Here is a 51,952-nt window from a genome sequence, read left to right as displayed (position 1 = left end):
CACGCCCTGGCTGTAGCGGGCCACGAACCAGGAATTGAACAGGTAGATCAGGCCCAGCGCCACGCCCACGTACAGGCGGCGGCCTTCAATGGCGTGGCCGGCGCGGCGGGTGGCGATCAGCAGCACGCCGATCATGCCGATCACCGCCGTGGCCTGCAGCAGGTACAGCGGCAGGCTGGGCAGGGCGCTGTCCAGGACCTGGGCCGAGACCCGTGAAAGCGCATCCATAGCAGGTTCCCGCCTGTGACCGACGGCCGGTGACGAGCAGCGTAGTCGCAGCAGCGCGCAGGTTCAATTGCGCTGGCTGCGTTCGGGCAGGAGGTGTTCGGCCATGAAATCCACGAACGCGCGTACACGCGGCTGCTGATGGCGATGGCTTGGCCAGAGGGCCCAGAAGGTGCTTCGCTCAGTGCTCCATGGGTCCAGAACGCTGACGAGCGAACCGCGGTCCAGCGCATCACGCGTGGCGAAGTCGGGCAGGCACGCAATGCCATGGCCATCGATGGCCATGTGCAGGATCGTCTCAAGATGATTGGCGGTCATTGCGGCAGTCAGCCGGGTTTCAGCGCCTCCCTCACGTGCGGGCAGTGGCCAGCGTTCGATCAGGCCGGTGCCGGGAAAGCGATGGAGAAGGCATGCGTGGCCGCTCAGCTCGTCCGGGTGCTGCGGCGTGCCACGCTGGGCGAAGTACGCAGGGGCGCCCACGCACAGCAGGCGGGTACTGCCGAGGTTGCGGCCGTGCAGCCGGGAGTCGGCGGGGCTGCCTGTGCGGACGACGGCATCGAAGCCTTCCTCGATGACATCGACCAGGCGGTCGCTGAAGTGCAGGTCGAGTTCGATGGCGGGGAAGCGCTGCGCAAACGCCGAAAGCACCGGCAGCATCAGACCGCTGGCGAGTGGAAGACTGACCTTCAGGCGACCGCTGGGCGCGGCCTGGGCATCGGTCAGTTCGCGTTCTGCCGCAGCGACCTCGATCATGATGCGGCGGCAGCGTTCAAGGAACTGCTCGCCTTCGGCAGTCAGGCTGACGCTGCGGGTATTGCGATTCAGCAGGCGGGCGCCCAGGCGCTCTTCCAGCCGGGCGATGGTCTTGCTTGCGGCCGAAGGGGTGATGCCACGCTGTCGTGCTGCGGCCGCGAAGCTGCGTGCCTCGGCGACCAGAACGAAGAGGCTGAGACCGGCAAAGCTGTCCATGACGTGGCCATTGATGACGTTTGTGTCATTAAAGCATGGAATGAATGACGGATTCTTACGCAATAGCGTCGTCGATAGCATCAATTCGGTGGCGCTTGGCCACGCCCGAGTTTCATCGACATGTCTGTTGCCTCTGCTGAGACGGCCGGATCATCACGCTTTGGCGTGGTGCTGGCAGGCTGTCTGACGGCGCTCACCATTCCCTTGAGCATTGCCAGCCCTGCCGTGGGCATTCCTGCCATCCGGGACGCGCTGGGCGGTTCCCCTGCGGCGTTGTCCTGGATCATCAACGCCTATCTGTTGACCTACGGCTGCACCACGCTGGTGGCCGGTGGACTGGCCGATCTGCATGGCAGGCGCCGGATCTGGATTCTGGGCGGCGCGTTGTTTGCACTCGTCACCGGCCTGGTTCCCTTGATGCCCGATGTGGCGTGGATCAATGTCCTGAGACTGCTTCAGGGGATGGCGGCGTCGGCAGCGTTTGCCGGCGCGATGGCGTCGCTGGCGCAGGTGTTCGACGGCCAGGCGCGGGCAAGGGTGTTCAGCCTGATCGGCACCACTTTTGGTGCAGGGGCCGCAGGCGGTCCGCTGCTGGCGGGCGGGTTGATCGATGCGCTGGGCTGGGAATGGGTGTTCTTCCTGCCTGCGTTGCTGGCGGCCCTGACCGTACCGCTGGTCGCCCTGTCATCCGCCGAATCGAGAAACGCCGGTTCGCCACGCCTGGATTGGCTGGGGGCCATCACCTTCATGCTGGCGCTGGGCTCACTCACCTACGCCATGATCGTGCTGCCGGAACGTGGCCTGCTGCATCCGCAGACGCTGGTACTGCTGGCGCTCTCGGTGGTGCTGCTGGGCGTGTTCATTGCCGTTGAGCGCTCCCATCGAACACCGCTGCTGGATCTCGGGCTGTTCCGCAACCGGCGTTTTGTTGGTGTGCAGATTCTGGCCGCCTCCCCTGCGTTCTCCTACGTCGTCCTTCTGGTCGTGCTGCCGGCTGGCTTCATTGGTGTTGAAGGACTGCGACCCACCGAGGCTGGACTGGCGATGGCAGCGCTGTCTGCACCCTTGCTGGTTGTTCCCCTGGTTGCCGGCTACCTGCTGCGCTGGATTCCGGCGCGGACGCTGTGCTGTGCGGGCCTGCTGATCGGTGCGCTTGGGCTGGCATGGCTGGCGCAGGTGTTCCAGTTCCCGTCGGTGCGCTGGATGCCGATGCTGGTCATCGGAATCGGCATCGGCCTTCCCTGGGGGATCATGGATGGCCTGGCGGTCAGCGTGGTCGGCAAGGAGCAGGCCGGCATGGCCGCTGGCATCTTCAATGCGATGCGACTGGCAGGCGATTCCATTGCCCTCGCGCTTGTCGGCATCATGCTCTCGGCCCGGATTGGCGGGGACATGATGCTGGAGGCCGGCGTCGTGGCCCGTGCCGCCGTGCACAGGCTGTCCATGGGCGACCTTGGCGGAGCGGTGGAGGCATTGCCCGGCGTTTCGAGAACGGCGCTTGCCCAGGCATACGTGGAGGCCGTCCGTGGCCAGCTGTTTGCCCTGGCGATGGCGACCGTGCTGGCCGCCATCGTGCTTGGGTACCTGTTGCGCGAAGAGGTCGAGCCTGGCCTGAGCAGGGGTAGTCAGTAGCGCGGGTCGGCGATGGCCGGCAGCACCAGTTCGCGCACGAAGCCGGACGGTGACAACTGCAGCAGCGCGCGCACCATCGCAACGACGTCGTGCACCGGCACCAGTTCACCGTCGCCGCGCCCTGCGGCCTCTGCCACCGGCACTGACAGTGCATCGTCGGTGTTGAGGTAGCCCAGCTGCAGGCTGGTCACCGCCAGGCGCCGATCGCGGAAACCCTCGCGCAGTGCATCGGCGATGCCGTTGAGTGCGAACTTGGATGCACCGAACGCCACTTCCGGGCGGCCGCTGCGCGGCAGTGCCGAGGTCGAGCCGGTCAGCACCAGCTGTGGGCGTGGCGCGCCCAGCACCCGCGGCAGCAGGCGCTGCAGCAGCACCAGGGTCGCGGTGATGTTGACGTCGACCAGCTGGGTGAGCGCGGCATCGCTCTCGTCGAGGAAGGCGTACTCGTCGCTGAAGGCGGTCTCTTCCCAGATGCCCAGGTTGTGGATCAGCACATCCAGATCGGCCGGTGCCTGCGCTGCGATGTGATTGGCAGCCAGGGTGGGTTGGGACAGATCGGCCTCGATCCACTGCAGGATGACACCCTCGGGGCATTCAAGGTCGCGCGGACGGCTGCGCGAAACGCCGATGACGGTGTCGCCCGCACTGCACAGGCCTTCCACGAACGCCCGACCCAGGCCCCTGCTGGCGCCGATGACCATCAATTTCATGTTGCTTCCTTGTTGTACTGCGGCGGCCTCAGTCGGCAGCCAGAACGGTGTCCCAGTCGGCGAACGCGCGCAGGCCGCTGCGCTCGGCGGTAATGATCGAGGCGGTGTTGTCGAGCTGGCAACGGTACTGAGGCTGCAGCCCGGCCGCCTGCGCGGACATGGCCATGGCGTGTGCCAGCTGGCGCGCGTGCCCGCGACCGCGGGCCTCGGGCAGGGTCAGCACGCCCATGTCGGCCAGGGCTGGATCCAGGCTCCACGGGTACATGCTTCCCGCGGCAACCAGCCGCTCGCCATCGAAGGCGCCGAACACCTGCCAGTGGTCCAGCTCGACCCAGGCGGCATCGAGATCCTCTTCGCTGGCGTTGGCCTGGAACACCTCGAACGCGGCTGCGTCGGCCGGGTCGAGACGGCGGATATGTGGTGGTGCAGGGCGCGCGGCCAGGGCCGCAAGTTCTGCGGCAGGGAAGTAGAAGACACGATCCGCACCATGCGTGCGCTGGCCGAGCTGCTGCAGGCGCTGTTGCAGCTGTGCCAGCGTCCAGTGCGGTTGCGCATGCAGGTGCAGGCGAGCCGCCAGGGCAGGGCGCAACAGTGCGCGAGCGGGGCCGACGAGTGGATGCAGCAGCATGCCGTCCTCGCCCTCGTCGAAATCATCGCTGCACGCCAACTGCAGCAGTGGATCATCCTGCAGCGTGCGCTGCCCGCAGAACACGCCGCGCCAGGTCGCATCGATCAACGGGGCAAACACATCATCCATGACCGGTGTCTCGCTCAGTGCCGGGGCAGGTCCACCTGCAGGCCGGCGGCCTTCCATTCGGGGTAACCGGCGGCGAGCCGCTGCGCGGTCAGTCCGGCCTCGCGCAGCATCGCCACCGCATCGTTGGACAGCACGCAGTAGGGACCGCGGCAGTACGCGACAATGTGGACGGCACGCGGCAGTTCGTCCATCCGTGCACGCAGTTCCGTAACGGGAATGTTCAGCGCGCCGGGCAGGTGGCCCAGATCGAATTCCTCGCGCGGCCGCACATCCAGCAGCACCACGCTGCTGCGTTGTTCCAGCAGCTGCTCCACGGTCAGTCCTTCCAGCGCATCGCGGCGCTGCAGGCTGTCGTGGATCACGCCGTGCATTTCGCTGCGCTGGTGGTCGGCATAGTCGCGCAGTGCGGCCAGCAGGTTGCCCAGCGGGCCATCACCGCTGCGGTAGAGGATGCGCTTGCCGTCACGGCGGGTCTGTACCAGGCCGGCACGGCGCAGCTGCTGCAGGTGCTGGGAGGTATTGGCCACCGACAGGCCGGTCAGTTCAGCCAGGCGTTCCACGGCGCGCTCGCCCTGGGCGATGTGCTCCAGCAGGGCCAGGCGATGGGCATGGCCGAGCGTGCGGGCGATCTCGGCCAAGGCCTCAAGCGGTGAGGGTGGTGGCTCTGTTGCAGCGTTCATGCGGGGCACGCTAGCATCGCTCTATCATTCAAGCAAATAATTGAAGGTGTGCGATATGCCTGGCCAGGCGACATTTGTGATGGATACGGTGGTAGTCGGCGTGGGAGCGACCGCAGTAATGGACCTCTGGGCGGTGGTGCAGCGGCGGCTGTTCGGCATTCCCTCGTTGGATTTTGCGATGGTGGGCCGTTGGCTGGGGCACCTGCCGCGCGGGCGCTTCCGCCACGACGGCATCGGCCGCGCGGCAGCGGTCAGTGGCGAGCGCGCGCTGGGCTGGACCGCGCATTACGTGATCGGGGTGGTTTTCGCGGCGTTGTTGCTGGCCGTGGCAGGGAGCGATTGGGTGCAGGCACCCACCCTGTGGCCGGCGCTGGCCTTCGGCATTCTCAGTGTTGCCGCGCCGTTCTTCATCCTGCAGCCGGGCATGGGTGCCGGCATTGCCGCTTCGAAGACCCCGGCGCCGGGCAAGGCACGCCTGCGCAGCCTGGTGGCGCACAGCGTGTTCGGCGTGGGCATGTACCTTTCCGCGCTGCTGTTGGCCGCGGTTCGTGCAGGGTGAGCGAAAATCGGTGGGGTCACCGGCAACAGGAACACCCCGGCATGGAAGCACCTGATCCCTTCGCTGATGGCATGCCGCTACCGTGGGCATGGCAGGAAACGTTGGCCGATGCGCGCATCGAGCGGCAGTCGATCGGCGTGTCGCGCGCGGATGTAGCCCGTGTGCAACGGCCGGGGCAGGCCGATGCCTTCGTGAAGTCGGAAGTGATCGACGCCTTCAGTGAGCTCGGTGATGAGATCGCGCGCCTGCGCTGGCTGCAGGAACAGGGACAACCGGTACCAACGGTAATTGCCACCGCCGAAGAAGCGGGCCGGCGCTGGTTGCTGATGAGCGCGCTGCCCGGCCGCGACCTGGCTTCGTCGCCGGAACTCGCGCCGCAGCAGCTGGTGGAAATGCTGGCCGACGCGCTGCGCGGGCTGCATGCGTTGCCGCTGGCAGCCTGCCCGTTCGACCAGCGACTGGCCTCGCGCCTGCAGGCCGCGCAGGCCCGCGTCGAAGCGGGCTTGGTGGATGCCGATGATTTCGATGACGAACGCTTGGGCCAGAGTCCGCAGCAGGTCTTCGCTGAACTGTGCAGCACCCGGCCCGATCATGAAGACCTGGTGGTCAGCCATGGCGATGCCTGCCTGCCGAACCTGATGGTGGTCGAGGGGCGTTTCAGCGGTTTCATCGACTGTGGGCGACTGGTTGTTGCCGACCGCTACCAGGACCTGGCGCTGGCCGCGCGCAGCCTGGTCCACAACTTCGGCGACACGCGTTGGGTGGCGCCGTTGTTCCAGCGCTACGGCATGGTTGCCGACGAACGACGGCTGGCGTTCTACCGGTTGCTTGACGAATTCTTCTGAGCCCGCGCCTGGCTGGCGATGGCCGCGCAGATCAGGCCACCCACCACGCTCAGATGTTCCAGCGCGAAGAACAGGGCCAGCTGCTGTTCCGCGCCGTGCTTGGTCCAGAAGGTATGCACGACGACGATGGTCAGCAGCATGAACACTGCCAGCGCGCCGCTGCCCAGCCAGAGCAGGCGATCAAGCAGCAGGCACAGTGCGCCGCCCAGCAGCACCACGGCGCTGGCGAGGTTGAACAGCACAGGCGGTTGCAGCCCGGCGGCCTGCATTTCGGCCACGCTGTTGTCCCACGCCAGCAGCTTGGCCAGGCCCGAGGACAGGAACACCACGGCCAGCAGCAGCCGGGCGAGGAACCACAGCACGCGGCTGTCGAGCAGGGTGGCGATCATCCGTGGCATGCAGGAACTCCGGGTTGAGCGTTGGGCGGGCCGGGCAGCATCGGGCCTCAACAGCGGTTGAGGTCAAGGCTGGCTGAACGAAGCCCGATGGTGGTCGGGTTGTTGCCTTTTAATTGGACGAACGTTCGTTCACTATTCGCGCCATGAGCCGAGCCGACCGCAACGAGCAACGCATCGCGCAGATCCTGCAGGCCGCCCTGCAGTGCTTCCTCGCGAAGGGATTCCACCAGACCAGCATGCGTGACATCGCGCAGGCGGCCGGTGTCAGCCTGGGCAATCTCTACAACCACTTCCCGGGCAAGGAAGCGATCATCCTTGCCGTGGCGGTGGCTGAGAGCGAAGAGCTGGCACCGTTGCTGCAGCGACTGGCCGCGTCCGAAGGCGAGCGCGCACAGGTGCTGGCTTTCCTTCGGGACTTCCACGCACTGTGCCGGCAGCCGGAATGGGCGACGCTCGCCGTCGAAGTGCTGGCCGAGAGCGCACGCAATCCGGCCGTAGCCGAGGCATTTGCGGCCAATCGCAGGCAGTTGCAGGCGGCCCTGGCCGAAGCGCTGCAGCAGGTGGCACAGCGCGAACGCCGGCGTCCCGTGTTGGCCCCCGCATTGCAGGCGCAGGTGCTGCTGGATGCCATTGAAAGCGATGCACTGCGTCGGGGGCTGGGCGAAGCCGGTGAAGGCGATGAGGCATCGCTGGATCTTGGCCTGCTCGCGCTGCTGCTCGGGGCGCGCGCATGAGTGCCGTTGACCGGCGATTGCACGGCCTTGATCTGGCGCGCTACCTGGCCTTGGCCGGCATGGTGCTGGTCAACTTCCGCCTGGCGATGGCCGTGCCGGCAGAGGGCGCCGGATGGTTGGCAGGCTTCTTCCACTTTCTGGAAGGCAAGGCTTCGGCGACGTTCGTTACGCTGGCTGGCTTGGGCCTGGTGTTGGCCACGCAGCGGCAAGGGTGGTGGCCGGCCAGCGTGCAGACCTGGAGGCGCGCGCTGTTCCTGATGGTGCTGGGCCTGCTCAACCTGACCCTGTTCCCGGCCGACATCCTGCACTACTACGCGGTGTATTTTGCGCTGGCCGTGGTGTGGCTGCGTGCCTCGCCGCGCGTGCTGCTGGCCAGCATCGTGGGCCTGGCGGCCTGTTCGTTCTGGGCGCTGCTGCACTGGAACTACAGCGAAGGCTGGAACTGGCAGACGCTGGAATATGCCGGCCTGTGGCAGTGGCCGGGCGCGGCCCGCAACCTGCTGTTCAATGGCTTCCACCCGTTGATGCCGTGGCTGTGCTTCTTCCTGCTGGGGATGCTGCTGGCACGGCTTCAGTTGTCGCAGCCGCGGGTGCAGCATGCATTGCTGGTGCTGGGGCTGCTGCTGATCGGGGCTGGACATGGCGTGCAGCAGCTTGCGCAGGGAACGCCCTGGCAGGTGTGGCTGGGAACGCAGCCGATGCCGCCGGGACCGGCTTATGTGCTTACGGGCGCGGGTGCGGCCTGCAGTGTCATCGCCGCCTGCCTGTGGCTGGCGCGTGTGCGACCGGGTGACTGGTTGGAGCCGTTCACCGCGGCCGGACGCATGACCCTGACCCTGTATGTGGGCCACATCCTGCTGGGCATGGGCACGCTGGAAAGCCTGGGCCTGCTCGATGGCAGCGCATCGCTTGCATCGGTGCTGCTGTGGGCGCTGCTGTTCCTGATGCTGGCGACGGGCGCGGCCTGGCCATGGTCGTGGCAGTTCGCACGCGGCCCGCTGGAGACGGTGATGCGGCGCATCGCAGGCTAGTTCCCTGGTCGTGCTCAAGTGATGTTGTGACGGACATGTCTGTGCCGCGGCGAACGCATCTGCGATAGTGGTGGCAGGTAACACTTTCCGCTTGCATCCATGTCATTCGCTTCGGCGCAGCATCTCGGCGAAGTCCTGCAACAATCCTATGGCATCACCCCCACCGCCGTGGTGCCACGCCCGGTGGGCGCCGACGCCAATGCCAGCGTGTATCGCGTCGATGCGCGGCACGGGCAGTGGTGGTTGAAATGCCGTACCTACCAGGTCGCCCCAGCGGTGTGGGACAGCCTGCATTGGATGCGCGGCACGCTGGGTATCGATGAGATCGTCGCGCCGTGGCCGGCGTTGACCGGTGGTGCGTCTGTGCAGCGCTGGGGATTGCAGTTCACCCTGTTCCCGTATGTGGAAGGCCAGTCCGGATTCGAGGCGGCGTTGAGCCGCACGCAGTGGAAACGGCTGGGGGAGGTGCTGCGGCGCCTGCATGGCGCGCAGTTGCCAGCGGAACTGCAGCAGGCACTGCCGATCGTACGGCTGGAAACCGCGGCGCTGGAGACCGTCGGGCAATGGTTGGCCGGCGAGGGCCTGGCGGCTGCGAAGGACGGGCTGGGCCGCGCATTCGTTTCGGTATGGGACCAGCAGCATGCGCGCATCGCGGCGCTGCATGCGCAGGCACGGGAGCTGCTCGCGGCGTTGCAGGACGCGCCGGTAGACCTGCATCTGTGCCACACCGATCTGCATGCCGGCAACCTGCTGATGGGCAATGAGGGGGGCCTGCACCTGATCGATTGGGATGGTCTGTCGCTGGCCCCGCGCGAGCGTGACCTGATGTTCATCGGTGCCGCTGTTGGCGGGCGCTGGGGTCGCGAGAATCCACTGGGGTTCGAGGAGGGCTACGGCAGCGACCGCGGTGACCCACGCTGGATCGCCTGGTACCGGCACTGGCGCATTCTGCAGGACCTGATCGAGTTCCAGCAGGTGCTGCTGGGCAGTGACGGGGAGGACCGATCGCCGCAGTTGCGCCGGCAGTCACTGCACTACCTGGGGGAGCAGTTCGCACCGGGCAATGTGTTCGATGCGGCGGAGCGGGTATATCGCGCGCTGGATCAGGTTCCAGGCCGTTGCCAGCATCGCCCTAGGTAGAGTCGACTGTTAGTCGACTGCGCTTCGATTGGAACAGGCAAAGCCCGCGCTGCGCGCGGGAGTCGACTAACAGTCGACTCTACCCATGGCCTGTCCATGCACGACCCGTGGCTTGCCCGTGCAGGCCCCATGGCTTGTCCATGCAGATGGTTTTCATTCGGCGGGCTTGGCTGCTGCCGAGGCCGCCGCGCTTGCGGCGCGGCGCGACAACACCGCTTCGCGGTGGGCGATGTAGGCGTTGGCGGCGAGGATGATGCCGGCACCGATGAGCGTCCAGCGATCCACGCTTTCGTTGAACAGCAGCCAGCCGAGCAGCGTTACCAGCGGCAGCTGCAGGAAGCTGATCGGGGTCAGCGCCGAGACTTCACCGAGCCGCAACGCCCGCGTCCACAGCAGCTGACCGACGGTGCCCAGCACGCCGGTGGCCAGCAGCCACAGCCACGCCATGCCGGAGGGCCAGACCCAGACGAACAGTGCCGGGACCAGCGACAGCGGCACCCAGAACACGTAGGTGTAGAGCACCACGGTGTCAGCGCTGTCGACACGGGTCAGCTGCTTGATCTGGATCGCCACCAATGAGCTGAGCACGGCGGCTGCCACCGCTACCAGGCTGCCCGCGGTGAAGCCGGCGGTACCGGGGCGCACGATCACCAGCACACCGATGAATCCAACCACCACCGCGGCCCAGCGCCGTATACGCACGGTCTCGCCCAGCCACAGCACGGCGGCGATGGTGACGAACAACGGCGTGGAGTACGAGAGGGAAACCGCCTGCGCCAGTGGCAGATGGCCCAGTGCCCAGAACGCGCACAGCATCGAACCCAAGCCAATCGCACTGCGCACGAAATAACGCGGCAGCTGCTGCGTTTTCAGTGGTGCATGGCCGGGGCGCAGCAGCATCGGCAGCAACGCGAGCAGGCCAAAGGCATTGCGAAAGAACGCCACTTCCTGGGTTGGTACGTACCGGGTGGCGTAGCGGATGGCGACGGCCATCAGGCCGAATGCCATCGTGCTGCCGAGCATCAGCAGCGCCGCCCGCATCGGGGTGGCGCTGGGGGAGAGGGCGGGGGTGTTCACCACTGTGCGCCGAGCAGGCGGGGCTCCGGTTCGATCGGCACGCCGAACTTCTCCAGCACCGAAGCGGAGATGCGTCGCGCCAGCGCCAGCAGTTCAGCACCGCTGGCATTGCCATGGTTGACCAGTACCAGCGCGTGGCTGGGGGCCACGCCGGCATCGCCTTCGCGGAAGCCCTTCCAGCCGCAGGACTCGATCATCCATGCCGCCGAGACCTTGCGCTTGTCGTCCTGCTCGGCCGGGAACACGGGCAGGTCGGGGAAGTGCTGCAGCAGGACGTCGACCTGTTCCAGCGGCAGCACCGGGTTCTTGAAGAAACTGCCGGCGTTGCCCAGCACATCCGGGTCGGGGAGCTTGCGGCGGCGGATCGCGATCACCGCGTTGGCCACGTCCACTGCGCTCGGCAGCTCCACGCCCTGTGCCTGCAGTTCCTCGCGGATGCCGGCATAGTCCATGCGCAGGTCGTGCAGCAGCGGCAACTTCAGTTCGATGGCGGTGATCAGGTAGCGGTCGATCTGCTGCTTGAACACGCTGTCGCGGTAGGTGAAGCGACACTGCTCGTTGTCCAGCCGTACCCAGGTTTGTTCCTGGCAGTCCCAGGCCTCGACCGCCTGGATGAACTCGCCGACCTGCGCACCGTAGGCGCCGATGTTCTGGATCGGCGCGGCACCGGCGGTGCCGGGAATCAGGGCCAGGTTCTCCAGCCCGGACAAGCCTTCCTGCAGCGACCACATCACCAGGCCATGCCAGGGCACGCCGGCCCCGGCGCGGATCACTGCGTGGTCAGCGCGGTGTTCCAGGAAACTGATGTCACGGTTGCCGAACACCAGCACGGTGCCCGGCAGGTCTTCGGCGATCAGTACGTTGCTGCCGGCACCCAGTACCAACAGGGGACCGCTGGCCACTTCGGGCAATGCCAGCACTTCCGGCAGCAGTGCGGCATCGTGCAGTTCCAGCAGCTGCGCGGCGCTGGCCTGCACGTGGAAGGTGTTCAGCGCCTGCAGTGGCGCATTGCGGGTGAGCGTCCAGCGCAGCGGGGCGTTGCCGTCGACGGTATCCATGGGCGCGCTCACAGTGGGGCCACCGCGCCGCGGCTCGGCGCTTCGCGGCGGCGACGGATCGCCTCCACGCATTCAGAGACCAGCGCCGGGCCACGGAAGATCAGGCCGCTGTAGCACTGCACCAGCGCCGCGCCCGCGGCCATCTTGGCCACCGCATCGGCACCGGACAGGATGCCTCCGACACCCACCAGCGGTACCGATTCGGGCAGGCGCGAGCGCAGGCGGCGCAGCACCAGGGTGGACTGCTCCAGCACCGGCGCACCGGACAGGCCGCCGGCCTCGTTGGCCAGCGGATCGCCGGCCACCTTGCTGTGGTCGATGGTGGTGTTGGTGGCGATCACGCCGTCCACCTGCAGTTCGCCCAGCACGCGCGCGGCGGCATCGATGTCGCGGTCACTCAGGTCCGGTGCCACCTTGACCAGCATCGGCACGCGGCGGCCGTGGCGCGCCGCGAGGTCTTCCTGGCGGTCACGCAACTGGCTGACCAGCTGGCGCAGCGCGGTCTCTTCCTGCAATTCACGCAGGCCGGCGGTGTTGGGCGAGGAGATGTTGACGGTGATGTAGTCCGCCAGCGGATACACCTTGTCCAGGCAGGCGATGTAATCGTCCACCGCCTGTTCGTTCGGGGTGTCCTTGTTCTTGCCGATGTTGATGCCGAGCAGGCCGCGGCGGTTGCGCGCGCGCTCGACATTGCGCACCAGCGCGTCCACGCCCGCATTGTTGAAGCCCATGCGGTTGATGATCGCGTTGTGTTCCGGCAGGCGGAACAGGCGCGGCTGCGGGTTGCCGGCCTGCGGGCGCGGGGTGATGGTGCCGATCTCGACGAAGCCGAAGCCGAGCGCGAACAGCGCATCGATGTGCTCGCCATTCTTGTCCAGGCCAGCGGCCAGGCCGACCGGATTGGGGAAGGTCAGCCCGAACACCGTGCTGGGCATCGGCGCGATGCGTGCGGCCAGCAGCGGCGTGGTGCCGGTGCGGTAGGCCAGGTCCAGTGCGGACAGGCCGAGGCCGTGGGCGCGCTCGGCGTCGAGCGAGAACAGGAAGGGGCGGGCAAGCGAATACATGCGTCGGTTCAGTCCAGCGTGCCGAGGAAGGCTCGGGTTCGATATTCAAAAGCGACCTGGCCGTCGACCGCGTGGGCGGCGAACAGGTCCTGCAGAGCGTCGATCATCGGCGCGTGGCGAGGATGACCGGATTGGGGTGCGTAGGAGGAGGACAGCAGGCGCCCGCGCAGGGCGTCGAAGTCCAGATGCTGTACGTTCGGCAACTCCACCATGCCGCGCAGGCCGCGGCCGAACCAGGCCTGCATGGTGGCATCGTCCTGGTAGCGCTCGGCCACGGCGGTGTAATCGGTGCCGTAGTCCAGCAGCAGCTGTTCGTAGCCGACCAGGAATGGACTGGCATCGAGCAGGCGCGAATTCCAGTAGATCAGTGCCAGGCCACCGGGGCAGAGGATGCGCTGCCACTCGGCGCGCACCGCCACGGTGTCGAACCAGTGGAACGCCTGCGCGACGCTGACCAGATCGATGCTGGCATCGTCCAGGCCGGTGGCCTCGGCGCGGCCATCGACGGCGGAAAAGCCCGGATACTGCGGTGCCAGCCACTCTTCGGCGGCGGCGCGCATGGCGGCGTTCGGCTCGACCGCCACCAGCGGATGACCGCTGGCCAGAAACTGACGGCTGGAAATGCCGGTGCCAGCACCGATGTCGGCGACACGGGCCTGGTGACTGACATCCATCGGGCCATGCAGCCATTCCAGCAGCGCGGGCGGGTAATCGGGCCGGAAGCGGACGTAGTCGGCGACGCGGCTGCTGAAGCGTTCAGTGCTGTCGGAGGTGGTCATGGCGTCAGTTCGACACCGCGGCCAGCCACGCCAGGCCACCGAAGAACAGGATGAAGACCAGGATGGCGGCAAGCACGGCGCCGACCATCACCCAGCCCAGCACAAGGCCGGTGACGGCCAGGCCATCACCTTCCAGTTCGTGCGGGCGGCGGCGGATCTCGGCGCGGGCCATGTGGCCGGTGATGATGGCCACGATGCTGGCCACGAAGGGCAGGACGGTCCAGCTGGCGATGCCCATGACCAGGCTGACCACGGCCAGGGCGCTTGTCTGTCGGGGTGCCACGCTCATCGGGGTCCTCCTTGGCAGTGTGCACATGATAGTGCCTCTGCCCGGGCAATCCCATGCCCGGCGGATGCGATGGCAGGCGTGGACCCTGGTGGGCGAACGAGGTGCAAGCCCTGGTAGGCGTCGACCTCGGTCGACGAAAGGCATGCCAACCAGGGTTGGCAGCTACCGGAGTGCCGGTATCAGCCCATCAACACCTGGCCGCCATCCACGTTGAGCACGCTGCCTGTGACCCAGCGCGCCAGCGGCGAGCACAGGAACAGGGCGGCGTCGGCAATTTCGCGCGGATGGCCGAAGCGGCCGAACGGGATCTTCGCCAGGGTGCCGTGGTACAGCGCCGGATCTTCGGTGCGGCGGCGATCCCACAGGCCGTCATCGAACTCGATCGAGCCCGGCGCGATCGCATTGACCCGGATCCGGTCCCTGGCCAGCGCCAATGCCTGCGACGTGGTGTAGTGCGACAGCGCGGCCTTGGCGGCGGCGTAGGGCGCGCCACCGGGGCGTGGCTGCTGTGCGGCGATCGAGGACAGGTTGAGGATGCAGGCATCGCTGGATGCGCGCAGCCACGGCAGTGCCAGGCGCGAGGCCCGTACCGCCGCCATCAGGTCGATCTGCAGGCTGGCGGCCCAGCCATCCTCGTCGTCGGCCATGCCGTAGCCGGTAGCGTTGTTGATCAGTACATCGATGCCGCCGAGTGCATCGGCAGCGGCCTGCAGCCAGGCCTGGATCTGGCCGGCGTCGGCCAGATCGGCGGAGACGGTATGCAGCGGGGTGCCCTGTGCCTGCGCATCGGCACGCAGGGCATCCAGGCCGGCCTGGCCACGTGCGCAGACCGAGACCTGCGCACCGGCGCCGGCAAATGCCAACGCCATTTCACGACCGATGCCCTTGCTGCCGCCGGCGATCAGCACGCGGCGACCGGTGAAGTCGAGGGTCGGGGCCCCATTGGGGATCCGGCCCTGGGCAGGGGTCAGATCCCCGGAGGGGCTCTGACCCGCAGCCATGGCAGAAACGTCTGCCATCACAGATCGAACTTGATGCCCTGGGCCAGCGGCAGCGAGTCCGAATAGTTGATGGTGTTGGTCTGGCGGCGCATGTAGACCTTCCAAGCGTCCGAACCGGACTCGCGGCCACCGCCGGTGTCCTTTTCGCCACCGAAGGCGCCACCGATCTCCGCACCGGACGTGCCGATGTTGATGTTGGCAATGCCGCAGTCGCTGCCAGCGGCCGACAGGAACTTCTCGGCAGTCTTCAGGTTCTGGGTGAAGATCGAGGACGACAGGCCCTGCGGCACGCCATTCTGCATGTCGATGGCTTCATCGAGGGTGTCGTACGGCATCACGTACAGGATCGGCGCGAAGGTCTCGTGCTGGACCACGGCATCGCTGTTCTTCAGGCCGGAGACAATCGCCGGCAGCACGAAGTTGCCTGGGCGGTCGATGCGGGTGCCGCCGGTTTCAATGGTGCCGCCGGCGGCCTTGGCCTGGGCGATCGCATCGAGGAACTGCTGCACGGCGCCGTCGCTGTTCAGCGGGCCCATCAGGTTGGCCGCATCGGTCGGGTCGCCGATCTTGCCTTCGACCTGCTTGTAGGCCTTGACCAGGGTGGCCAGCACGTCGGCGTAGATCGAGCGGTGCACGATCAGGCGGCGGGTGGTGGTGCAGCGCTGGCCGGCGGTGCCGACGGCGCCGAACACGATGCCCGGCACGGCCAGCTTCAGGTCGGCGGTTTCGTCCAGGATGATGGCGTTGTTGCCACCCAGTTCCAGCAGGCAGCGGCCGAGGCGACGCGCGACCTTCTCGTTGACGGTGCGGCCGACCTGGGTCGAGCCGGTGAAGCTGATCAGCGGCACGCGACGGTCATCGACCATCTTTTCCGACAGCGCGGTGCCGGCATCGTTGATCAGGAAGAAGATGTCCGGGAAGCCGGCTTCGCGCAGGGCGTCGTTGCAGATCTTCAGCGAGGCGATGGCGGTCAGCGGCGTCTTGTTGGACGGCTTCCAGATGCACACGTCGCCACAGATGGCGGCCAGGAACGAGTTCCAGCTCCACACCGCGACCGGGAAGTTGAAGGCGGAGATGATGCCGACCAGGCCCAGCGGGTGGTACTGCTCGTACATGCGGTGGCCGGGGCGCTCGGAATGCATGGTGTAGCCGTACAGCATGCGGCTCTGGCCCACGGCGAAATCGGCGATGTCGATCATCTCCTGCACTTCGCCGTCGCCTTCCGGCTTGCTCTTGCCCATTTCCAGCGCCACCAGCGAACCCAGGGCGTCCTTGTGCTTGCGCAGCGCTTCACCGCACAGGCGCACGGCTTCGCCGCGACGCGGGGCCGGCGTGGTACGCCAGATCTTGAAGGCTTCCTGGGCGCGGGCGACGACGGTCTCGTACTCGGCCTCGGTGGTCGCGCGGACCTGCGCGATCGGCTCGCCGGTGGTCGGGTTGACCGGGGTGATCAGCTCACCGCTGGTCGCGCTCGACCACTCCCCGTTGCCCAGGTACGTGCCAGCGTTGATCGCGTCCAGGCCAAGGGACTTGAGCAGCTCGGAAGACATGCAGACTCCTGTGTTTCGTTACGTTGTTTGGTGCCATCGCGGGCAGGTGGGGGACGCGATGAACTGAATCGCCGATGGTAGCAGAGCGGCCTGTCCGGCCATGGTGCAACGCGCCAGCGGAAGCGGGTGGAACGTGAATACTTGGAGGGTGGGGTAGGTTGCCTGTAAACTTCCCGGCTGCATGGCCCCGTAGCTCAGCTGGATAGAGCGTCCCCCTCCTAAGGGGAAGGTCGCCCGTTCGAATCGGGCCGGGGTCACCAGAATCAATAACTTAGTCAGACTCAGTGGTGTGCATTTCCCGCTGTTTCCCGCATATCCACAGGAGTTGGTCCCAGTGGTCCCAGCGGTGCGGATCAGTACTTGAGCTTCGCTACGGCGCCATCGTCGCCCTCGGGCGTTAGGTGAGCGTAGAACTTCTCGGTCGTGGCGTAATCAGCGTGCCCGGCCAGAATCTGCACCCGTCGCAATGGCACTCCGGCCATGACCATGTGGGCGCAGAAGGTGTGCCGCAGTCGGTGGAGGCTGCCACCGATTCCCGCACGTTTGGCATCTGAGGCGAACCAGTCGGACAGCGTGTCCCTGTGCACGGCCACCAGCGGATCGGGTAGGTGGCGAAGCGCCCAGCGCGCATACCGATTCAGCGGCACCTCGCGCCACTTGCCCGACTTCGTGCGTCCCTGGCCATCTTCGTCTGGATCGCTTTCGATCCTGAGCCTGCACCCGGCCACCGCATCCTTGCCCATTCCAACCACCTCACCGCGGCGCAGACCCGTGTGGGCCATGAATAGCCATAGGGGGGGGCGAGAGGGGTTGGCCCGGTACAGCTTGCGCATCGCGGCCCGGTCGTAGAACCGCACCGCCACGCTACGCACGCCTCGCGGTGCCCGGGTTTCCTCCAGCGGGTTGAAGTCCAGTTCCTTCCACTGCACGCCACGCCGGAACGCGGCCTGCAGCCTGCGCACTTCCTTCCCCACAGTCTCCGGTGAAACCTTGTCCGTGGTCAGGCGGTCCGTCTTATAGGACTCCATTCCATCGGGCGCAGCGTATCGATGGGCCGATGGCCGAAGCGGGCCATAGACAGCCGAACCTCGCTCTTGGCCTTGCCATGCGTGGTGGGATGCTCGGCCTTGTACCACTCCAGATACGGCTCCAGGAAGTCGCGGACCGAGGGCAGCCGGGGAAGAATGCGTACTCCATGGGTCAGTTCCGCTTCTTTCGCTGCTCGTACGCCCTCAGCTTCGCGTGGGCTGACGCGACCAATGGCGACACGGCTTCGCTTGCCGCCTTCCCGCCAGTTGAGGTACGCGGCGCCATCGCGCCAGAAGATTGTGACCTTGACCATTGCTTGGAGCCGTAGATTGCAGTAGAGGGCAGCCTTCTCGTAGAGCTTCTTGCCCATGAAATTTCGGGGTTCGATGCCGTAGTCGGCGATGTTCGAATCGAACTGGCTTCGTGACACGCCGTAGTAGTGCACGGCCTCGTTCACGGTCAGCCAGTCCTTTCCGACGATGTCCAGCTTTTTAGCTGCTCCTACCGGGCTCTCCTTCAGTTCGCCAACAGCGCTGCGCGCTGGGTCTTGGGTTTGTGCTCGCCCAGGCCGAGCTGGAACTGCAGGACGTTGTCGGCCGCCGCTGGCACCGCGGCCGGCCGCGCGCTGCGCGCCGGGCGGTTGAGCCGGCGCCATGCTGCAATGGCTACGTCTGGATCGGCATGCTTGCTGGTCGACCTGCAGGTGCACTCGACCAGGTGGCCTCCGCCGGCGGAGGCGCAGCGCTTGTCGTGGATGTGGCGCGCGCGGTGGCCGGCGGCGCAGTTCGGCAACCCTTCCGGGTGGCTGATATGTTCCTGGGTCATGGCATCTTGCACTCCTCGATGTGGGCCTGGAGCTTTTCCAGGAGAAGGGCCGCTTGCGACGCGCCAATCTTGCGGCGCGCGTCATCCATGGGTGGTTTCCTTCGGGCATTGATTGCACGGTGCTGTGTGGGGCGCGCGCAGGGAGAACCTTGTGTCGCGCACGTGCTCACCTGGGCGAATCACGACTTGGCCGTACGACAGCAGACATTGGACCCGAGCGGCAAGGACGCTCAAGCCGGGCGACGCAATGAACTGCGCGCTGGTGACGTTGCGTACTGGTGCAGCGGTGAGCAGCTGGTCAGCCATGGAGGTCACTCCTAAGGCGATTTTGCCGTGGCAGAATCTGCCTCAACTGGGAGGATCTATGACCATTGAGTTCTGTCCGCTTGAGGCGGACTGGGGAAACATCGCTGACTGGGCTGCCGTGCTCGTGGCGGCGTTTGGCGCTGGAGCGGTCCTCTACTTGACCAAGGCGGCGAACAGAACGGCAAATGCGTCCTATCGGCTGGCACACGAGCTTAAGGTTCGCGATGAGCGGCTCCGATTGAGAGAAGCGGCAGTACTCGCTGCACTTCTGTTTCCCGAAGTGGCAGACGCAGCAGCCCATTTTGCGAAGACATCTAATACGCTTCGCAAGGAGGGCGCGCGTGCATGGGCGGTCCGAACGGAAGATAATCTGGCACTGCTGCAAAACTGGGCAGCTGGTCCTGGACTCGAGCGACTCGGTAGGGAGAGCGGACGACTCCACGTTTTTCCAAGGAAGCTCGGAGAGGCGATTGCCATGGGCTTGGGAAGAACCTACACCGCAAGCGCCGCTGCCGAAGCGTTGGCGAAGGCAAACAATCCAGAGGAGCAGCAGCGCGTTTTCGACAGCCTCGAGCGAAATGTCTCGGGTGCAGCTACCTGCTTCCGGGATGCACTGAAGCTGCTGGATGAGGTGATGAGTACTGAAATTGCATAGGCTTGAGAGCCGCCCGTGCTTAAGCGATTGCATGCCTGGCACTGGGTCTAAGAATGGCTTCGAGAAATGCAACGTCGGTTCTCCCCCCGTAGAAGGGCAGAGCCAAGTGATGGGATCGGCCTGCGCGGGCGCCGGGCCGACGGGCGGGGTGATGGGCGGGATGCAGACGGCCATGGTGGCGAAGAAGTCGTGGTCGGTCACCGCCGGCCGCCTTTAACGCGAATGCTCGGCTGGCCGGCGACTTCGACGGACGGGCAGAACATGCGGTACTTCCCGGTTTTCAGGTTCTTCGTGCGCACATTGATCGAAGCCCACGGCCTTCCGTTGACGCTCATGTGCAGGTGGACAGTGGTGCTAACGATCAACGCCTCGCGTTCGACCGGTGCGTGGCCATAGCGCTGCGAGCGAACGATGCAGCGCGCACCCGGCGGGTATGCGTCCCAGCCGGCGTCAAACGCGTCCATCGCCGCGCCTTCCAGTGCCGACAGATGAGTATCCAGAGTCGGGCGATCTTCGCGGTACTGGCGGCTCATGCGACACCGCCTTTGACGCGGGCGAGAGCGGCATCGAGTTCCGCAGTGCGGGCGTGAATGATCGACTCCGGTCCACGCATGTGCTGCATCGACACGCGTGCTGCCTGCGCAGCTTCGATCAGATCGGTAATCGCGGCTGCGGCTTCGCGCATCCCCAAGCGCCGGTATGCGCACTGAGTACAGCGACGGAAACTGGCGTGTTTACGACCAGAACGGGCGCCTACGTATGCGATGGGGCGTTGTGCCTTGATCAACCAAGAAGGGCTGGGAACCCGGCCCTCCGCAACCGACAGGAGGCGGCATGCAGATTGTGATGGAAGTGAACGATGATAACGGCAATCGGCTATGGGACCTCGCCAGCCGGTTGGGCCTGCTGTGCGGCGTGGCGTGGTCGGATGCAACGCCCGGCAATGGCTTTGCTGCCAATCTGCCGCCAGGGGAGTTCTTCTACATTCCCATCATTCCTTCTGACTCGCTGGGCTACGTTCCCGTGGTCGGCTACGTGAATGGTCGGGTGTACTGGGCACTGAACAAAAATGGCAGCGGTCAGTTCGTCGGCACTATCAAGCCGGTCAAGTTCTACCACGGAGTGCGATGATGGCAAAGGCAGCGGTGGAGATTCTGAGAGACGCTGGGACCATGCTGATTAGCGAGGACACCCCGTCGCTCGTACTGAAGCAGAAAATACGCATCGACGTGTCTCCGGTGATCTACCCCGGCAACAACCCAGGAGGCAACTGGAAGTATGCGGAGATGGTGATCAATGCCGAGGCTCCGATGGTGGCATTCATCGGTGACCCGTATCCGTTCTTCCCTCAGCTTCAGGAGATCGGTCCGAATCAGTTCCGGCTGACGCTGTGGACGAATACGCCCGCGCGCCTGCAAGGCTGGGCGTACGTGTTTGATCGCCCCGCCAACGAGGATGCGCAGTATCTGGCATTGTCGGATGCGAACGGCAGCCTGACGTATGCGCTGGGCGCAAAGCCCATGCGGATCATCGGTGTAGGCGGCGTCTTTCCCAATGGCGGTATGGAAGAGGATAGGTTCCCTGACTTCGCCGGCAAGACTGTCGCCGGGGTGATCTGCGCGCCGGCCACCAGTACGTTCCAGAACAGCTTCACCGTGATGGGGATCGGCAACGGGCAGGGCGTTAGCGGGAAGCACGGCCTGTTCGGTAACGCCATCACCATCCCGAAAATCGGGACTGGCGGCTCGCCAAACCAGACCGTAGTCGGGATCGTGATGGCAGTGGATGCAACGAACTACTGACCGATTGCACCTGACCGAGGTGCCGCTGCGATTCGGGTGACACAGCGAAGTTTTCCGCTATGGGAACTAGGTCATGTCGCGCGCTTGCAAGCCCAGCTAGGATGGTCCGGCGAGCAAGATGCTCGCGATTGAAGAAATGGAGATGTCCGTGAAAGCATGTCTTTTGGGAATTTCGTTGCTTCTGGCAGCCGGAACCGCAGCCTCGGCGCCTGCTAGCCAATCCGATATGTCCGCCGCGGCAAACGCAGCAGTTCAGATGGACCCGACGCTGGCCGTGCCGCCCGGGGTGACATTGATGGAGGTCGTCCGCATCTACAGGCCGAACCTTGGCTCACACATGAGCGTCAACTGGGATTACGGTAGCTTCTTGCAAGAAGGGTGGCACATTGAGGGAACGTTGGGGTTCATCTCCTTGACTCCCTTTGAGAACAGCTTGCCGATCCGCGAATGTGTCTCGCATACTCCCTGGGACACCTTCAGTAGCACCGACGTGAACTGTGAGGGGCAGCCGATGCTCCCATACTCGCATCTGCGGGGCTACATCTCGCAAGCCCAGTTGCCAGGTACTGTTCCCCTGTACCGCTGTCGCCATCTCTGGGAGGGGAAGTCGCGGCATTTTGATACCCTTCGCGCGGATTGCGACGGGGCGCCTGGCGCTATCCTTGACGGTCCTTTGGGTTACGTCTTCATGTGATCCCCTGCTGCCCAGCCATGGCTGGGCAGTTCAAGGTACGGGCAATCGCAGATTCTCGCCGTTGTTCCGCGGCGACGTGTTGACCGTGCGACTGACGCGGGAGGCCTCCATCACCGGCGGCTAGCTAGTCGTCCTTTCGTATCCACGCGAACATGTGGGGCACATAGTCTGCCTTCCCCAGGGGGATGCCGTTGTGGCGTAGGATGCAGTAGGCGGTTATCAGGTGGAAGTAGAACTGAGGTGTTGCCCAGTTCGCTGCGTACTCCTCGCCCTTCATATCGAAGGCGAGGCCATCGGCTAGTTCGATCGCAACATGACGCGACGCGCCGGCATCGATCTCTTCCGCTTCACTGGTGGTCAAGTACTCCAGCGTTTGGTCTATGAGCGCACGTGCTTCGTCCATGTCGCTCGGCGGCTGGAGTGTCGGCAGGTGCTTGCCACCGAGACGGCTGATCACTTCACGGGCTTGGGTGCATACGAACTGAATCTGCTTGGCAAGGGGGTGCATATCTGGCGCCAATCGCGCTAACAGCAAGTTGCCCGGATCATATCCGAGGGTCTTGGCGTGGGCCTCGGCCTTTTCCAGTTGACCTCGGAGGGCGCGGAGCATCTGTGCTGAGCCACAAACGTTCAGTTGATGAATGGACATCGGGCTACCTTGTTTGCTGGAAACCTAGGCGGAATCGCTGGACCTTAGCAATTCGACGATCTTCTTGGCTCGGATGCATCGGGTTCACTGGACAGAACGGGCATAGAACATACATTTTTGGCTGACTTGAGGGGTGGCCAGACATCCCTGCATGGGTCTAGCGTTTTTGGTTCGGCGCGGCGCTTGGGGCCGCAGGCCGCTCGACCGGGGCGCGTGAGGAGCGGCTCGCCGACAAAGAGTCGAACCAGGCTCGACCCTGCGATTTTGGCAAATTGACGATTTCGTCCAGCGCCGATCAGTCGCCGGTGGGCGGCGCGGCAACTGGCTTCGGTGGCAACAGCGGTGGTGCTTCGGCAACGGCAACTGGGCAACCGTAGGTGCCAGCAACGTCCATGTACAGGCTGTAACGCTGGGTTGAAGCAAAACCCAAGCGCCATTCGGGATTGAACAACGGCCTGGGCCCAGGTGAAAGGCCTAGGTCCATCGGGAGGTTCAGAACTTCGTCGCCAATCATCACCGGCGTGGTTGCTTCCACGTACTGGATATCTTCGCTGCCTTCGGTGGTGATCACGTTCTTGCGCCGTATAGCAGCTGCCGGTGGGCGCGCGGGCAGCGTTCCGCGCGCCTGGAAGCCACCGTTGAATCCGGTATCCACCTTGACCAGCACATTCTGCTTGCCGGCACGGATCGGATAGCGGACGTCATACGCATCGCCCCACAGCGAGGATAGTGTCGCCATCCGTCGCGCGCATGGCACCGGGCTGGCAGCGGCCTGGATCACAAGGGCGTTTTGGTTGATACGCACCCGTCCAAGCGCGCGCAACACGTCCAGGCCGATGCGCGGTAGATCGTCCTTGCCCAGCACTGCAAAGGAGACATCGCGCACCAGAACACTTCCGATGTCCAGAGTCACCGGCGACGCCAGCGCATACACCGCCCCAGCCTTTCCATCGGCAACCATGAAACCTTCGGTGAGTTCCAGCCCGAGTTCGGCTGCCAGCGTGCGCCCGATGCGCGAATGCGCTGCGCCACTGTCCACGTGTACGCGCAGCTCGCGCTCACCGGCCTTAGTGCGAATCTTCAGGCTGAGTGTAGGCAGTTCGTTTTGCAATTGGATGGGAACATGGATATCGCTTGGAGGTGTTTGTGCCGCCAAGGCAGTGCGTGGCCAGGCTGTGAAGCGCTCGAAATGCGGCTCGCTGATGCCCGCTAGGTGGATGTCGCCCGCTTGCTGTTTGAGCATTGGGCGGATATCGCGGTCCAGCAGCGTTCGAACTTGGATCATCTGCGTCGCCCATCCGGCAATATCGCCCTGGATGAGTAAGTTGCCTGCCAAGGAGGCCGCACATAGGTACTCGATACCTTTTACCTGTTCGCGGGGCTCGTTGGCCACCGCCTGAAGACATTGCTCGGCGGCCTTGCTGGAGCGGTCGATTTCGCCGCGGACACGGTAGAAGCCTGTCTGGCCAAGCAGCCCCTTAGCGCCCTGCGTCTTGCCCATCGCCTGCAGCGCGCCCAGTTCAGCACGGCGTACGCTGCGGGTATAGCCGTAGGGATCGCTCAGTTCACCCTCGGGTGTGTCGGCTGTCGCAGCTGAAGCCACTGCCGTAACGAATAATGCACTCACGCCCCACCAGCGTCGATTCATTGAGGTTGCTCCCTTCTACCCGGTTGGAACCTAGCATGGCGGCCATCACGACTTCCATCGCCGCCGCTCGACCCCTGAACGACGGTATATGGGTTGCCTCGTGGATCAGCAAGGATGGTCCGGGCGGGCCGTTCCGCTGGTGCAGCAGCTACGCAGCGCCGCGCCGGTTCAGATCCAGTGGGCAGTGCTCCAGCCATAGTCTCGGCTTGCCAATGGACGCGCCCCATGAGCATCCTCAATGTTCTGATCAGCCGTGACCAGCTTGTCATTGCAGTAGATACGCTTGCGGAGGATGCGCTTACCGGTGCCCACTCTGCTGGTGCCAAGATGCTCCTGATACCGCAGCACAACGTGCTGCTGGCGGCGAGAGGTGCGGCCCAGTTTTTCCTGAAGATCTACGAGCTGGTCCTGCAGGCTAGCTTCCGTGCGGATTTCTCCATTGAGAAGCTGTCCGCCGAGATGGGATCAGTAATGGACCAGCTGTGGCTGAACTACGAGAGGGCGGCGGCGGAGGCTGACCTACCAATCGAACAACTGGGGACCGAGATCATCCTGGCCGGTTGGTCGTCGGGAAGTGGCCGGATGATGGCCACTGCCTATGCCAAGAGCAACAGTCGGCGCGCAACCACGGTCCAGCCGATTGGTGGCCATTTCGCATCACCTGGTGATCCACTTAAAGGTGTCGCGCCCAGCATGCTGCAGTCCGATCTGATGACGGCTGGGCGGCTCCAGGCCAACTACCTCAACGAGCAGATGGGCCGGCAGGTCGCTGGTGGCCGTCTGCTAATCGGGTTCCTTCAGCAGGGCCAGGCGGTCGTGAAGGACCTAGGGCCGATCTGGCGATTAGGGGCAGGAAGCTGGACGAATCGGTCACACAAGGCCGGAGAGTAGTCCGGCCGGCCGTGCCCGGGGCGTGTAGGCCAGCGGGAACCAAACTGTGACGGCATCCCATGGGTCAGCACGCGTCGTGAACATGTGTAGGCATAGGCTTCACAGTCTCTAGAGGATGACGGAGCCGGCCGTGCCAAATCGAGCGGTGGTATTTGTGAGTGAGGCGATGCCAGGGCTCGACAGTGCTCACCTTGTAGGGCTGATGGCGGACGCGAGGCGGTTCAACCGGGATGCAGGGGTCACTGGCGTGACCCTCTTCGATGGCAGCCGCTTCTTGGCGTACATGGAAGGCCCGCCAGATGGCTTAGATGTGGCCTTCTCCAGAGCCGCGGGCTCAACCAGCCACATTGAACTGATCGAGCTGGCCAGGGGGCGGGTGGGGCAGCGTCGGCTTCCATACTGGCCGATGCGTTTGGTCCCCGTATCGCCTGGAGAACTTTTGATGTTGGTTCGTGCTGACTGGATCGGCTTCCTCCAGCGCGGAGCCGAGCGCACGCCGCCAGCGACAGCCATGGAGATGCTGGGTGCGCTGGTCGAACCATTCGCCGAGGCTGCCTGAGCAAGGACGTTCCGGCGGCCAGCATCAGTCAGGGCAAACGCTATGCCGAGCGGTGGTGTGCGGCCAGGCTCTACCCGGAGATGCGCCTGCGCGCGGCTGTGGCGCGGCTGACTGACACCACGCCGATCCAGCCGGCACCCCCACCACCTGGCCTGCCGCCGACCCGCGAGCAGCAGCAACAGGCCCGGCGCCTGGCCGAGGCCGGAGCGAAGGAGGTCGAGCGGATCAAGGCGGCACTGGCGCCACGCAAGCCGCCGGCCGATACCAAGCCTAGGGCGAAGGATCCGATGAAGGCTTGGGTGACGGCAGGGCGGCGAACGCAAGGGCAGCCCTAAAAGGTAGCGCCCGGATAGACCGGGCGCTATGCATCAGAACAGGCTCAGCTGATGCGGGTAAGAGCGCCAGTGCTGGCAAACATGCTCCAGGCTGCCGAAGCGAATCCTGGTGTAAGCACGCACGCGCACGCTCTTGGGCTTGGCTGCAATGCAGTCCATGGCCAAAGTCCTCTAAGGGGCTTTGGAGGCGATATTTGCCCGCAGCCTAAAACGGGTGTTACAGTCCGCCCGTCTTTAAGAGACAGCTGCAGGTGGCAGAGGGACGCTCCACTGCCATGCCAGAGCCCGATAGCGTTGCCGCGCTATTGGGCTTTTTTTGGGGCCAGTTGACATGACTGTCAGCAAGAGCCAACATCATCCGCTCGGCCGAAATCTATGTTGTTCGGGGATGGCGGGTGAGCACCATTTGCATCCTCCATACCGAGTCAGCCCCTTCGGTTCGGGTCAGGTCCATCACCTGCGTTACTCCTCCTCTGACGCGGTTGCACCCGCGTCAGAGGGTTCAAATTTGATATCGCGACGCGCCGGTGCGTCGATGTAATTGCGACCACGTTCCGATAGCACGTACCGTCCGTCTGCTTGCAAGTCCAAAAAGCCGTACTTGGTTCGATAGGCGTACAAGAACGTGCTAAGTGAAGCGCGATTCATTTTGATACCGCGTCGCTCAGTGAACGCGAACGTTGTATCTGATGTGGCTGGGGCGCGCAGAAAGCGCAGGAGCTCAATTGCCTGTGCCGAGACTTGACGCTTCGGCAACACGAAATCGCCACTTTCGGACCTATGGACGCTTTCCCCTTTAAGTGGGTTCAGCATCGTTGGTCCTGGTGGTGGAGCAAAAAAGAAACTGGGCAGCGCAGCTCGCCCAACGAACGGCCCTGGCGGTGGCAGTGGCGGTGGCGGGACGAGTGTAGACGCCGTCGACCCGGACTGTACGGATGGATCAGTCTCAGCAGTAGGCAGCTTTGGAAGCGGCGGAGTCCCTGGATAAATCGGAGGGGAGTAGGTAGCTAGCGAGGGCGGCGCGGCAACTCGCGTCCGAACTTCCTCGCTTTCAACGGTGTACCAGTCCCCGCTGTCCAATCCCTTTAGCTTCCGTTCCAAGGCTGCATCGACATCGTCCGGTTCAGCATCAGCCAACCCCTCCAGCGCCGCGATGCGCCCGCGGCAAGCCGCGATCCGCTTCTCATACTCGGAAATCTTCGCGCGCTCCATAGCGATGGCAGCGGCATAGGGGTTGTTGAGACTGTCCATGATGCGAACTGTACCGCCCAGCTCAGCCAAATGGAAGCGTGATTCGGGATTCGGTCACGATTTCGCATGTGACCTTGGTTCTCGTCGCACTTTTATTAAATAAAATCAACAGCATACAAATTCATTTTGATGATTTGAATCATCTGACGTGGGGTGTCCGGTGATCTGGGGTGATCTGGGATGACCCACAATGAAGTCGCATAAGCTGAGATTCCCGCCGCCACGACTCGATTCGGTTATTCTTCGTTCATTAGATAGTTGGCCCAAGCTGCCATCAGGGATCACCGCTTTTCGAGCATAGTTCCCCTTTTATAGGCGGCCTTCGCCTTGTCGCGAATCCGATGGGCGAGTGCGGCTTCCGACAGGTCGTCGGGGAAGTCGGTGGTCTCGCTGGACCAGTCCTTGAACGTCGATCTGAACCCATGGACGGTAACGTGGCGATAGCCCATACGTTTCAGTAGGGCGAGCATGGCGTTTTCGCTTAGAGGCTCATTGCTGACATCGTGGTGAACAGAAGACGGAATTCTGTGTCGGCCTGGTCAAAATGGCTTCAGGCTTACTCTCGAGCCTCTGTCGCAGGACGAGTTGGACCGACCCATGCTGATCATCGTAGGGTCCGATGAGCGCTAACTGAGGGACGCCCGCAAGGCCTGGGTGTGGGTAGGGCTACAACAGCTGCGGCGGGGTGTTTGAGCGAAGCTGGACCCAAGCCGGTCCCAGCAGTCTTGCAAGTCATTGATTTAACGCGCGGTGGAAGCCCCCTCCTAAGGGGAAGGTCGCCCGTTCGAATCGGGCCGGGGTCACCAGAATCAGTCACTTGCGACGATTGGTGATCGAGTGGCGCTCCTTGTTCCACGGCACCTTCCAGTGCTTTGGTCGCAGTGGTCACAATGGCCAGTCAACAGGCGGCGCTCGCCACGAAGCCGTCTTCCCCTTCAGGCATCGGGTGCGCAGAAGGGCCCAGACTGTCGAGCCTGTCATATTTGCCCGTATACCTGCGGGGTAGACTCGGTTGGCACGCATGAGGCGTGCACTACGCCAATACCGAGGACGATAGTCATGTTGAAGGGATTGAAACCTCTCACCGCTGCTGCCGTGTGCCTGCTCGGCCTGTCCGCCTTTGCCCAGAGCGCTGCTGCGGCACAATGGGTAGACAGCGGCCGCACCGCGTATGTAAAGACCAGTTTCTTCGGCAGTTTCGCCTACCACACCTGCGACTCCAGCGGTGCGCAGATCCAGGGGTACCCGGGTAGCTGCGGCAGCGATGCCGGCAGTGGCTGGACGTCCAACTACACGGCTTCCAGTGACCTTGCCAACAGTCAGCTCATGGCCTGCAGCCACAATCCGTTCCAGCTCGGCTCGGCCTGCTACGGCCTGGCGTATGCGATCAATGGCCAAGCGTACGCTGGCGGGCTGCCTGCCGCCTGCAATCTCGGCGCGCGCGCGGTGGTCACCGCGTCCAGCATGGAAACCGTCGAGATCCAATACGAAGAGCTCGACGTGGACACCATCGAATCGGCACGCGAGTACGTCTGCCGGTAAAGCGCCGACAGGTCGCCGCCGTCGAGTGCGGCGGCTTCCTGCATGGGACATCCGTCCCACGCACTGTTACCGCAGCCCAGTTCGCGCAAGCACGTCCGCTGCAAGCGCCTGCTCATCACCCTCCAATCCAGGCAGTGACCGCGGCGGGTTGACGGGACCACACAGGCATCCTCATGCCCGCACAGTTGCAGCCGGTTCAACCTCGGCATTACCCGCGTATCGCTGGCTGGCTCGATTCGGTTGCAGCGACGCAACGCTGGGCTGGCCCGGGCGTTGCGTTTCCTCTGCTGCCTGAGGCATTCGCACGGGCTCTTGAACTGGCCGAGCGCCCGGGTTGGGTGCTTTTGGACGGGGAGGGTGCGTGCATGGGGTTCGGCCAGTACTGGTTGACCGCGCCCGGCACTGCCCACCTGGGCCGCATCATTGTCTCGCCGCAGGCGCGTGGGCGCGGCCTGGGACGGGTGCTGATGCAGTTGTTGTGTGCCGAGGCCCTGCGGTCGCCGGATGTGCAGCGCCTGAGCCTGCGTGTCTATCGTGACAACGTCGCAGCATTGGCGCTCTACCGCGATTTCGGCTTCCAGCCGGTGGAAGATGCCTCGACGCCGGAACTGTTCTTCATGCAGCGCAGCGACGGCTGAGCCGTGATCATGTGGGCAGTGGTACGGTCTGCTGCGCCTGCCATTCCCTGGCGGTGATGCGGCTGATGTGTTCGGTGCGGTAGTCGGCGAGAAAGCGGTTGAACTGGTTGACCTCGGTGTGGTGATGCCGGAAACCGCATTTGGCCTGCGCGCTCATCGATTGCAGGTTGTCGGCGAAGTAGCCGCACCACAACGCATCCAGCTGCAGATCCAGGAAGGCATGCCGCATCACCTCACGTACAGCTTCGGGTACCAGGCCACGACCCCAGTACGGTACGCCGATCCAGTAGGCGATCTCTCCCTCGCGCTCGCCCAAGCTGAAGTTGCTGTCTGCACCGATCAGGATGCCGACGCATCCGATGGCACGCCCGTTCTCGCGGCTCTGCAGGGCGTAGACCTCCGGTCGATTGAACACGGTGCGGATGATGTCGGCACTCTCCTCTACGCTGGCATGCGGTGGCCAACCGGCGATGGGCCCCACGCGCGGGTCGCGGGCGTACTCGTACAGATCGGCGGCGTCACTGTCGCGCCAGGGGCGCAGGATCAAGCGTTGGGTGGCCAGTTGCATGGCGGGTCCGTCGGTGGAAAGAGAGTGCACAGGCTAGGTTTCGACGGGCAGGGAGCACAGGGCGGGACCTTGATGGTTTCGGTACTTTTCACAACTTCTTCGTTCGGGCGGATATGCTCTGCCGCGATATCCCAGTGGATCGGCCCATGGATCGCATTCCCCAGCTTCTGGAACAGGACGAATCCATGCGCCTTGAAGTCAGTACGCTGGCTGAAGGCTTGGGTGTTCCGCTGTCGTTCGGGCACGCCTATCTGACGGTGCTGGTGTGCGTGTCCGGGCGTGCGCGGTTCGCACTGAACTTCCGCGAAGTGGCGGTGCAGCGGCACGACGTACTGGTGCTGGCGGAGGATACGCTGGCGCTGCTGCGGCAGCGTTCGCGCGGCTTCCTTGCGGTGGCCTGCCTGGTGCCGAAAGCGCTGGCCTCGGAGGTGGCCTATGTGCTGCCCAATGCACTGTTCAAGTTCCTGCACGAGCACCCTCATTGTGTACCGTCACCGCTGGAGGTGCCGCTGCTGCAGGGTTGGCTGCAGCAGTTGATGGATGCCCAGCACAACGGTGGCCGCCATCGCCACGTGATGCTGCGCAACCTGCTGCAGACCTTTTTCCTGAAGTTCGCCACATTGCTCCCGGCATACTACGAGGCGGCGCCGCAGGTCGGCCGGCGCGAGCGCCTGGCCTGGAGCTTCTGGGAGCTGGTCGGACAGCGCAGCACGCGCCAACGCGACGTGCAGTCCTACGCCGAGGCGCTGTGCATTACCCCGTTCTATCTCTCGCAGGTGGCCCGGGAATGCTTCGGCGAAACGCCGAAGGCGTTGATCGACCGCCAGGTGGTGCTGGAGATCAAGGCGCTGCTGAGCTACAGCGAACTGCCGATCGGACGCATCGCCGAACGCCTGTGTTTCGAGGACGCGTCCTACCTGTGTCGCTATTTCCGGCGGCACACCGGCCAATCGCTGACCGGCTACCGCCGGGCGGGGCAGGGCGGTATCAGTGCGATACGAACAAGGGCGCCGGTACTTCGGCGAGCAGATCCTCGGTGACCCCGCCGAGCACGCGTTCGACCACGCGACTGCGGCTGTAGGGCCCCAGCACCAGCAGATCGGCTTTGGCATCAAGTACATGCTGGCGAATGGTGGCAGCTACGCCCCCTTGGCTGGAGCTGATCGCCTGTATCTCCACTTCAACGCCGTGCCGCGCCAGATGCTGGGCCATTTGAGCGCCGGGTGCCGCTTCAGCCTTGGGCGTGTCGACCATCAGCAGGTGCACGGCCTGCGCGCGGGCCAGCAGAGGCAGGGCATCTGTCACCGCACGACGGGCCTGCTTGCTGGCATTCCAGGCCACCACGATACGCCGGCCGACCTGCTCGCCCTTCCAGTGCGGCGGCACCAGCAGCATCGGTACCCCGGTCTGGCGAAGCGTGCCCAGTGGATGCCAGCCGGAGGGCGCGCCTGGTGTGTGCGGATAGCCGGCGATGATCAGGTCGCAGTACAGCGACTGCAGCGCTAGGTCGGCGCCACCCAGGTAGTCCGAGACGATGCGCAGTTCGGTGCTGATCTGCAGCGGCTCGGACACGGCACGCAGGTTCTGCATCAGCTGTGCGGTGCAGGCGGCATCCGCGCGGGCCTCGTGGTCCAGCGCGGCGGCGATGCCGGCACCGCGCGCGAAGCCGTTGGCGATGTCGGTGGGATGCAGGGCCGTGGAGACTGCGACCAGATGCGCCTGCTGGGCCTGCGCCAAGTCGGCGGCGATGTTGAGAACGCGGTGCCCGGTGTCGCTGGCGTCGAACAGCACGGCGATATCGCGGAGTGGGTGCAGCATGGCGTTGTCTCCCTCGATGCCTGTGACGCGTTCCCTGCCGTGCACCGACCCGGGTGCACCGGACGCACCCCTGTTGTAGCGCATTCGTGATTCGTGTGAATCATATTTGATTCAGTTTATTAATTGACGATTCATGCTAGCGTGAGGGCCAGCCCACACCCCATCGCTTTTCATGCGACCTGCCGCAGCACGTACACGACGCGACCTGCCCCATGCGCTGGCGGCCACCCTGGTCAGCCATCCACGCTGCACCCTCAGCGAACTCGCGCGCGGGGCGGGCATCAGCCGCGCGACCCTGTACCGGTTTGCGCCTACCCGGGAGGCGATCGACGAGGCCCTGTTCGCAGCCGGTTTCGAGCGCGTGGAAGCGGCGGCGGCCTGGTTCGACCAGGGCGGTGATGCACGCCACGTGCTGGAGCAGGTCACCGCCACGCTGCTGGCGGACTGGGAGCTGGTGACGCTGCTGTTCGCACGGATGATGGAAGAACAGCAGCGCCTGGGCGACCTGCACCTGCTGCCGGAGCGCTGGGCGCCGATCGGCGAACGTTTCGAGGCCTTCTTCCTGCGGGGTCAGGCGGCCGGAGAGTTCAACGTCGGTTTCACCGCGGTATGGCTCGCGGACTTCTACTGGAGCTGTTTCTACGGCATCACCTGGTCACTGGCACGCGGTCGGCTGGCGCCGGCAGCGGCAGCCTCTACGCTGCTGGCATCGTTCCAGCGCGGGGCGATGATGGGTTGACCGCAGGGGTTTCCTGCGGGGCGCCGTGGCTTACGCCTGCCTGAGCAGCTGCACCAGCTGGCGCAGGCGATAGGGCTTGGGCAGGAACTCCACCTGCTCGGGCAGCGGCGGCAGCTGCGAACGGGCATAGCCGGACGAGAGGATCATCCGTGCCTGCGGCTGTTCGCGTGCCACATGCTCGCTCAGCTCGATGCCGGACATGCCGTTGGGCATGCTGACGTCGCTGAACACCACGTCGAAACGTGCTTCGCCCTTGAGCAGTTCCGCCGCCTCGTGGCCATCGGCGGTCGTGGCCACATCGATGCCGAGTTCGCGCAGGGCCAGGCCGATCATTTCACGCAGATCGGTCTGGTCTTCCACCATCAGTACGCGGATCGGGTCATCGGTCATCGGCAGGGTCCTCCATTGCGGGTAGCAGCAGGCTGACCGTGGTGCCGACACCGGGCGTGGTGGACACGTCGACGAAGCCGCCGCTCTGGGTAGTGAATCCGAACACCTGGCTCAGGCCCAGGCCGCTGCCTTTGCCGATGTCCTTGGTGGTGAAGAAGGGCTCGGTGGCCCGTTCGGCGATGTCGGCCGCCATCCCGTGGCCTTCATCGCAGACGCTGAGGGTGACATAGCCACGTTGCAGCGTGGAGTCCGCGTCCGGGTCGAGGCGATGCTCCAGCGCGGTGCCGATCAGGATGCGACCGCCTTCAAGGGTAGCATCGGCGGCATTGGCGACCAGATTGGCCAGCGCCGTCTGCAGCTGCGCCGCATCGGTGTTGACCGCAGGCAGGCCGGGTGCCAGCTGGGCATCCAGCATCACCGTGGACGGGCAGGCGCGTTGCAGGTCCGGCAGCCACTGCTGTATCAACACGTTGATATCCAGTGGTTCGCGGATCAGGGTCTGGCCAGTGCTGAACGCCAGCAGCTGGCGGGTCAGCAGCGCACCACGATCGGTCGCGCTCTGCGCGGCATCGAGCAGCTCGGCGGCGCGCGCATCGTCACCGCCAAGGCGCAGGGACAGCAGGTCCAGTGCGTTGCCGATGGTGGTCAGCAGGTTGTTGAACTCATGCGACAGGCCGCGGCTGAGTCGGCCGACGGCCTCGAACTGTTGGGTATTGCGCAGCGCTCGTTGGGCATCACGCAGCAGGCGCTGTGCCTGCCACTGCTCGGTGATGTCGCGGGTGATCTTGACGTAGCCGAGCAGCTCACCCGCTTCAATCACCGGCTCGATGACAACACTGGCACGGAACGACGAGCCATCGCGGCGTACCCGCCAGCCCTCATTGGCAACGTGGCCATGCTGCGCTGCATGGCGGAGCAGGCGTTGCGGTTCTCCTGCCTCGCGGTCGGCGGCCAGGTAGAAGCGACCAAAGTGGGTGCCCACCACTTCATCGGCTGAATAGCCCTTGATGCGCTCCGCACCCGGGTTCCAGCTGCAGACGATGCCATCCGGATCAAGCAGGTACAGCGCATGGTCGCGCACGCTGTCGATCAGCAGTCGCAGTTGGCGGGAAGGGTCCGTCAGCACGGACGTCGTAGAGGCGGCAGCGTCCACGTAAAAATAAGTGTTACCCCTGTGAGGGACGTGAAGCTAGGCATTCAAGTGTGAAGGAGGCGTGGAGGCGGGACACGTGCCATTTGTCCTGTGCGGCTGAATACGACACGGAGTACCATCACCCACCCTTTTTGTTCTGGAACCGACCTGCATGCGTCCTGGTGCGACTACGCGTGACCGCTGGATCTGGATGACGTCCGCCGTGCTGCTGGCTGCGACCATCGCATTGGAGCTGGTGGTACCGCTCGGTTATGCGGTATGGCTGGCGTATTTCCTGGCCGTGGGCGTCACGGTGTTCCAGCGCAGTGCGCGCGCGCCGTTCATCGTGGCTGTGCTCGCCTGCGTCCTGCTGGTCATCGGTTTCAACATCGCCCCGGCCAGCTCGAACTCGGCGTTCTCGCTGGTCAACCGAAGCATCGGTGGTTGTGCGTTCCTGATGATCGCGCTGATCGTCTCCCGCGCGATCCAGGCACGCCGGGACGCAATGCGGGCGTTGTGGCTGCAGGAGGCCGAGAACGCGGTAGCGATGAGCCTGCGCGGCGACCTCGGCCCGGAGCAGATTGCCGAGGCGGCAGCCACCAGCCTGGGCGCGCAACTGGAGGCCGACGTCGGCGCCGTGTACCGGCTGGAAGGCGGACGACTGCAGCTGACCGGCGGCCTGGCGTTGCCGTCCGGCATGCCGGCGTCGCTGGCATTGCAGGAGGGCGTGGCCGGGCAGGTGGCGCGGGATGAGTGCATCCGTCACCTGGAGGGCAGCGACGACGCCGTACTTGAACTGCAGACCAGCCTGGGGCGGTTGCCGGTGCGCGAGCGCATCCTGGCGCCGATCAGCAGTGACGGCACCGTGGTAGGCATCGTCGAGCTGGGACGCGCCCGGGCGGGTGCGCAGCGCGACCTGGATCGCGAGCTGCTGGAGCGCTGCGCCGAGACCATCGGCATGGCGCTGCGTGCATCGCTGCTGCGCGCACAACTGGTGGTGCTGCTGGAGGAATCGCAGCGCCAGGGCGAGGAGCTGCAGGCCCAGCAGGAAGAGCTGCGCGTGGCCAATGAGGAACTGGAAGAGCAGAGCCGCAGCCTGCTGCAGTCGCAGAGCCATCTGGAAGAACAGCAGGCCGAGCTGGAACAGAGCAACGTCCAGCTGGAAGAGCGGACCCACGAGCTGGAGGCGCAGAAGCAGGCACTGCTGGTCGCGCAGAGCCAGCTGGTGCGCAACAGCAACGAACTGGCCGCGACATCGCGCTACAAGTCCGAGTTCCTGGCCAACATGTCGCACGAACTGCGCACGCCGCTGAACAGCTCGCTGATCCTGGCCAAGCTGCTGGCCGACAACAAGGACGGCACGCTCACCGAAGAACAGGTGAAGTATGCGCGTGCGATCCTGTCGTCCAACAACGATCTGCTGGCGCTGATCAACGACATCCTGGACCTGTCGCGCATCGAGGCCGGCCACGTCGAGCTGGCCGATGAAGTGGTGGTGACCGACAGCGTGCTGCAGCGCCTGCGCGAGACTTTCGAGCCGATGGCGCGGCAGAAGGGCCTGGCCCTGCAGATCGAGGCCGATGCGCTGGCGCCGAGCCAGCTGGTGGTCGACAGCCAGCGCCTGCAGCAGATCCTGAAGAACCTGCTGGCCAATGCGGTGAAGTTCACCGAGCATGGAAAGGTCAGCCTGCACGTGCGCGCGGCCGGCCAGGGGCGCATCCGTTTCGAGGTCTGCGACAGCGGTATCGGCATTGCCCGCGAGCAGCTGCAGGTCATCTTCGAAGCCTTCCGCCAGGCCGATGGCAGCACCCGTCGCCGCTACGGTGGCACCGGCCTGGGGCTGTCGATCTCGCGCGATCTGGCCGAGCGCATGGGCGGCAGCATCCAGGTTGACAGCGAACCGGGCCGTGGCAGCTGCTTCATTCTGGAACTGCCGTTGCAGGGCGCGCCCGCGTCGAGCGCCGCGGATATCGCCGCAGCCCCCGTGGCCTCGCCGGTCGCGGCCGCTGTGCCGGCGATGCAGGTGCCAGCAAGGGCTCCGGTGGCGCCGACGACGACGGTGCCCAGCGTGGCCGACGACCGCGGTCGTCGCCAGCACCCGGGCCGCCTGATCCTGGCCGTCGAGGACGACGCTACGTTCGCCGAAGCGCTGGTGGCCCTGGCCCATGAACTGGATTTCGACTGCGTGGTGGCCGGGACGGCCGAAGAGGCGCTGGCCCTGGCCGGCGAACTGCGACCGAACGGCATCCTGCTCGATATCGGCCTGCCGGACGTGTCCGGCCTGAGCGTGCTGGAGCGCCTGAAGCGCAACCCCGATACCCGCCATATTCCTGTGCACGTGGTCTCGGCAACGGACCGCAGCCAGGTGGCGCGCGAGCTCGGCGCGATCGGGTTCGCGATCAAGCCGACCACGCGCGAGCGCCTGGTGAGCGCCATCGAGCAGCTGGAACAGACCAGCCAGCGCGACGTGCGGCGCCTGCTGATCGTCGAGGACGACAGCGAGCTGCGCCACAACCTGGAACTGCTGCTGGGCCGTGATCAGCTGCAGATCGTCGCCGTGGGAACGCTTGCTGGCGCGCTGGAGCAGCTCAGCACGGTCACCTTTGATTGCATGGTGATGGACCTGTCACTGCCTGACGGCAGCGGCTACGACCTGCTCGAACACATGGCCGGCAACGATGACGTCGGCTTCCCGCCGGTGATCGTCTATACCGGCCGCGCGCTCGGTCGCGAGGAAGAACAGCGCCTGCGCCGCTATTCCAAGAGCATCATCATCAAGGGCGCGCGTTCGCCCGAGCGCCTGCTGGATGAAGTCACCCTGTTCCTGCACAGCGTGGAAGCCAGCCTGCCCACCGACCAGCAGCGCCTGCTGCGCGAGGCGCGCCGTCGCGACACCGTGCTCGATGGACGCACCGTACTGCTGGCCGAGGACGACGTGCGCAACATCTTTGCGCTGTCCAGCGTGCTCGAGCCGCTGGGTGTGACGCTGGAGATCGCGCGCAATGGGCAGGAGGCAGTGGACCGCCTGGCCGAGCGCGAAGTCGACCTGGTGCTGATGGACATCATGATGCCGGAGAAGGATGGCCTGGCCGCGATGCGCGAGATCCGCGCGCAGCGTCACCTGCAGGACCTGCCGATCATCGCGCTGACTGCCAAGGCCATGCCGGACGACCGTGAGCGTTGCCTGCAGGCGGGCGCCAACGATTACATCGCCAAGCCCATCGACGTCGACAAGCTGGTCTCGCTGTGCCGGGTCTGGTGTTCGCGGCAATGAACGAACAGGCGCTGTTCGACCTCGAACTGAAGGTCCTGCTGGAGGCGCTGTACCAGCGCTACCACTACGATTTCCGCAGCTATGCGGTGTCGTCGCTGCGCCGACGCATGCGCCAGGCGATGCAGCGCTATGAGTGCGAGCGGCTGGTCGACCTGCAGTACCGGCTGCTGCACGAGCCGGACCTGTTCGCCCAGGCCATGCAGTTCTTCACCGTGCAGGTCTCGGAGATGTTCCGTGACCCTGCGTATTTCCGTGAGCTGCGCGAGCAGGTGGTGCCAGTGCTGCGTACCTATCCCTCGGTGAAGCTGTGGGTGGCCGGCTGCAGCACGGGCGAGGAAGTGTGGTCGCTGGCGATCCTGCTGCATGAGGAAGGCCTGCTCGAGCGCAGCATCGTCTATGCCACCGACATCAATCCGGCCGCACTGGCCACCGCCGAGGCGGGCGCCTATGGCATCGACCGGATGGCCCAGTTCAGCCGCAACTACCTGGCCGCCGGTGGCACCGCGTCGCTGTCGGACTACTACGCTACCGCCTACGATGGTGCGGTGTTCGACCGCCAACTGCGCCGCAACGTGGTGTTCGCCGACCACAGCCTGGCCACCGATACCGTGTTCTCCGAAGTGCACCTGGTGTCGTGCCGCAACGTGCTGATCTATTTCAACCGCGACCTGCAGGATCGTGCCGTCGGCCTGTTCCGCGAAGCGCTGGTGCACCGGGGCTTCCTTGGCCTGGGCAGCAAGGAGTCGCTGCAGTTCGGGTGCCACCACGATGCCTTCGAGGTCTGTTCGCGAGAGCACCGCCTGTACCGGAAGGTGGCCTGATGACGCTGCCGGTGCGTCCGGCCGTGCTGGTGATCGGCGCGTCCGCCGGTGGCGTGGCGGCCCTGCAGGCGGTGCTCGGTGCACTGCCGGCGAAGCTGCCGGTACCGGTACTGGCCGTGCTGCACCTGCCGCGTGACCGTACCAGCCGCATCGCCGAGGTGCTGGCGCCGTACTGCGCGTTGCCGGTGCGCGAAGCCGAAGACAAGCAGCCGTTGCAGCCGGGCACGGTGACGTTCGCGCCGCCGGATTACCACCTGCTGGTGGAGGACGAGGGGGCGGTGGCGTTGTCGGTGGATGCACCGGTGCTGTTTTCCCGTCCGGCCATCGATCCGCTGTTCGACTCCGCTGCGGCGGTGTTCGGCGCGCAGGTATTGGCCCTGCTGCTGACCGGTGCCAGCAGTGATGGCAGCGAGGGCGTTGCCGCCGTGCGCCGTGCCGGTGGCCATGCCTGGCTGCAATGTCCCGAGGAAGCCGAGGCGTCGATGATGCCCGCTTCCGCCCTGCAGTACGCCGGCGCCGATGCCGTGCTGCCCCTTGAACTGATGTGTCGCCGCCTGAAGGAGTTGTTTGCATGAACCTGTTGCCACCGGAACCTGCGCAGTCGCGGACCCCGGTCAACCTGCTGATCGTCGATGACGTGCCGCAGAACCTGGTAGCCATGCAGGCCCTGCTGCAGCGCGAAGGGGTCAACCTGCTGCTGGCCGGCTCGGGCGCGCAGGCGTTGGAGCTGCTGCTCGAGCACGAGGTGGCATTGGCCCTGCTTGACGTGCACATGCCGGAGATCGATGGCTTCACCCTGGCCGAACTGATGCGCGGTTCGCATCGCAGCCGCGACGTGCCGATCATCTTCCTGACCGCCTCTCCGGATGATCCCCTGCGCGTGTTCAAGGGCTACGAAAGCGGTGCGGTCGATTTCCTGCACAAGCCGGTGGCGCCGCAGGTGATCCTGAGCAAGGTCAACGTCTTCATCGAGCTGTACCAGCAGCGGCAGCTGCTGAAGGCGCGCAACGAGGCACTGGAGCGCGCGCTGAAGCTCAACGAGACGATGGCTGCCGTTTTGACCCACGACCTGCGCACGCCGTTGTCGGCGATCCTGCTGTGCACCGACAAGCTGGCGCTGGAGCTTCCGGAAGACAACGCAGGCGCGCAGCAGACCCTGCAGTACCTGGAAGCCAGCACCCTGCGGATGGCGCGGATGGTCGAGCAGCTGCTGGATTTCTCGCGGATCCGCAGCGGTGGCCTGAGGCTGGAGGCAAGTGCCTGCGATCTGGCCGACGTGACGCGCGCGGTAGTCGCCGAGGCGGGCAGCGCGCATGGGGCGGACCGGATCCACCTGGACCTGCAGGGAGACACGCGGCTGCAGGGCGATCTGGATCGCCTTGGCCAGGTCGCCGCCAACCTGGTCGGCAATGCGCTGACCCATGGCAGCGAGGCGAGGGTGCAGGTGGATGGGCGCGACCCGCGCGGCGTATTGCTGCGGGTCAGCAACGCCGGCCGGATCGATGACGCGCTGTTGCCGCGACTGTTCGAACCGTTCAAGGCCAGCTTCCACCAGAGCAAGGGCCTGGGCCTGGGCCTGTACATCGTCGATCAGTTCGTCCGCGCGCACGGCGGGCGCATTGCGGCCCGCAACGAAGCGGGCCAGGTGGTGTTCGAGGCAATGCTGCCACGACGCTGCGACGGCACGGTCTTGGCGGCAACCTAAGCGCTTCAGCCAGCATCCCGGCGGACTGAGACGGACTGGTCCGCAACTGCCAGCGTGGGCGCCTATTCTGTCAGGGAAGCGCCATGCCATTGCGCGCCATCGCCTACGTCAGCCGGGCGCTGCCGGACCTGTCCGCCGAGTGCCTGCATCGGCTGGTGGAGGACGCGGCACGATTCAACAAGCTGGCAGGGTGACCGGCGTGCTGCTGCGTGATGGCGAGCGTTTCCTGCAGTACATCGAGGGGCCACCGGATGGCATCGATCTAAGAGTGCATCCTGCAGGCAGGAAGCCACATCGACATCACCGGACTGGGACGCGGCCGCCTGGGCCAGCGCCAGTTTCCCTATTGGCCGATGCTTTCGCTGCCGGTCGACGCGTCGATGCTGCGCCAGCTTTCCTGCAGTGACCGGTCCGGATTCTCCCGGCGCCTGCAGGGCGATCGTTCGGCACCGACGCCAGTGGACCTGCTCGATCAGGTGGTGCAGTCGGCGCTGCACGCAGGCTGATGGTCTGCGCCGGATTCAGCGCGAAGCAGCACCGCAGTACGCCGCATGCAGCGCCTGCAGCACGCCCAGTGCGGGCCCTTCAAGAACCCGGTAGTGTATCGCCTGCGCTTCGCGCCGGGTCGCCACGATATCCAGTCCGCGCAGCACCGCCAGATGCTGTGACAACGCCGATGCGCTCAGGCCGGTCAGTGCCTGCAGTTCCGGTACCGGCGCTTCACCTTCCACCAGGCGGCACAGCACCCGCAGCCGGGCCGGGTGGGCCAGGCTTTTGAGCAGCGTGGCTGCCTGCGACGCGTGTTCGGCCATCGCGGCGCTGTCGAGCTGGGTCCGGGCCATGGTTGACCATTTTGTTTAGAATGATCTAATTTAGAATAATCTAAACAAACAGGCAATCCCATGTACGGCAGCGAAGAGGGCAGGGCATGAACCTGCCATGGAGTGCGGCGGCAGGTGGTGCGTTGATCGGCGCCGCCGCGGTGCTGTTGTTCGCCACCATCGGACGCGTGGCGGGCATCAGCGGCATCACCGCAGGCAGCCTGCGCGCAGGCAAGGGCGAGCGTGCCTGGCGCTGGGCCTTCCTCGCCGGCCTGACAGCATCGGCGGGGCTGGTGCTGTGGTGGCAATCGGTGCCCGAGGCATCGCCGCGTGCGCTGCTGCGTGATGCGCTGCCGGCATGGCAGTTGATGGGAGCCGGCCTGCTGGTCGGCTTCGGTACGCGGCTGGGCAACGGCTGCACCAGCGGTCACGGTGTGTGCGGCATGGCCCGCGCTTCGAAGCGATCGCTGGCGGCCGTGCTGGTGTTCATGGTCTGCGCGATGCTGACCACCTTCCTGGTCCGTCATGGCGGAGGCCCGACATGAGCCGCGCAGTCTGGGCCGCCGGCGCGGCGGGCGCGTTGTTTGGCATGGGGTTGGCACTTTCGGGAATGACCGACGCGCGTCGTGTCCTCGGCTTCCTCGACATCACCGGTGACTTCGATCCCACGCTGCTGTGGGTGCTGGGCTCGGCGCTGCTGGTCAGCGCGATCGGGCAGCGGTGGGTGTTGCGGCGACAGCAGCCGCTGTACGCAGACCGCTTCCGGCTGCCTGTTACCCGGCGTGTGGATGCTCGCCTGCTGCTGGGTGCCGCGCTGTTCGGGATCGGCTGGGGCTGGGCGGGCTATTGCCCAGGCCCGGCCATCGCCGGGGTGGCCGTGGCGTCGCGCGAAGCCCTGTGGTTCGTGCCTTCGATGCTTGCAGGATTCTGGCTGCACGACCGCTTCGTCCGTTGAGGCTTTCACCCCTGTCTCACCCTGCCTGGGGTCCTATCTTCGGATCACGGGGAAAAGGAGTGCAACGACATGGCACGGATGAAGTGGATGGGAAGGGGAATGCTGGCGGTCGCGCTGGCCGCAGCCGTGGCACCGGCACTGGCCTGCACGCGCGCGGTGTACCTGGGTGACAACGGCGATGTGATCACCGCGCGCTCGATGGACTGGAAGGTCGATGTGGCGACCAACCTCTACATACTGCCGCGCGGCATTGCGCGCACCGGCCAGGCCGGCCCGAAGTCGCTGGCGTGGACCGCGCGCTACGGCTCGGTGGTGGCCACCGGCTACGACGTGTCGACCACCGATGGCATGAACGAAAAGGGCCTGGTGGCCAACCTGCTGTGGCTGGTCGAATCGGAGTATCCGCAGCAGCGTGGCAACAAGCCGGGTCTGGCGATTTCGCTGTGGGCGCAGTATGTGCTGGACAACTTCGCTACCGTGGAAGAGGCGGTCGCCGCGTTGAAGCGCGAGCCGTACTCGATCGTCACCGACAAGGTGCCCGGTGAAGATCGGCAGGCGACGCTGCACCTGTCGCTGTCCGATGCCAGCGGCGACAGTGCCATCGTCGAGTACATCGGCGGGCGCCAGGTGATCCACCATGACCGGCGCTACCAGGTAATGACCAATTCGCCGATCTTCGAGCAGCAGCTGGCGCTCAACAGCTACTGGCAGCAGATCGGCGGCACGGTGATGCTGCCGGGCACCAACCGCTCTGCTGACCGTTTCGCGCGCGCCTCGTTCTACATCAACGCCATTCCCAAGGCCGAGGATCCGGTGGAGGCCCTGGCCAGTGTGTTCAGCGTGATCCGCAACGCGTCGGTGCCGTATGGCATCACCACGCCGGGTGAGCCGAACATCTCATCCACGCGCTGGCGCACCGTGGCCGACCACAAGCGGCGGCTGTACTTCTTCGAATCGGCATTGACCCCGAACACCTTCTGGGTCGATCTGAACAAGGTCGATTTCGCCGGCAAGGTGCTCAAGCTCGACCTCGGCAAGGACCAGCGCAATACCTTCGCCGGTGATGCACTGGGCCAGTTCGTGCCCAGCGCACCGTTCGCCTTCCTCGGCGTCGACGGTTAGTTCGACGCCTGGCTGGAGGCCGGGTAGACCGCCTGGATCGTGCAGCTGCCGCGCGTGTACTGCGGCAGCGGGGCGATGCTTTCACCGCGCAGATCGTTTGTCTCGAATTCGGCAGTCATGATCCGATCGCCGGGATTGCCACAGATCAGGCCGTTCTGCAGGCCCGAGTGGAAGCTCAGCTGCGGCGCGCGGTCGAGCTGGCGGCAGTGGCTGCCGAGTTCGACCCGGTAGTAGCGATGGCCGCCATTGCGGCGCGGATTGGTCTCCACCAGCATGCCCTGCGGGTCGGATGACCAGGCACGCACGTTGCGCGTGGCAAAGCAGTAGGACGGTGAGCCGCCGAAGCTGCGACGCACCTCCTTGCGTTCGCGGATGGTCACGGCAGGCAGGGTAGCGGTGCGCAGGCGGTCGCTGTCGCGGGCGACGCTGGCATAGTCGCGATTCTGCAGCGGGGTGACCGCGCTGATGGTGCATCGGCGGCCGTCGACCACGACGCGTTCGCTGGGGCGGCCGCAGGCCCAGCCGGCGGGGGCTTCCAGTTTCAGCGAGGTGGCACCGCGGACGCCGGGGCAATCTTCGTTGAAGTCGATCCGAAAGGGCTGGCCGGAGGCGGCGCGCAGTGCGATCGAGCGCGGTGATGCCTGCTCCACTTCCTGTACGCCGACAGCGTCCATGCAGTGCGGAGCCGGTGGCGTACGCTCCTGTGCGGAGACCGAAGCTGCGAGCACCAGGCCGAGGCTGGTGGCGAGCACCAGGGACACCTGCTGATGGGTCATGTCCTGCACTCCCTGCGTTGGATGACGGATCGACTATAGCAACGGTTTGCACGGCCGTTGTTACACGCGCACACTGCCCGGATGGGCGCCATCTTCCATCTGCGGCACTACGGCCAGGCTACCGGCCTGGACCGCCATGACTACGCGCAGTGGGTGCTGCCAGTGCAGGGTGAACTGCAGTTCGAAATGGAAGGTCGCGGAGGTCGGCTGGACGTGCTGCAGGGGGCATTCGTGGCCGCCGGTGAGGCGCATGACCAGATGGCTGATGGTCCCAATGGTTTCGTGATCGTTGACTGTCCTCCGGGCGTACTTGATGACGGCACGCAGGAGCATCTCTGCCGGCAGCGCTGGCTGTATCTGCCGCTGGCATTGCGCCGACGCCTGGCTGAGGTGCAGGCAGGGCAGTCGATGCCGGCGCTGCTGCCGCAGTTGCTGCAGGTATTTGCACCTGCTGGCAGTGGCGCGCGCATGCAGGGTCTGTGTGCGGCGGTCCAGGCCGACCCCGGGCAGGCGTGGCCGGTGGCGCGCATGGCGGCGTTCGTCGGGGTCAGCGAGAGCCGTTTGCATGCGCTGTTCCGGCAGGAGTTCGGGCTCAGCCCGCAGGCCTGGCTCAGCGCAAGCCGGTTGCGTTGGGCCAAGCACCAGCTGCGCACCAGCGTGGCGCCGATCAGCGATATCGCGCTGGCCGCGGGCTATTCCGAGCAGAGCGCACTGACCCGTGCGCTGCGCCGCGAGTGCGGCCAGACTCCCGCAGCGTGGCGCCGGGGCGCCGGACTGTAGGGTCGAGCCACGCTCGGCTTTGCGCACGCGCGGCCGGTCAGGGCAATAGCCTCGGTCAAGAGCGCCCGCTGGCCAGCGCTTACACTGCGCGGCCTGTTCTCTCCCCCCGAAGAACCCGAATGCGCAACAACCCGATGGCCCTGGGCATCGCCAATGGCGTGGCCGCTGGCGCGCTGTGGGGCGTGGTTTTCCTCGCGCCCGCCGTGCTGCAGTCGTTCAACGCCCTGCAATTGTCGGCCGGCCGCTATCTGGTCTACGGCCTGATCGCCGTAGTACTGCTGCTCCCGCGCTGGAAGCGGCTGGCACCGCAGCTGGGTCGCGCCGAATGGATCGGGCTGCTGTGGCTGAGCCTGGCCGGGAACCTGGTGTACTTCCTGCTGCTGGCCACGGCGGTGCAGTGGGCTGGCGGTGCGGCGGCGTCGCTGATTGTCGGCCTGATTCCGGTGGTGGTCACCCTGGTCGGCGTGCGCGAACAGGGTGCAGTGCCTTTGAAACAGCTGCTGCCGGCACTGGGCCTGTGCGTGCTGGGCGTGGCCCTGGTTGGTTGGGAAGCACTGATGTCCGAGCACCTGGCAACCCCGTGGCGGCAGCGCCTGATCGGCCTGCTGTGCGCGTTCGGCGCGCTGTTCTCGTGGGCGTTGTACTCGATCGGCAACAGCCGCTGGCTGGCGCGTCGACCGGACTTGTCCAGCCACAACTGGTCGCTGCTGACCGGCGTCACCACCGGCGGCCTGGCCCTGCTGCTGGTGCCGATGGCCTTCATCGGCCACACCAGCGGGCACACGGCGGCGCAGTGGAGTGGTTTCTGGGCAATCAGTGCCGGTGTGGCGGTGGTGGCCTCGATCCTCGGCAATGCGTTCTGGAACCGCGCCAGCCGCCTGCTGCCGCTGACCCTGACCGGCCAGATGATCGTGTTCGAGACGCTGTTCGCGCTGGCGTATGCCTTCGCCTGGCAGCAGCGCTGGCCTTCGCTGCTGGAAGCGCTGGCGATCGTGTTCCTGGTGGCCGGCGTGATGCTGTGCGCGCATGCCCATCGTAGTCCACGGGCGATCGCCGAACATGCCGGCTGAATGCGTGCGTCAAGCGTGCTGATGCTGCCTTGGTCTCAGATGCAACCAAATGCCGGCACGTTGAGCGATGATCGCGGCACTGGTTTTTTGCATCGCAGCACTTGACAGCAGGCCGGCGCACAGTGTTTTCTGTGCGTCATGGTTCTTGATGCCGCCCACGCCAGCCTGATCGCTCCCGCTACCGCGGGCCGTTCGACTGCGCCGGTCGCCACCACCACCATTACCACCACCACCGTCACCACTGCCCTGGTGCGGCCCGTCGTCTTCGTGTAACTCCCGAAAACCACGGCCCCGCACCATACAGGTGGCGGGGAAACTCGACACCTGCATGCGACGGGGCCTCCTGCCGAGGTCTGCATGTCTTCCCACGCCCCCGCTCATCCCGTTGCCCCGGCCGATCTGGCTGCACCGTCCATCGTCGTGCACAAGTTCGGCGGCACCTCGGTGGCCGATGCCGAACGCTACCGCCATGTCGCGGGCCTGCTGCTGGCCCGTCCCGAATCGCTGCAGGTCACTGTCGTTTCGGCAATGAAGGGCGTCACTGACGCGCTGATCGAGCTGGCCCAGCTGGCGGCCAAGGGCGACGAAGCCTGGCGCGAGGCCTGGCATGCGCTGCGCGCGCGTCACCGTGGCGCCGCCGTGGCCCTGCTGGGCGAGCAGGTGGGCGAGACCGTCGAATGGATCGATGCCCGCTTCGATCAACTGGCAGAAGTGCTTGCGGCGCTGGCGGTGATCGGCGAGCTGCCGCGCGAAGTGCTCGACCGCGTGCAGGGCCTGGGCGAAGTATTCTCCGCGCAACTGCTTGGCACCCACCTGCGTGCCTTGGGCGAAGACTGTGCGGTACTCGATGCACGCGACGTGCTGGTGGTCGGGCATGGCGAACTGGGCGTGGATGTCGACTGGGAGTCCAGCGCGGACCGCCTGGCCAAGTGGCGCCTGCGGCATCCGCAGATGCGCCTGGTCGCCACCGGTTTCGTTGCCCGTGACCGCCATGGCCGCATCACCACGCTCGGCCGCAACGGCAGCGACTATTCCGGCGCGATCTTCGCCGCGTTGTTCAAGGCCGATGAACTGCACATCTGGACCGACGTCGACGGCGTGCTGTCGGCCGACCCGCGGCTGGTGCCCGAGGCGGTGCAACTGGAGTCACTGAGCTACGACGAGGCCTGCGAACTGGCTTATTTCGGCGCCAAGGTGGTGCACCCGCAGACGATGTCGCCGGCCATCCGCCTCGGCCTGCCGATCTTCATCCGCAATACGTTCCAGCCGGCGCATCCGGGGACGCGCATCAGCGCCGAGCGCTCGCCGCGCGGGCCGGTGAAGGGCCTGACCCTGAGCCCCGGGCTGTCCCTGTTGAACCTGGAAGGCACCGGCCTGATCGGCGTGCCCGGTACCGCCGAGCGCGTGTTCGCGGCGCTGCGCCAGGCGCAGGTGTCGGTGGTGATGATCTCGCAGGGTTCGTCAGAGCATTCGATCTGCTGCGTGGTGCGCGCTGCCGAAGCGGCGCGTGGCCGTGAGGCACTGCTGCACGCGTTCGCGCATGAACTGTCGGTAGGGCAGGTGCAGCGCGTGCAGGTCAGTGAGGGCGTCAGCGTGCTGGCGGCAGTGGGTGACGGCATGGCCGGCCAGCCCGGTGTGGCGGCGCGCCTGTTCGAGGCGCTGGGACGCGCGCAGGTGAACATCCTGGCGATCGCGCAGGGCTCGTCGGAGCGCAATATTTCTGTGGCGGTGGACAGTGCCGATGCCACCCGCGCATTGCGGGCCGCACATGCGGGCTTCTGGCTGTCGCCGCAGACGTTCGCGGTCGGCGTGATCGGGCCGGGCAACGTCGGCGCGGCACTGCTGGACCAGCTGCTGGCGGCCCGCCTGCAGCTGCTGGCCAAGGCCAATGTGGATCTTCGCCTGCGCGCGCTGGCCTCGCGTTCGCGCATGCGGCTGGAAGTGGATGGCCTGCACGCCGATTGGCGGGAGGCATTGCAGGACCCGGGCGAGCCCAGCGACCTGGATCGCTTCACCGAACATCTGCTGGCCGCGCACCTGCCGCATGCGGTGGTGATCGACTGCAGTGGCAGCGCCGACGTGGCCGAGCGCTATGAGGGCTGGCTGGCTGCCGGCATCCACGTGGTGACCCCGAACAAGCAGGCCGGTGCTGGCCCGCTGCCGCGCTACCAGCGCATCCGTGCTGCTGCGGCGGCCAGTGGTGCGCGCTTCCGCTACGAAGCCACGGTGGGCGCGGGCCTGCCGGTGATCACCACGCTGCGTGATCTGGTCGATACGGGCGACGAGGTGCTGGCGATCGAAGGCATCTTCTCCGGCACGCTGGCGTGGCTGTTCAACCGCTTCGACGGCAGTCAGCCGTTCTCGCAGCTGGTCGCGCAGGCGCGGTCGATGGGCTACACCGAGCCGGACCCGCGCGATGATCTTTCGGGCGTGGACGTGGCGCGCAAGCTGGTGATCCTCGCCCGCGAGGCCGGCCACGCGCTCAGCCTGGAACAGGTACAGGTGGAAAGCCTGGTGCCGGCGCTGCTGCGCGACGGCAGCGTGGATGACTTCATGGCGCGGCTGGGCGAGTCCGATGCCAGCCTGTTGCAGCGGTTGCAGGACGCGCGGGCGCGTGGCGCGGTGCTGCGCTACGTGGCACGGCTGGGCGCTGACGGTGCCTCGGTGGGCCTGCAGGAACTGCCCACCGACCACGCCTTCGCCAACCTTCGGTTGACCGATAACGTGGTGCAGTTCCGTACCCGTCGCTACTGCGACAACCCGTTGGTGGTGCAGGGTCCGGGGGCCGGCCCGGAAGTCACCGCCGCCGGTGTGTTTGCCGACCTGCTGCGGGTCGCGGCCGGTGAAGGAGCGCGCCTGTGATCGCACGTGCGTTCGCGCCGGCCTCGGTGGCCAACGTGGCGGTGGGCTTCGACATTCTTGGTCATGCCATCGCCGGTGTTGGCGATACCGTGACCGTGCGCCGCATCGATGAACCGCTGGTGCGCATCGAGGCGATCCGTGGCAGTGCGGTCGAGCTGCCGCTGGAGGCAGCCGGGAACACCGCCGGCGCTGCGCTGACGTCACTGCGCGAAGGCCTGGGCCTGGATTTCGGATTCGCGGTGGAGATCGACAAGGGCATTCCGTTCGGTTCCGGCATGGGCGGTTCGGCAGCGTCATGCGTTGCGGCGTTGGTTGCCGGCAACGCGCTGCTGGATGCACCGCTGTCGCGTGAGGCGCTGTATCCGTTTGCGCTCGATGGCGAGGCAGTGGCCAGCGGTGGCCGCCACGGCGACAACGTGGGGCCGCTGCTGCTGGGTGGTCTTGCGCTGTGTACGGCCGACCGCCTGCTGCCAATTCCTGTGCCGGCGGCCTGGCACAGCCTGCTGGTGCATCCGCACGCGGTGCTGGAAACACGCCGTGCGCGCCAGGTGCTGCAGGGCAGCTACGCGCTGGGTGAATTCGTGGCACAGAGTGCGAACCTCGCGCTGGTACTCAGTGGTTGCCATCGTAGTGATGCGGCGCTGGTGCGGGCTGGATTGCGCGATGTGCTGGTCGAACCACGGCGGGCCGGCCTGATTGCAGGTTTCGAAGCAGCCCGCGATGCGGCGCTGTCGGCCCATGCAATGGGTGCGGGCATCTCCGGTGCCGGACCCAGCGTGTTCGCCTGGTTCGAGGACGCCGACCAGGCCCGCGCCGCTGCCGCACCGGTGCAGGCGGCATTTGCCGCCGCCGGTTTCGACAGCGATGCCTGGGTGTCGCCGCTGGATGCAGCGGGAGCCCGCTTGTGCTGAATCCTTCCCCTTTACTGGATACCGAACCCATGCAATTTGTTTCGACCCGGGGTCAGTCCCCGGCCGTTGGCCTCAGTGCGGCGATCGCTGCAGGATTGGCGCCCGATGGAGGGCTGTATGTTCCGCAGGTGCTGCCGGCGCCACGTGAGCTGCGGGCCGGCGCAACGCTGGCCGATACCGCCGCCGATCTGCTGGCACCGTTCTTCGCAGGTGATGCTCTGGAGGCGGCGCTGCCATCGATCTGCCGCGAGGCGTTCGACTTTCCGGTGCCGCTGCGTGCACTGGGCGGCGGTGACCATGTGCTGGAGCTGTTCCATGGGCCGACGGCGGCGTTCAAGGATATCGGTGCGCGCTTCCTGGCCGGAACACTGTCGCGGCTGCAGGCCGGCAAGGACCGCGACCTGACGATCGTTGTCGCCACCTCTGGCGATACCGGTGCCGCCGTGGCGGCAGCCTTCCACCGCCAGCCGGGCGTGCGTGTGGTGGTGCTGTACCCGGATGGCCGCGTGTCACCGCGCCAGGCGCATCAGCTTGGCTGCTTCGGCGACAACATCCAGGCGCTGCGTGTGGCCGGGGCGTTTGACGATTGCCAGGCCATGGTCAAGCAGGCGCTGGCCGACCGTGACCTGCAGGCGCAGGTGCCGCTCAGCTCGGCCAACAGCATCAGCCTGGGCCGGCTGCTGCCGCAGATGAGTTACTACGCACATGCGGCGTTGACCCATTACGCAGCGCATCGTCGTCGGCTCAACCTGGTGGTGCCGACCGGCAATCTGGGCAATGCGATGGCCGCAGTGCTGGCGCGCGCGCTGGGCGTTCCGATCGGGCAGATCGTGCTGGCGACCAATGCCAATGCGGTGCTGCCGGCGTACTTCAACGGTGGCGACTATCAGCCGCAGGCCAGTGTGGCCACGGTTGCCAACGCAATGGATGTGGGGGCGCCCAGCAACTTTGAACGCCTGCGCTGGCTTTACCTCGGAGATGACGCCGAGCTGCGCGCTGCGTTCCGCGCGTTCGCGGTGGATGACGTGACCATCCGCGCGACGATTGCGGCGGCGCATGCCAGCAACGGCGAACTGTTCTGCCCGCATACGGCCACAGCGGTGAAGGTGCTGCAGGACCTGCGTGCGCGCGGCGCCAAGGGCGACTGGGCGGTGGTGGCCACGGCGCACCCGGCCAAGTTCGAGGCCGTGGTCGAGCCGCTGATCGGCGAAACGGTGGCGGTGCCGCCTGCGCTGGATGCGTTGCTGCAGCGGCCCGCGCACGCGGAACCGTTGGCCGCGGAGTATGCGGCGTTGCGCGAGGTGTTGCTGCGTTGATCGGAGATGGACGTGGTTGCCGGCCAGCGGCCGGCACTACCCGTGCTGCGTCCACCTGGTAGTGCCGGCCGCTGGCCGGCAACCCAGCCAACCGCGATGCGGTCAGATCAACCCTTCACCGGCCAGCGTGCGCAACCCGTCCTCGTCGAGGATCTCCACCACGTTCAGGTGGGGCAGGGCGATCAACCCCTGCTGGCGCAGCTTGGTGAAGGTACGGCTGACCGTTTCCATGGTCAGGCCCAGATGGTCGGCGATGTCGCCACGCCCCATCGGTAGCGAGACGCGCAGGCCATCGCCACCCAGCTTGGCCTCGCGCGCGGCCAGGCGCAGCAGGAAGTCGGCCACTTTCTCGGCCGGCTGCAGCCGCGCCAGTGCCAGCGCGGCATCCTGGGCGGCGTCCAGCTCCTGGCAGGCACGCTGCAGCAGCTTGCGTTCCAGGTGCGGGAAACGGCTGCGAAGCGCCTTCATCTGCGGCAGCGCGACACGGCATACGCGGCTGTCTGCGATGGCCTCGATATCGTAGCGGTGGTGGTCACTGCCGCTCAGGCCCAGGTAGTCGCCAGGAAGCACGAAGCCATTGATCTGGCGGCGGCCATCGGCCAGGGTGCGCACCAGGCGCAGGGCACCGCCGGTCAATGTATAGACATGGTCGCGCTCTTCGCCGGTGCGGGCCAGGGTACTGCCCATGCTGACCTGCTGGGAAACGGTGACCTGTTCCAGTGCCTGCACTTCATCGGGCGACAGCGCCGAGCACACCGCAAGGTGGCGAACCGAGCAGTGCAGGCAGTCCAGCGTGTTGCAGGACGGCGAGGCGGGATCGTTGGTGGCGGGCGGAGCGCCGGAAGGCCGTGACATGTTGCGGGGGCGTATCGCGGGCGGGGAGGGCCTTATGATACTTCAAGCGGCCGTTCGACCCTGCCCGAGGCGGGGGCGCTAGAATGTCGCCCCCTCCCACGTCCCGTTCCAGCAGGAGTTCCGCCCGTGATCAAGCCCCGTACCCCGCCCGGCACCCTTGAACTGTTGCCGCGCGAGCAGATTGCGTTCCAGCGCATGCTGGACGTGATCCGTCGCAACTACGAGCGCTTCGGGTTCCTGCCGGTGGAGACGCCGGTGTTCGAGCTGTCCGACGTGCTGCTGACCAAGTCCGGTGGCGAGACCGAGCGCCAGGTGTATTTCGTGCAGTCCACCGGTGCGCTGGCCAACGCCGCCGAATCGGGTGACCGTTCGCTGCCGGAAATGGCGCTGCGCTTCGACCTGACCGTGCCGCTGGCGCGCTACGTGGCCGAGCACGAGCATGAACTGACCTTCCCGTTCCGTCGCTACCAGATGCAGCGGGTGTACCGCGGCGAGCGCGCCCAACGCGGCCGCTTCCGTGAGTTCTACCAGTGCGACATCGACGTGATCGGCAAGGACAGCCTGAGCGTGCGATACGACGCCGAAGTGCTGGCGGTCATCCACGCGGTGTTCTCGGAACTGCGCATCGGTGACTTCAGCATCCAGCTGAACAACCGCAAGCTGATGCGTGGCTTCTTCGAGAGCCTGGGCGTGGCCGAGGGCGAGCGCCAGCTGG

60 protein-coding genes, 2 tRNA genes and 1 pseudogene (2 of these 63 cut by a window edge) are annotated in these 51,952 nt (G+C 65.8%); 33 read left to right on the top strand and 30 right to left on the bottom strand.

Translation table 11 applies throughout. The annotated features are described in order from the left end of the window. Together AC5P9N_RS13180 and AC5P9N_RS13175 are read right to left on the bottom strand one after the other, a co-directional pair. On the bottom strand, positions 1–228 hold the 5' end (the start) of the coding sequence (locus tag AC5P9N_RS13180) for an EAL domain-containing protein (RefSeq protein WP_099485180.1). The gene continues 1,719 nt to the left of window position 1, outside the view; 228 of the gene's 1,947 nt are visible here — the first part of the coding sequence; it begins with the start codon at positions 226–228; the stop codon falls past the left edge of the window. 63 nt (positions 229–291) lie between these two features. Next, positions 292–1,194: a LysR substrate-binding domain-containing protein gene (locus AC5P9N_RS13175; RefSeq protein ID WP_024956907.1), complete on the bottom strand. Its 903-nt coding sequence runs from the start codon at positions 1,192–1,194 to the stop codon at positions 292–294. Between the two features lie 204 nt (positions 1,195–1,398). Between AC5P9N_RS13175 and AC5P9N_RS13170 the strand changes: the two genes are divergently transcribed. After that, on the top strand, positions 1,399–2,826 hold the full coding sequence (locus AC5P9N_RS13170) for an MFS transporter (RefSeq protein WP_245176485.1): 1,428 nt from the start codon (positions 1,399–1,401) through the stop codon (positions 2,824–2,826). Here AC5P9N_RS13170 and AC5P9N_RS13165 read toward each other — a convergent pair. Genes AC5P9N_RS13165 through AC5P9N_RS13155 form a run of 3 tightly spaced genes read right to left on the bottom strand, consistent with a single transcriptional unit; the run spans position 2,820 to position 4,973 of the window. Further along, positions 2,820–3,536: an SDR family NAD(P)-dependent oxidoreductase gene (locus AC5P9N_RS13165; RefSeq protein ID WP_005409354.1), complete on the bottom strand. Its 717-nt coding sequence runs from the start codon at positions 3,534–3,536 to the stop codon at positions 2,820–2,822. The genes AC5P9N_RS13170 and AC5P9N_RS13165 overlap by 7 nt on opposite strands. A gap of 28 nt (positions 3,537–3,564) precedes the next feature. Beyond that, complete coding sequence (locus tag AC5P9N_RS13160; RefSeq protein ID WP_099485181.1) at positions 3,565–4,293, bottom strand: GNAT family N-acetyltransferase; 729 nt, start codon at positions 4,291–4,293, stop codon at positions 3,565–3,567. A 14-nt stretch (positions 4,294–4,307) separates the two neighbouring features. Next, a complete protein-coding gene (locus AC5P9N_RS13155; protein WP_005409356.1) occupies positions 4,308–4,973 on the bottom strand; it encodes an ArsR/SmtB family transcription factor in 666 nt (221 codons plus the stop codon). Positions 4,974–5,028: 55 nt separating this feature from the next. Between AC5P9N_RS13155 and AC5P9N_RS13150 the strand changes: the two genes are divergently transcribed. Together AC5P9N_RS13150 and AC5P9N_RS13145 are read left to right on the top strand one after the other, a co-directional pair. Next, a complete protein-coding gene (locus AC5P9N_RS13150) occupies positions 5,029–5,532 on the top strand; it encodes a DUF2938 domain-containing protein (protein ID WP_087803432.1) in 504 nt (167 codons plus the stop codon). A gap of 41 nt (positions 5,533–5,573) precedes the next feature. Next, entirely contained in the window at positions 5,574–6,377 is an 804-nt protein-coding gene (locus AC5P9N_RS13145) for an APH(3')-II family aminoglycoside O-phosphotransferase (protein ID WP_164212623.1), read from the top strand. Here the strand turns inward: AC5P9N_RS13145 and AC5P9N_RS13140 are convergent. Continuing rightward, on the bottom strand, positions 6,350–6,775 hold the full coding sequence (locus tag AC5P9N_RS13140; RefSeq protein WP_060380028.1) for a DoxX family protein: 426 nt from the start codon (positions 6,773–6,775) through the stop codon (positions 6,350–6,352). The genes AC5P9N_RS13145 and AC5P9N_RS13140 overlap by 28 nt on opposite strands. 143 nt (positions 6,776–6,918) lie before the next feature. On the opposite strand from AC5P9N_RS13140, the gene AC5P9N_RS13135 reads away from it, so the two are divergent. The 3 genes from AC5P9N_RS13135 (at position 6,919) to AC5P9N_RS13125 (ending at position 9,680) form a co-directional block, all read left to right on the top strand. Then, positions 6,919–7,509: a TetR/AcrR family transcriptional regulator gene (locus tag AC5P9N_RS13135; RefSeq protein ID WP_060380029.1), complete on the top strand. Its 591-nt coding sequence runs from the start codon at positions 6,919–6,921 to the stop codon at positions 7,507–7,509. Beyond that, positions 7,506–8,540: a DUF418 domain-containing protein gene (locus AC5P9N_RS13130; protein WP_099485182.1), complete on the top strand. Its 1,035-nt coding sequence runs from the start codon at positions 7,506–7,508 to the stop codon at positions 8,538–8,540. Before AC5P9N_RS13135 ends, AC5P9N_RS13130 begins: the two co-directional genes overlap by 4 nt. 99 nt (positions 8,541–8,639) lie before the next feature. Continuing rightward, on the top strand, positions 8,640–9,680 hold the full coding sequence (locus AC5P9N_RS13125) for an aminoglycoside phosphotransferase family protein (protein WP_099485183.1): 1,041 nt from the start codon (positions 8,640–8,642) through the stop codon (positions 9,678–9,680). Positions 9,681–9,833: 153 nt separating this feature from the next. On the opposite strand, the gene AC5P9N_RS13120 is transcribed toward AC5P9N_RS13125, so the two are convergent. From AC5P9N_RS13120 to amaB, 7 genes are all read right to left on the bottom strand, one after another. Further along, positions 9,834–10,721, bottom strand: coding sequence for a DMT family transporter (locus AC5P9N_RS13120; RefSeq protein WP_032966688.1), 888 nt, complete (start codon positions 10,719–10,721; stop codon positions 9,834–9,836). 32 nt (positions 10,722–10,753) lie between these two features. Then, entirely contained in the window at positions 10,754–11,815 is a 1,062-nt protein-coding gene (gene murB, locus AC5P9N_RS13115; RefSeq protein ID WP_005413142.1) for a UDP-N-acetylmuramate dehydrogenase, read from the bottom strand. 8 nt (positions 11,816–11,823) lie between these two features. Then, entirely contained in the window at positions 11,824–12,879 is a 1,056-nt protein-coding gene (locus AC5P9N_RS13110; protein ID WP_005409365.1) for a quinone-dependent dihydroorotate dehydrogenase, read from the bottom strand. An 8-nt stretch (positions 12,880–12,887) separates the two neighbouring features. After that, the gene (locus AC5P9N_RS13105) at positions 12,888–13,658 is read right to left on the bottom strand and encodes a class I SAM-dependent methyltransferase (protein ID WP_099485184.1); all 771 of its coding nucleotides are present in this window, start codon (positions 13,656–13,658) and stop codon (positions 12,888–12,890) included. Between the two features lie 4 nt (positions 13,659–13,662). Further along, entirely contained in the window at positions 13,663–13,947 is a 285-nt protein-coding gene (locus tag AC5P9N_RS13100) for a DUF4190 domain-containing protein (RefSeq protein ID WP_005413144.1), read from the bottom strand. Positions 13,948–14,126: 179 nt separating this feature from the next. Further along, on the bottom strand, positions 14,127–14,966 hold the full coding sequence (locus tag AC5P9N_RS13095) for an SDR family NAD(P)-dependent oxidoreductase (RefSeq protein ID WP_012480006.1): 840 nt from the start codon (positions 14,964–14,966) through the stop codon (positions 14,127–14,129). Further along, positions 14,966–16,498 (bottom strand): L-piperidine-6-carboxylate dehydrogenase, encoded by a 1,533-nt coding sequence (gene amaB, locus AC5P9N_RS13090; RefSeq protein ID WP_049403192.1) that lies wholly within the window; start codon positions 16,496–16,498, stop codon positions 14,966–14,968. The genes AC5P9N_RS13095 and amaB overlap by 1 nt, the downstream gene beginning before the upstream one ends. A 183-nt stretch (positions 16,499–16,681) precedes the next feature. Between amaB and AC5P9N_RS13085 the strand changes: the two genes are divergently transcribed. Next, a tRNA-Arg gene (locus AC5P9N_RS13085) sits at positions 16,682–16,758 on the top strand. Positions 16,759–16,851: 93 nt separating this feature from the next. Here the strand turns inward: AC5P9N_RS13085 and AC5P9N_RS13080 are convergent. Genes AC5P9N_RS13080 through AC5P9N_RS13070 form a run of 3 tightly spaced genes read right to left on the bottom strand, consistent with a single transcriptional unit; the run spans position 16,852 to position 18,352 of the window. Next, complete coding sequence (locus tag AC5P9N_RS13080) at positions 16,852–17,526, bottom strand: tyrosine-type recombinase/integrase (RefSeq protein ID WP_239498907.1); 675 nt, start codon at positions 17,524–17,526, stop codon at positions 16,852–16,854. Then, on the bottom strand, positions 17,499–17,984 hold the full coding sequence (locus AC5P9N_RS13075; protein WP_243897984.1) for a hypothetical protein: 486 nt from the start codon (positions 17,982–17,984) through the stop codon (positions 17,499–17,501). Before AC5P9N_RS13075 ends, AC5P9N_RS13080 begins: the two co-directional genes overlap by 28 nt. A 59-nt stretch (positions 17,985–18,043) precedes the next feature. Then, positions 18,044–18,352 carry a hypothetical protein gene (locus AC5P9N_RS13070; protein WP_099485185.1) on the bottom strand — a complete coding sequence of 103 codons (309 nt, stop codon included), beginning with the start codon at positions 18,350–18,352 and terminating at the stop codon, positions 18,044–18,046. A gap of 247 nt (positions 18,353–18,599) precedes the next feature. Between AC5P9N_RS13070 and AC5P9N_RS13065 the strand changes: the two genes are divergently transcribed. After that, positions 18,600–19,313: a hypothetical protein gene (locus AC5P9N_RS13065; RefSeq protein ID WP_099485186.1), complete on the top strand. Its 714-nt coding sequence runs from the start codon at positions 18,600–18,602 to the stop codon at positions 19,311–19,313. A gap of 197 nt (positions 19,314–19,510) precedes the next feature. Here AC5P9N_RS13065 and AC5P9N_RS13060 read toward each other — a convergent pair whose 3' ends face one another. Together AC5P9N_RS13060 and AC5P9N_RS13055 are read right to left on the bottom strand one after the other, a co-directional pair. Beyond that, entirely contained in the window at positions 19,511–19,846 is a 336-nt protein-coding gene (locus AC5P9N_RS13060; protein WP_099485187.1) for a hypothetical protein, read from the bottom strand. After that, positions 19,843–19,998: a hypothetical protein gene (locus AC5P9N_RS13055; protein WP_158230127.1), complete on the bottom strand. Its 156-nt coding sequence runs from the start codon at positions 19,996–19,998 to the stop codon at positions 19,843–19,845. Before AC5P9N_RS13055 ends, AC5P9N_RS13060 begins: the two co-directional genes overlap by 4 nt. 149 nt (positions 19,999–20,147) lie before the next feature. Between AC5P9N_RS13055 and AC5P9N_RS13050 the strand changes: the two genes are divergently transcribed. The 3 genes from AC5P9N_RS13050 (at position 20,148) to AC5P9N_RS13040 (ending at position 21,809) form a co-directional block, all read left to right on the top strand. After that, complete coding sequence (locus tag AC5P9N_RS13050; RefSeq protein WP_099485188.1) at positions 20,148–20,444, top strand: hypothetical protein; 297 nt, start codon at positions 20,148–20,150, stop codon at positions 20,442–20,444. Next, positions 20,444–21,115: a hypothetical protein gene (locus AC5P9N_RS13045; protein WP_099485189.1), complete on the top strand. Its 672-nt coding sequence runs from the start codon at positions 20,444–20,446 to the stop codon at positions 21,113–21,115. Before AC5P9N_RS13050 ends, AC5P9N_RS13045 begins: the two co-directional genes overlap by 1 nt. A gap of 118 nt (positions 21,116–21,233) precedes the next feature. Further along, a complete protein-coding gene (locus AC5P9N_RS13040; RefSeq protein WP_099485190.1) occupies positions 21,234–21,809 on the top strand; it encodes a hypothetical protein in 576 nt (191 codons plus the stop codon). Between the two features lie 124 nt (positions 21,810–21,933). Here the strand turns inward: AC5P9N_RS13040 and AC5P9N_RS13035 are convergent, their stop codons facing one another. Both AC5P9N_RS13035 and AC5P9N_RS13030 read right to left on the bottom strand, forming a co-directional pair. Further along, complete coding sequence (locus AC5P9N_RS13035; protein WP_099485191.1) at positions 21,934–22,458, bottom strand: DUF1993 domain-containing protein; 525 nt, start codon at positions 22,456–22,458, stop codon at positions 21,934–21,936. Positions 22,459–22,753: 295 nt separating this feature from the next. Next, complete coding sequence (locus AC5P9N_RS13030) at positions 22,754–24,106, bottom strand: aspartyl protease family protein (RefSeq protein WP_076738975.1); 1,353 nt, start codon at positions 24,104–24,106, stop codon at positions 22,754–22,756. 225 nt (positions 24,107–24,331) lie between these two features. On the opposite strand from AC5P9N_RS13030, the gene AC5P9N_RS13025 reads away from it, so the two are divergent. The 3 genes from AC5P9N_RS13025 (at position 24,332) to AC5P9N_RS13015 (ending at position 25,891) form a co-directional block, all read left to right on the top strand. Next, positions 24,332–24,997 carry a hypothetical protein gene (locus AC5P9N_RS13025; protein WP_099485192.1) on the top strand — a complete coding sequence of 222 codons (666 nt, stop codon included), beginning with the start codon at positions 24,332–24,334 and terminating at the stop codon, positions 24,995–24,997. Positions 24,998–25,127: 130 nt separating this feature from the next. Next, positions 25,128–25,556, top strand: a complete 429-nt coding sequence (locus AC5P9N_RS13020) for a BLUF domain-containing protein (protein ID WP_076739013.1) — start codon at positions 25,128–25,130, stop codon at positions 25,554–25,556. 80 nt (positions 25,557–25,636) lie between these two features. Beyond that, positions 25,637–25,891 (top strand): hypothetical protein, encoded by a 255-nt coding sequence (locus AC5P9N_RS13015; RefSeq protein ID WP_224481848.1) that lies wholly within the window; start codon positions 25,637–25,639, stop codon positions 25,889–25,891. Positions 25,892–25,924: 33 nt separating this feature from the next. Here AC5P9N_RS13015 and AC5P9N_RS13010 read toward each other — a convergent pair whose 3' ends face one another. After that, complete coding sequence (locus AC5P9N_RS13010; protein ID WP_258014503.1) at positions 25,925–26,050, bottom strand: hypothetical protein; 126 nt, start codon at positions 26,048–26,050, stop codon at positions 25,925–25,927. 1,373 nt (positions 26,051–27,423) lie between these two features. Continuing rightward, a complete protein-coding gene (locus AC5P9N_RS13005) occupies positions 27,424–27,612 on the bottom strand; it encodes a hypothetical protein (RefSeq protein WP_076738979.1) in 189 nt (62 codons plus the stop codon). Positions 27,613–27,844: 232 nt separating this feature from the next. Between AC5P9N_RS13005 and AC5P9N_RS13000 the strand changes: the two genes are divergently transcribed. The 3 genes from AC5P9N_RS13000 (at position 27,845) to AC5P9N_RS12990 (ending at position 29,322) form a co-directional block, all read left to right on the top strand. Next, a tRNA-Ser gene (locus AC5P9N_RS13000) sits at positions 27,845–27,948 on the top strand. Between the two features lie 253 nt (positions 27,949–28,201). Then, a complete protein-coding gene (locus AC5P9N_RS12995; protein WP_099485193.1) occupies positions 28,202–28,684 on the top strand; it encodes a hypothetical protein in 483 nt (160 codons plus the stop codon). 173 nt (positions 28,685–28,857) lie between these two features. Then, positions 28,858–29,322: a GNAT family N-acetyltransferase gene (locus AC5P9N_RS12990; RefSeq protein WP_099485194.1), complete on the top strand. Its 465-nt coding sequence runs from the start codon at positions 28,858–28,860 to the stop codon at positions 29,320–29,322. 7 nt (positions 29,323–29,329) lie between these two features. Here AC5P9N_RS12990 and AC5P9N_RS12985 read toward each other — a convergent pair whose 3' ends face one another. Then, entirely contained in the window at positions 29,330–29,890 is a 561-nt protein-coding gene (locus tag AC5P9N_RS12985; protein WP_099485195.1) for a GNAT family N-acetyltransferase, read from the bottom strand. Between the two features lie 146 nt (positions 29,891–30,036). On the opposite strand from AC5P9N_RS12985, the gene AC5P9N_RS12980 reads away from it, so the two are divergent. Continuing rightward, positions 30,037–30,930, top strand: coding sequence for an AraC family transcriptional regulator (locus tag AC5P9N_RS12980; protein WP_164212624.1), 894 nt, complete (start codon positions 30,037–30,039; stop codon positions 30,928–30,930). On the opposite strand, the gene AC5P9N_RS12975 is transcribed toward AC5P9N_RS12980, so the two are convergent. Next, entirely contained in the window at positions 30,878–31,708 is an 831-nt protein-coding gene (locus AC5P9N_RS12975) for a universal stress protein (RefSeq protein ID WP_099485196.1), read from the bottom strand. The genes AC5P9N_RS12980 and AC5P9N_RS12975 overlap by 53 nt on opposite strands. Before the next feature lie 172 nt (positions 31,709–31,880). Between AC5P9N_RS12975 and AC5P9N_RS12970 the strand changes: the two genes are divergently transcribed. Further along, the gene (locus tag AC5P9N_RS12970) at positions 31,881–32,447 is read left to right on the top strand and encodes a TetR/AcrR family transcriptional regulator (protein ID WP_005409404.1); all 567 of its coding nucleotides are present in this window, start codon (positions 31,881–31,883) and stop codon (positions 32,445–32,447) included. A 30-nt stretch (positions 32,448–32,477) separates the two neighbouring features. On the opposite strand, the gene AC5P9N_RS12965 is transcribed toward AC5P9N_RS12970, so the two are convergent. Both AC5P9N_RS12965 and AC5P9N_RS12960 read right to left on the bottom strand, forming a co-directional pair. Continuing rightward, positions 32,478–32,837, bottom strand: a complete 360-nt coding sequence (locus AC5P9N_RS12965) for a response regulator (RefSeq protein WP_012480014.1) — start codon at positions 32,835–32,837, stop codon at positions 32,478–32,480. Further along, positions 32,827–33,990 carry a two-component system sensor histidine kinase NtrB gene (locus AC5P9N_RS12960; RefSeq protein ID WP_414488997.1) on the bottom strand — a complete coding sequence of 388 codons (1,164 nt, stop codon included), beginning with the start codon at positions 33,988–33,990 and terminating at the stop codon, positions 32,827–32,829. The genes AC5P9N_RS12965 and AC5P9N_RS12960 overlap by 11 nt, the downstream gene beginning before the upstream one ends. Before the next feature lie 151 nt (positions 33,991–34,141). Between AC5P9N_RS12960 and AC5P9N_RS12955 the strand changes: the two genes are divergently transcribed. The 5 genes and pseudogenes from AC5P9N_RS12955 to AC5P9N_RS12935 all read left to right on the top strand — a co-directional run bounded on the left by AC5P9N_RS12955 (position 34,142) and on the right by AC5P9N_RS12935 (position 40,275). After that, positions 34,142–37,243, top strand: coding sequence for a hybrid sensor histidine kinase/response regulator (locus AC5P9N_RS12955; RefSeq protein WP_012480016.1), 3,102 nt, complete (start codon positions 34,142–34,144; stop codon positions 37,241–37,243). Beyond that, positions 37,240–38,064 carry a CheR family methyltransferase gene (locus tag AC5P9N_RS12950; protein ID WP_005409408.1) on the top strand — a complete coding sequence of 275 codons (825 nt, stop codon included), beginning with the start codon at positions 37,240–37,242 and terminating at the stop codon, positions 38,062–38,064. Before AC5P9N_RS12955 ends, AC5P9N_RS12950 begins: the two co-directional genes overlap by 4 nt. Next, entirely contained in the window at positions 38,064–38,639 is a 576-nt protein-coding gene (locus AC5P9N_RS12945) for a chemotaxis protein CheB (RefSeq protein ID WP_005409409.1), read from the top strand. Before AC5P9N_RS12950 ends, AC5P9N_RS12945 begins: the two co-directional genes overlap by 1 nt. Further along, positions 38,636–39,769, top strand: a complete 1,134-nt coding sequence (locus AC5P9N_RS12940; protein WP_099485198.1) for a hybrid sensor histidine kinase/response regulator — start codon at positions 38,636–38,638, stop codon at positions 39,767–39,769. The genes AC5P9N_RS12945 and AC5P9N_RS12940 overlap by 4 nt, the downstream gene beginning before the upstream one ends. 83 nt (positions 39,770–39,852) lie before the next feature. Further along, positions 39,853–40,275: pseudogene (locus AC5P9N_RS12935) on the top strand (BLUF domain-containing protein). 15 nt (positions 40,276–40,290) lie between these two features. On the opposite strand, the gene AC5P9N_RS12930 reads toward AC5P9N_RS12935, so the two are convergent. After that, entirely contained in the window at positions 40,291–40,611 is a 321-nt protein-coding gene (locus AC5P9N_RS12930) for an ArsR/SmtB family transcription factor (RefSeq protein WP_012480019.1), read from the bottom strand. A gap of 86 nt (positions 40,612–40,697) precedes the next feature. Between AC5P9N_RS12930 and AC5P9N_RS12925 the strand changes: the two genes are divergently transcribed. The 3 genes from AC5P9N_RS12925 (at position 40,698) to AC5P9N_RS12915 (ending at position 42,667) form a co-directional block, all read left to right on the top strand. Further along, the gene (locus tag AC5P9N_RS12925; RefSeq protein WP_012480020.1) at positions 40,698–41,135 is read left to right on the top strand and encodes a YeeE/YedE family protein; all 438 of its coding nucleotides are present in this window, start codon (positions 40,698–40,700) and stop codon (positions 41,133–41,135) included. Beyond that, on the top strand, positions 41,132–41,545 hold the full coding sequence (locus AC5P9N_RS12920) for a DUF6691 family protein (protein WP_005409414.1): 414 nt from the start codon (positions 41,132–41,134) through the stop codon (positions 41,543–41,545). The genes AC5P9N_RS12925 and AC5P9N_RS12920 overlap by 4 nt, the downstream gene beginning before the upstream one ends. A 69-nt stretch (positions 41,546–41,614) precedes the next feature. Then, positions 41,615–42,667 carry a linear amide C-N hydrolase gene (locus AC5P9N_RS12915; protein WP_012480021.1) on the top strand — a complete coding sequence of 351 codons (1,053 nt, stop codon included), beginning with the start codon at positions 41,615–41,617 and terminating at the stop codon, positions 42,665–42,667. Here the strand turns inward: AC5P9N_RS12915 and AC5P9N_RS12910 are convergent. Next, a complete protein-coding gene (locus tag AC5P9N_RS12910) occupies positions 42,664–43,443 on the bottom strand; it encodes a DUF6491 family protein (protein ID WP_099485199.1) in 780 nt (259 codons plus the stop codon). The two genes, AC5P9N_RS12915 and AC5P9N_RS12910, sit on opposite strands and share 4 nt — an antisense overlap. An 81-nt stretch (positions 43,444–43,524) precedes the next feature. Here AC5P9N_RS12910 and AC5P9N_RS12905 point away from each other — a divergent pair, with 81 nt between their 5' ends. Both AC5P9N_RS12905 and AC5P9N_RS12900 read left to right on the top strand, forming a co-directional pair. Beyond that, entirely contained in the window at positions 43,525–44,223 is a 699-nt protein-coding gene (locus AC5P9N_RS12905) for a helix-turn-helix domain-containing protein (RefSeq protein WP_060380061.1), read from the top strand. Between the two features lie 119 nt (positions 44,224–44,342). Continuing rightward, complete coding sequence (locus AC5P9N_RS12900) at positions 44,343–45,293, top strand: DMT family transporter (protein WP_099485200.1); 951 nt, start codon at positions 44,343–44,345, stop codon at positions 45,291–45,293. A gap of 9 nt (positions 45,294–45,302) precedes the next feature. Here the strand turns inward: AC5P9N_RS12900 and AC5P9N_RS12895 are convergent, their stop codons facing one another. After that, positions 45,303–45,623 carry a hypothetical protein gene (locus AC5P9N_RS12895; protein WP_162292024.1) on the bottom strand — a complete coding sequence of 107 codons (321 nt, stop codon included), beginning with the start codon at positions 45,621–45,623 and terminating at the stop codon, positions 45,303–45,305. Positions 45,624–45,650: 27 nt separating this feature from the next. On the opposite strand from AC5P9N_RS12895, the gene thrA reads away from it, so the two are divergent. From thrA to thrC, 3 genes are read left to right on the top strand one after another with little or no spacing between them, the layout of a single operon-like run. Next, positions 45,651–48,155, top strand: coding sequence for a bifunctional aspartate kinase/homoserine dehydrogenase I (gene thrA, locus AC5P9N_RS12890; protein WP_099485201.1), 2,505 nt, complete (start codon positions 45,651–45,653; stop codon positions 48,153–48,155). Beyond that, positions 48,152–49,066 carry a homoserine kinase gene (locus tag AC5P9N_RS12885; protein WP_005409420.1) on the top strand — a complete coding sequence of 305 codons (915 nt, stop codon included), beginning with the start codon at positions 48,152–48,154 and terminating at the stop codon, positions 49,064–49,066. The genes thrA and AC5P9N_RS12885 overlap by 4 nt, the downstream gene beginning before the upstream one ends. A gap of 29 nt (positions 49,067–49,095) precedes the next feature. Then, positions 49,096–50,382, top strand: coding sequence for a threonine synthase (gene thrC, locus AC5P9N_RS12880; RefSeq protein WP_049461202.1), 1,287 nt, complete (start codon positions 49,096–49,098; stop codon positions 50,380–50,382). Positions 50,383–50,484: 102 nt separating this feature from the next. On the opposite strand, the gene AC5P9N_RS12875 is transcribed toward thrC, so the two are convergent. Then, positions 50,485–51,237, bottom strand: coding sequence for a Crp/Fnr family transcriptional regulator (locus tag AC5P9N_RS12875; RefSeq protein WP_005409422.1), 753 nt, complete (start codon positions 51,235–51,237; stop codon positions 50,485–50,487). A 126-nt stretch (positions 51,238–51,363) separates the two neighbouring features. Between AC5P9N_RS12875 and hisS the strand changes: the two genes are divergently transcribed. Next, a protein-coding gene (gene hisS, locus AC5P9N_RS12870) for a histidine--tRNA ligase (RefSeq protein ID WP_005413164.1) crosses the window boundary here: on the top strand, positions 51,364–51,952 show its beginning. It continues 806 nt past the right edge of the window; the window shows 589 of its 1,395 coding nt (coding positions 1–589); it begins with the start codon at positions 51,364–51,366; the stop codon falls past the right edge of the window.

The sequence above is a fragment of the Stenotrophomonas sp. YJH_SMC_6 genome (assembly GCF_059371335.1).
This window is presented reverse-complemented; position numbering and strand designations above follow the sequence as displayed.

What these genes read in the sequence shown, in the direction of transcription:
- AC5P9N_RS13175 (WP_024956907.1), bottom strand. Translation starts at nt 1,194, where the DNA reads ATGGACAGCTTTGCCGGTCTCAGCCTCTTCGTTCTGGTCGCCGAGGCA.
- AC5P9N_RS13165 (WP_005409354.1), bottom strand. Translation starts at nt 3,536, where the DNA reads ATGAAATTGATGGTCATCGGCGCCAGCAGGGGCCTGGGTCGGGCGTTC.
- AC5P9N_RS13160 (WP_099485181.1), bottom strand. Translation starts at nt 4,293, where the DNA reads ATGGATGATGTGTTTGCCCCGTTGATCGATGCGACCTGGCGCGGCGTG.
- AC5P9N_RS13155 (WP_005409356.1), bottom strand. Translation starts at nt 4,973, where the DNA reads ATGAACGCTGCAACAGAGCCACCACCCTCACCGCTTGAGGCCTTGGCC.
- AC5P9N_RS13150 (WP_087803432.1), top strand. Translation starts at nt 5,029, where the DNA reads ATGCCTGGCCAGGCGACATTTGTGATGGATACGGTGGTAGTCGGCGTG.
- AC5P9N_RS13145 (WP_164212623.1), top strand. Translation starts at nt 5,574, where the DNA reads ATGGAAGCACCTGATCCCTTCGCTGATGGCATGCCGCTACCGTGGGCA.
- AC5P9N_RS13140 (WP_060380028.1), bottom strand. Translation starts at nt 6,775, where the DNA reads ATGCCACGGATGATCGCCACCCTGCTCGACAGCCGCGTGCTGTGGTTC.
- AC5P9N_RS13135 (WP_060380029.1), top strand. Translation starts at nt 6,919, where the DNA reads ATGAGCCGAGCCGACCGCAACGAGCAACGCATCGCGCAGATCCTGCAG.
- AC5P9N_RS13130 (WP_099485182.1), top strand. Translation starts at nt 7,506, where the DNA reads ATGAGTGCCGTTGACCGGCGATTGCACGGCCTTGATCTGGCGCGCTAC.
- AC5P9N_RS13125 (WP_099485183.1), top strand. Translation starts at nt 8,640, where the DNA reads ATGTCATTCGCTTCGGCGCAGCATCTCGGCGAAGTCCTGCAACAATCC.
- AC5P9N_RS13120 (WP_032966688.1), bottom strand. Translation starts at nt 10,721, where the DNA reads ATGCGGGCGGCGCTGCTGATGCTCGGCAGCACGATGGCATTCGGCCTG.
- murB (WP_005413142.1), bottom strand. Translation starts at nt 11,815, where the DNA reads ATGGATACCGTCGACGGCAACGCCCCGCTGCGCTGGACGCTCACCCGC.
- AC5P9N_RS13110 (WP_005409365.1), bottom strand. Translation starts at nt 12,879, where the DNA reads ATGTATTCGCTTGCCCGCCCCTTCCTGTTCTCGCTCGACGCCGAGCGC.
- AC5P9N_RS13105 (WP_099485184.1), bottom strand. Translation starts at nt 13,658, where the DNA reads ATGACCACCTCCGACAGCACTGAACGCTTCAGCAGCCGCGTCGCCGAC.
- AC5P9N_RS13100 (WP_005413144.1), bottom strand. Translation starts at nt 13,947, where the DNA reads ATGAGCGTGGCACCCCGACAGACAAGCGCCCTGGCCGTGGTCAGCCTG.
- AC5P9N_RS13095 (WP_012480006.1), bottom strand. Translation starts at nt 14,966, where the DNA reads ATGGCAGACGTTTCTGCCATGGCTGCGGGTCAGAGCCCCTCCGGGGAT.
- amaB (WP_049403192.1), bottom strand. Translation starts at nt 16,498, where the DNA reads ATGTCTTCCGAGCTGCTCAAGTCCCTTGGCCTGGACGCGATCAACGCT.
- AC5P9N_RS13080 (WP_239498907.1), bottom strand. Translation starts at nt 17,526, where the DNA reads ATGGAGTCCTATAAGACGGACCGCCTGACCACGGACAAGGTTTCACCG.
- AC5P9N_RS13070 (WP_099485185.1), bottom strand. Translation starts at nt 18,352, where the DNA reads ATGACCCAGGAACATATCAGCCACCCGGAAGGGTTGCCGAACTGCGCC.
- AC5P9N_RS13065 (WP_099485186.1), top strand. Translation starts at nt 18,600, where the DNA reads ATGAACTGCGCGCTGGTGACGTTGCGTACTGGTGCAGCGGTGAGCAGC.
- AC5P9N_RS13060 (WP_099485187.1), bottom strand. Translation starts at nt 19,846, where the DNA reads ATGAGCCGCCAGTACCGCGAAGATCGCCCGACTCTGGATACTCATCTG.
- AC5P9N_RS13055 (WP_158230127.1), bottom strand. Translation starts at nt 19,998, where the DNA reads ATGCGCGAAGCCGCAGCCGCGATTACCGATCTGATCGAAGCTGCGCAG.
- AC5P9N_RS13050 (WP_099485188.1), top strand. Translation starts at nt 20,148, where the DNA reads ATGCAGATTGTGATGGAAGTGAACGATGATAACGGCAATCGGCTATGG.
- AC5P9N_RS13045 (WP_099485189.1), top strand. Translation starts at nt 20,444, where the DNA reads ATGGCAAAGGCAGCGGTGGAGATTCTGAGAGACGCTGGGACCATGCTG.
- AC5P9N_RS13040 (WP_099485190.1), top strand. Translation starts at nt 21,234, where the DNA reads ATGCTCGCGATTGAAGAAATGGAGATGTCCGTGAAAGCATGTCTTTTG.
- AC5P9N_RS13035 (WP_099485191.1), bottom strand. Translation starts at nt 22,458, where the DNA reads ATGTCCATTCATCAACTGAACGTTTGTGGCTCAGCACAGATGCTCCGC.
- AC5P9N_RS13030 (WP_076738975.1), bottom strand. Translation starts at nt 24,106, where the DNA reads ATGAATCGACGCTGGTGGGGCGTGAGTGCATTATTCGTTACGGCAGTG.
- AC5P9N_RS13025 (WP_099485192.1), top strand. Translation starts at nt 24,332, where the DNA reads ATGAGCATCCTCAATGTTCTGATCAGCCGTGACCAGCTTGTCATTGCA.
- AC5P9N_RS13015 (WP_224481848.1), top strand. Translation starts at nt 25,637, where the DNA reads ATGCGCCTGCGCGCGGCTGTGGCGCGGCTGACTGACACCACGCCGATC.
- AC5P9N_RS13010 (WP_258014503.1), bottom strand. Translation starts at nt 26,050, where the DNA reads ATGGACTGCATTGCAGCCAAGCCCAAGAGCGTGCGCGTGCGTGCTTAC.
- AC5P9N_RS13005 (WP_076738979.1), bottom strand. Translation starts at nt 27,612, where the DNA reads ATGCTCGCCCTACTGAAACGTATGGGCTATCGCCACGTTACCGTCCAT.
- AC5P9N_RS12995 (WP_099485193.1), top strand. Translation starts at nt 28,202, where the DNA reads ATGTTGAAGGGATTGAAACCTCTCACCGCTGCTGCCGTGTGCCTGCTC.
- AC5P9N_RS12990 (WP_099485194.1), top strand. Translation starts at nt 28,858, where the DNA reads ATGCCCGCACAGTTGCAGCCGGTTCAACCTCGGCATTACCCGCGTATC.
- AC5P9N_RS12985 (WP_099485195.1), bottom strand. Translation starts at nt 29,890, where the DNA reads ATGCAACTGGCCACCCAACGCTTGATCCTGCGCCCCTGGCGCGACAGT.
- AC5P9N_RS12980 (WP_164212624.1), top strand. Translation starts at nt 30,037, where the DNA reads ATGGATCGCATTCCCCAGCTTCTGGAACAGGACGAATCCATGCGCCTT.
- AC5P9N_RS12975 (WP_099485196.1), bottom strand. Translation starts at nt 31,708, where the DNA reads ATGCTGCACCCACTCCGCGATATCGCCGTGCTGTTCGACGCCAGCGAC.
- AC5P9N_RS12970 (WP_005409404.1), top strand. Translation starts at nt 31,881, where the DNA reads ATGCGACCTGCCGCAGCACGTACACGACGCGACCTGCCCCATGCGCTG.
- AC5P9N_RS12965 (WP_012480014.1), bottom strand. Translation starts at nt 32,837, where the DNA reads ATGACCGATGACCCGATCCGCGTACTGATGGTGGAAGACCAGACCGAT.
- AC5P9N_RS12955 (WP_012480016.1), top strand. Translation starts at nt 34,142, where the DNA reads ATGCGTCCTGGTGCGACTACGCGTGACCGCTGGATCTGGATGACGTCC.
- AC5P9N_RS12950 (WP_005409408.1), top strand. Translation starts at nt 37,240, where the DNA reads ATGAACGAACAGGCGCTGTTCGACCTCGAACTGAAGGTCCTGCTGGAG.
- AC5P9N_RS12945 (WP_005409409.1), top strand. Translation starts at nt 38,064, where the DNA reads ATGACGCTGCCGGTGCGTCCGGCCGTGCTGGTGATCGGCGCGTCCGCC.
- AC5P9N_RS12940 (WP_099485198.1), top strand. Translation starts at nt 38,636, where the DNA reads ATGAACCTGTTGCCACCGGAACCTGCGCAGTCGCGGACCCCGGTCAAC.
- AC5P9N_RS12930 (WP_012480019.1), bottom strand. Translation starts at nt 40,611, where the DNA reads ATGGCCCGGACCCAGCTCGACAGCGCCGCGATGGCCGAACACGCGTCG.
- AC5P9N_RS12925 (WP_012480020.1), top strand. Translation starts at nt 40,698, where the DNA reads ATGAACCTGCCATGGAGTGCGGCGGCAGGTGGTGCGTTGATCGGCGCC.
- AC5P9N_RS12920 (WP_005409414.1), top strand. Translation starts at nt 41,132, where the DNA reads ATGAGCCGCGCAGTCTGGGCCGCCGGCGCGGCGGGCGCGTTGTTTGGC.
- AC5P9N_RS12915 (WP_012480021.1), top strand. Translation starts at nt 41,615, where the DNA reads ATGGCACGGATGAAGTGGATGGGAAGGGGAATGCTGGCGGTCGCGCTG.
- AC5P9N_RS12910 (WP_099485199.1), bottom strand. Translation starts at nt 43,443, where the DNA reads ATGACCCATCAGCAGGTGTCCCTGGTGCTCGCCACCAGCCTCGGCCTG.
- AC5P9N_RS12905 (WP_060380061.1), top strand. Translation starts at nt 43,525, where the DNA reads ATGGGCGCCATCTTCCATCTGCGGCACTACGGCCAGGCTACCGGCCTG.
- AC5P9N_RS12900 (WP_099485200.1), top strand. Translation starts at nt 44,343, where the DNA reads ATGCGCAACAACCCGATGGCCCTGGGCATCGCCAATGGCGTGGCCGCT.
- AC5P9N_RS12895 (WP_162292024.1), bottom strand. Translation starts at nt 45,623, where the DNA reads ATGCAGGTGTCGAGTTTCCCCGCCACCTGTATGGTGCGGGGCCGTGGT.
- thrA (WP_099485201.1), top strand. Translation starts at nt 45,651, where the DNA reads ATGTCTTCCCACGCCCCCGCTCATCCCGTTGCCCCGGCCGATCTGGCT.
- thrC (WP_049461202.1), top strand. Translation starts at nt 49,096, where the DNA reads ATGCAATTTGTTTCGACCCGGGGTCAGTCCCCGGCCGTTGGCCTCAGT.
- AC5P9N_RS12875 (WP_005409422.1), bottom strand. Translation starts at nt 51,237, where the DNA reads ATGTCACGGCCTTCCGGCGCTCCGCCCGCCACCAACGATCCCGCCTCG.